Consider the following 57,671-nt stretch of genomic DNA (forward strand, 5'->3'; position numbering starts at 1 on the left):
CCTTGCCCGCCGCACGGGTCAGGTGACTGGCCGCAGGGAAATGGGCTTCTAGGCCGGCCAACAACGGGTGCGCCTGTATCAAGGGGGTGGCCACCTCACCTAAGCTATTCATGACCCCAGGGACGCGCGTTAACGCCGCGACCGGATCCGCTTTCATCTGGCGCGCCACCCGGATCGCCTGTGAGGCCGTGGCCAGTGCCGACTGCGCCTGACGGGCCAGACCCACCGCCCGCGATAGCGGTGTACCGGTGGCGATCGTCCGGGTTAGCCCGGTGGCTTTTCTGTTCAGTGTCGTGGCCATCGCCGGCGGCTTAAGTGGTTGGCGCAGATCGCCGGTAAATTCACGCAGACTGATATCGACCTCCAGGCATTGGGCAAACCCGTCGGCATGCGCCAACACCGTGCGGCCCGTGAGCGTGCTGATCACAAAATGCCCCAGGTACTCGCCATTACCGAGCACAAACGCCAGTGCCTGATGGGCACGACAGGCGGCCTGTAGCCGTTGCCATTGCGCGGTCGGTTGACAGTACTGCTGATGAAACCGCACACTTAAACTGTATTCATCGCACTTGTCACCGACCCACTGCAGACCCGGTTTACGGCCAATGCGCGCCTGCTCGGCAAACTCACCGCCGAGGGTGGCTTCCAGCGCGGTAAAGCCGGTCTGTAACTGCACTTCAATCTCACCCAGGATCGCCAGCATCAGTAAAAGCCCCGCCGTTGTTGTTGGTGCATCAGCTGCGCCAGGCGTTTTTCCAGCTCACGTACACTGATAGCCAAGGCATCACGCAACGCCGCCGGGGTCGTCTGCGACTGACCGTTCATCACAATCTGCGGCGCAAAGGTGATCTGTATGCCTGAAAATGCCTTCCCCTGACCGGCAGGGGAGATCGGGGTATCAGGCCAGTGGGGCACACGCGGGGACGGTGGTTGCATCAGCGGCATCAGGCCGCCGACGGCGCGTTCTAACGCGGGCGTGGTGCGGGTTATGCCCAGCACCGCCCCCTGCACAATATTATCCCCCAATCCGGCAAAGACCTTTGAGGGGCTGTGTATGCCGAGCGTCTCCTTAAACCAGCCCGACACACTGTAACCAAAATGGACAATGGTCTCTTTGGCGGCGGTTAAACGACTCTTGATCCCGTTGACCAGACCCTCAATCAGCTGGCGACCCGCATCGGTAAAATTAGCGGGCAGTTCAATATTGAAATACCCCATCACACCGGCGAAGGCTTTATACAACAGACCCAACGGCGACCAGTTAAGGATAAGTGCGCCAACGCCCGCAATACCGCCGGAAAACGCCTGTTTCACCTCAGCCCAACGCGCCTGAAAGAAAGCGCTTATCGGCGTCCAGTAGCGGTAAATCAGGTAAGCGCCGGCGGCAATTGCGGTGATAGTCAGGCCGATAGGGTTAAACATCAGTGCCCGCCCCAGCCACAGCAGCGCCTGTCCGGCCAGGCGCAGGCCCGTCACCAGCCCACCGGCCAAGACCTTACCCAATCGACCTACCCCACCCGCCAGGCGGCTTAAGCGTCCACCCATGCCGAAAGCACTCTGGAGTAATAACCAGCCGGTACGCAGCCGGGTAAACCCGCCCCACAGCAGGCGTATCGGTGAACCCAGCAAATTAAGTGCCAGACGAACAGCCAGCAGTGCGCCCTTAAACAGCAGGAGACCGCCCACGGTTTTGGCGATACCGCTAATCAGTTGCGGGTGGGTTTTGACCCAGGCATTGGCGGCGCGCACATAAGGGAGTACCGTCGCGGCTAAACTCCCTACCGCCGGTTTGAGGGCATCACCGAGACTCAGCGACAAATCCTGACTGGCGATACCCAGCTTTTTCATCTGCTCAATCGGTGATTCAAGACGTTTTTTATAGTCACTGCCTAATACATCCTTGTCCGCGGCTGCCAGGGCTTGTGCGCGGATTTGCCGGTACTTGTCCATATTGGCCAGCATCGGACGCACAAAGGCCATCACCTGCATATCGGCAAACAGTTCACCTAAGCCAAAGTTTTGCTGCAGGGCCAGTAACGCCTTATCGTGGGCAGTATCGTCCTGCAGCGCCATCGCCGATTTAAATTGTGCCAGCGCCTCGGGACTCTTCTGCGCCAGATAGCGTTGCAGGGTATTCATCATCCCTTCAATCGGCGAAATCCCGTGCGCTTTTTGCTGCATCAAGGATTTTTCAATATCGATACCGACATCCCCAAAACGTTTTTGGGTTTCCGGGGCATACAGTTTTTCAAGAAAGTTATTAAAATTGTTCGCCGCTTTATCGGTGCTACCGGCACCCATTTTGGCTACCTGCAAGGCAGCGACCATCTCGGCCACCGCCGCTTTACCCTGGGCTATGTTGGCCATTTGTGGGGCCAGCTCAGGCAACCACTTCACCTGGTCTGCAATTTCAAATGACCCGGCCTTGCCCCCTTGCGCCATGATGTTCTGTACCGCAGCAAAATCTTTTGCCGCAATGCCCAGCGACTGCTGGGTGGTCACCGCCGCCTGCGCCCACAGTTCAGCGGAGGTGCGGGTGGCGGTTGCGCCTCGGGCGATATGTGGCAGATAGGCACGAATATCGTCCAGGCTGTCAATGTTATTGCCAATGAGCGCACTGGTGGCGGCCTGTAAATCGGCCTGGGTCTGGTTGTATTGCTGGCTCCAGGCGCGGATATCTTTGCCCAGTGCGGCCTGGGTGGCTCCGTCGTAACCGGCGGTGATACCCATATCGACCAGATTGTCCTGAAAGGTCATCGACTGCTTGACAGACGGCGCGACCGCGCCCACCGCTGCCGCCGTGGTGGCCCCTAACGCCAATCCTTGCCCCATCAGGGCGTGGCGTTGTTGCCCGGCCATCTGACTGGCCATCAGCGTGCGATGCAAACGGCGATGCTGTTGCTCGAGACGGGAAAGTGTCTGACCCACCCGACCCAGCTCACTATTGAGGTTACGGGCGGCCTGTGCGCCCAAATGACCGTAGCGGGTTACCGCCTGGGTCAGTTGCTGCTGGCGGGATTGCAGGCGACGGGTCGTTTCACCCAGGCTATTGAGGCTACGCCGTGAATCGCCCATCGCTGAGCGAAAAGCACCGGCCACCGCCCCTTTGATCACCACCCCAATCGAAAATATGCTCGACACCGCGTCACCTGCCTCTGTTACACCCGATCACTCTTTATCGGTTTGCCCCGCGTTGCCCGTGTTCCTGCCGGATTTGGGCCGCGGCTTCCTGTAAATAGTCCTCAAACTCCACCACCGTCAGCGCATCCAGCTCACTCGGCTGCCAGCGGAACCATCTCGCCAACAGCGCCTGTGCCTGACGCAGCGCCTTCGGCGACTGCATCCAGCCCCGCAAACTGGCGAAAGTGGCTTTGCAGCTGTTGATAATCCACCAGGTCCATCTTGTCGATATCTTCCGGTATCAGGCCGGTCATGCGGGCAATCAACAGGCTGTCCCAGTCATTGACGTTTTCACTTAAGCGGCGTACCGCCTTGATGTCACTGACTTTGAGCCGGTTTAAGCTGACCTGGGTCAGCCTTTCACCGCTGCCCAGGGCATAAGGGTATTGCAAGCTATAATGAATACGGTCTGTCATCATCACTCCTCGGATTGTCAGGTTAAGCGCCCAGATTGGCGCGATAATCGGTGAGCATATCTTCACCGTTGATTTTAAAAATATTGGCGATCACATCCAGCTCCAGCAGCACCTGGCCATCCATCACCTGCTTGATATAGCTGCAGGTAAAACTGCTGCTCATCTCCGGCACCTCATGCTGCTTAAAGCTGCCCAGGCTATTTTTGCTGAACATCACCGTCATAAACACCGCCACCGGCAGTTCATCCTGGCGACCCTGTGCCGGGTTATAGCGCTGCAGGCTGCCGCGACATTGCAGCGGATACGCCTTGAAGGGATTGGCGGTACGCAGTGCCACCTCTTCATACAGACTGGTCCAGTGAATTTCTCCTTCGAGCTTGTCAAACCCTGCCGGTAACTGAATTTTGCCAATCATCCCCAGCGCCTGATGCTCCTGCTGCACCACGTTGATTTCCGGTAGCTTGATTTCTTTTGCCCGACCCAGCAGGCTATTGCCGTCCAGGTAGACGTTGGCATTGGTTATAAAATGCAGTGCATTGCCCGCCATCATCTCCTCCTTATCGTTATCTTATTGATCCTGTGCGTCACGCTCATGTGGAAACCCCACTTTTCAGGAAGGTGAGATATTCATTAGTGATTTCCGTCTCAAAGGTCAGGTGCTCCATCGGCGGCGGCGGGGTGTATTTGTAATTCAGTTTCAACTGCCCCAGACTGAGCGCATCCTTGGTGTTGTTCGCCAGATCATACCAGCAGTGAAAGCCCAGCAACGCCCCATCGGCAATCAGCCGACGACCATAGCCATTGACCGATTCGGTCAGCGCATCAATCAGCCCCTGATTAATGGGGCGATCAATATATTGCAGACTGAAATGGCGGATAGACTCATTAATCATGTCCCCGGTGCGCCGCACATTTTCAAAATTCTTCAGGTGCGTCACGGTCGGCCAGGCCGCGGTGCGGTTGCCCCACAGGCGTAATCCGCTACCAAAGCTGTTAAACACCGTGGTAATGCCGTTCTGGTTAAGCAGATTGACCTCGCTATTGGCATCGTCAATGCGCGCACTTAACGGGCGCTCAATGCCGACAATGCCCATCAGTGCCTGATTGGAAGACGACCACCAGAACCCTTTTTCACGGTCAACTTTGGCCCGCAGACCCGCCGCGCGCGCCGAAAGAGGCTCCAGGCGAGTCTGGTTTGTTGCCTTGTCATAGACCTTGATCTGCGGATAACACAGGCGTACCCGATCAGAGGCGGTATTAAAATTAATCGTGCCTTGTGGCCCCCGTCCGGCTATCGCCTGGGCAAACGTCGTCCCCGCTGGGGCATCAATATAGGCGATGGCCTCACATTGGTCGGCCAGGGCAATCATGGCGGTGGCCACGGCATTAAAATGCGAGAAGCCCGGTGCAATCAGTAATTTGGGGCGATAACCAAACAGGCTGTCGGCATTTTCCAGCGCTTTCATACCGGTACGCTGGTCGGCGGCATTGGTGGCACCCAAAACGTCAGCGGCGGTAATTTTTGATACATCCGGGGTGTTATAGGTCACACTGACCGTGCCACCCTGTGCAATGCCGCCGGTGGTGACGCGAGTGACTCTGCCCGTTGCGGATGCCACGGTATAGTCGGTCGTTGCCTTAAACGTGGTCTGCCCATCGATGCTTTTCACCACCATATCGCCCACGGGTAACTGGCTCAGTGTGGCACTGTGGTGCGTACTATCGAAGGTGACACTTTCCGCGGTTATCGTTTTCTGATGGCTTTTTGGGTCAAACACATTGACTACCAGAACCGTCCCGACACCGTGGTCATAGATAGCGCGCAAGGCTTGCGGCAGAGTAAATCCACTCACCTCATCACCAAACTGCGCCGCGTCTTTTTCCGACAGGCACAGGGTTAGGGTATTGACCGGGCCTGTCGGCGCAGTACCGACCAGCCCAATCACGGACGATTTTCCCGTTTTGACCGGACGGGACCCGCGTTCAATTTCCAGCGTATCAACGCCGTGATGGTGTTCTCTACTCATGGGGTGACCTCGTTACTTTTTGTGTCTGCTGGCCCTTTGCCGCGTTTTCTGGCGGGCATCAATAACGCTGTGCTGACCGGCGCGTCGACGGGCCTGGCCTCATCAGCGGGAAGCGTCACGGTGTCGCTCGACAATGTGATGGCCTGTGACAACGGTGCCGTCACGATGGAGTCGACGGGGGTTTCTGCTTTCTGATCCAGAAAGGTTAAATAGCCCTGGGCTTCCAGCCCCAGCACATAATCGTTATCCATCGGCAAGGTCACTTCCTGACCCGGCCAGAACATTACATCCAGGATGCGGCCATCCGGTAAACGTAATGAAGCACCCCCCATCTGTTCGCCGTCATAACGATAACGGGCCATTTTGCCGGTTGGGTGTTGAGCGGCCTGTAAGCGCTGTTCAAAATCCGTCAGCGGTTTTGGCGGTTCAGGGGGCGCATCGGGATAATCAAAGCCCAGAAAAGTCAGATAGCCCTGCGCTTCCAGCGAGACAATAAACGGATGATCGACCGGCACATCGACCACCTGACCGGGATAAAACATCACATCCTGGGTACGGCCATCAGCCAGACGCAGGGGAGCCCCATTCGGGGATTCACCGTTGTAGCGAAACTTCGCCATAAGCCACCTCGTTATTCTCTTTCTTCATGAACTCTTCCCGGGTACGCGGTAAAGCCTCCTGCGGGGCGTCCTGCACAAACCAGGTTTCGGTCGCCACCGTCAGCGCGTATTGCCATAAGCCCTCGGATTGTCCCAAAAAAACCTCATCTATCAGCCACAGTGGGCGGCGCCAGTCCGGCGGCATAAAGCCCCCCACGGCCTGACGCAGGGTATCGAGGGTGGCAATCGCCCCGTCATTACCGTTAAGCTGGCGCATCACCAGGGTCAGCGTGAAATGCAGCACCCGCGGCTGGAATACCATGCCCACATCCTGAATGTCGCCAAAACGTGAGCGGGCAAAACTGAGCAGCACCGCACCGAGTGGATGGTTAAGATGAAAGCGTTCCGGCTGCTCAGGGAAGAAGGTGACCTCCAGCTGCGGTAAGCGTTTTGTCAGCAGGCCCAGGACGGCGCGCATGATATCGAGAGTCATTCAAAGTCCTCCAGTAAGCCGCCGGGGCCGCTAAAGCGCGCCGGACAGGCATGAACATGAAAGGCCCCTGTCTCCGGTATCGCTTGCCCCTGTCCCGCTATCCCGAGCGTTAATTTGCCGTCGCGCAAGGCTTCCAGCATTTTTAAGCTGCCGCGATAAACCTCTTTTATGGCTTCCGGCAATTGGCCTTCGGGACGACGCAGGTACAATCGATGGCTGACCAGATTGACCGCCATATCGCGCAGTACCGTGGGAACGGTTTCCAGTGGCAATACGTAACGACCGCGCAGATGGGCATCAATCAACTCATCGGCGTAGCGGATAGCGTCGTTCATGGTTAGGAAATTGAATGTTAATTATTTCTTTTTTTCTGACCTTAATTGCTGATACGGATGACCGATCTCTAGTTTCACCATCAAGTAGTCGCCTGGCTTTTCGTCAACCAGAGGTTTTTTTATACAATAAATTGAATTTAGTTAGATCTTCCCTACGCGGTTTTCCGTAACCCTCGCGCCTTTTTGACTATCTTACGGCGCATTTCCAGTAATACTTCTGCTCTGATACCCACCTGTACGCTGTTAAAAATCATCCGGCTCCCACATAATATGCATTGATACGGATCCACATTCGTAAAGTGTTTCATCAGCGACGCAAAGCCCGGTTTATGCGGTTTTTTCTTCACCTGCATACCCAGTGCCGCATAGACTTTAGGCAGCAAAATCCCCCGTTTCCGGTTGGCCAGAAAGCCGTAATACCGCACCATCTTAAAATGCTGTGACGGGATATGGCTGATGTAGCGCAACAACATTGCTTCCTGGCTCAGATATTGGGTGCGGTGCTTTCCCGTCCGGTGATCATAGTAATGATGGACAACAGTGCCGCCGTTATAATGACGCAGTTTTGAGGCTGCAACCGGCGGGCGTTTCAGGTAACGGCCAAGATAATTGACATTTTGTCGGGCATGTTTGGTTTTTTTCGCAAAGTGAATTTTCCAGCGCCGCTGGTACTGTGATTCCAGAAACTGACACCATTCCCGGTAGTCGCGGATATGCACATAGCCGGCAGCAGGTAAATTCAGCCCGCCGTAATTCTCTCGAAGTAACGCGATGACAGCCCGGCGCCAGTACCGCTCTACTACTTTCTTTTTGAAGAAAACCGGTCGCCAGACGTCGTGTTTGCGGCATAATCCGCCGCGGGTCACCGATAAATGGATATGCGGGTGTTGGTTAAGCTGACGCCCGTAAGTATGTAGGGCGACAAACAACCCGATTTCGATATTGAGTTTTTCTGCCCATTTCAGCAGGGTTCGAGCGGCACAGGCAAACAACTGATTCAGTAATGGCCAGTTGTGATTAAATGCCGGCCAGAGTTTATCGGGCATAGTGAAAGTGATGTGCTGCCATTCGCAGTCTGGCAAAATGTGTTGCTGCTCGGCTATCCACTGTTCGGTGGCTTTCATCCCGCAGGCGCTGCAGCCTTTGCTTTTGCAACTCTGACAGAAATATTTGGTGTGCGGGCAGTCAGGGGAGTCGCAGCAATAACGACGGATACCCATAGCACCGGTGCCACAGGCGAGCATCCGTTCGACGACCAGTTTAGTCCATTCGGGAACGGAAGAGCCGTATTTCATGAGTAACCGGTTCCAGCCGTCATCTATCTGGAAGAGAAGTTTTGCGGGTCGGGGAATATACATACACCGGATTATAACGGGAGGCGGTTACTAAGGACAGCCATTTACTTACAGCGTCTTAGCTCCCGACGCAGGCGGGCTACTGTCCAGCACCTTGTCGTTAATCGCATTGGGCAGCCGGCCCCCCGTCAAACCATCGACAGAGACATCCTGCGTCAGCTGAACCAGCGTATGGGTTGAGAGCAATTGCCCGATATCGTCGGGGGTGCAGTAGGCCATCAGATACCTCTGACCATGCGGATAATCTCGCCCGCGGCGGTGGCCGCATCCAGTGATACCCCGACCGTCGAAAACGGCAGCGAACCATCTGTTGGCGGGGTTTCTTTCACTACCCGCCCCTCCGTATCCGATTTTAAAATCTGTCCCGCGCTAATCACCCCACCGGCTTCCACCGCCAGAATGCCCAGCACATTAACTGCTACGCTGTCGCCGGTTTTAGCCGCCACTTCAGCGACGCCTAACTCCACACCATTATTCTTGTACGTCTTGCCGTCAAAACCGACCAGACGATGGGCGGTTAATGCTTCAGCTGCCACTATCGTAGTGGTTAAGACTGTCTGTTGCGTGACCATGCTTACGCTCCTTTAATGCCACTAATCAGATAACCGGCTTCACTGCCGACCACCGCTACCTTGTAAATATCGGTGTAGCGGATATTCACCACCTTGCCGCCGACACTATCAAAGCGGTCGGCCAGCGGCATTCCCTGACGGCGGAAGGTGTAGCCAAAGGACGGCCTATGCTCATCCGCGCTATCACTGCCCGCGGAGGCGGGACTGACCACATGCAGCATCAGGTTGTCTTTCCACAGGTCAGTGGTGCTTTTACCGTCTTTGTCTAGCTGGACCGGTGCGCCAATCAGCACCTCATCCACCTGAAATAAATCTTTTAAAATCTCGGTGGTGATACGCTTACGTTCATTCCCGCCCAGTGCGTCTTGCAGCACCTTATGGAAGCGCAACAGCGCCATCACACTGGCCCCCATGGTGATCACATTGGGGCGCAGGCCGATATTGGCGCGCACCACTTCCATACCGGCTTCAATATCTTTCAGCGGATCGCCATTTTTCTTGTTCCAGGCCGCCTCTCCCGTCAAGGCTTTGGTGGCGTTGCTGGCATAGACCGAGGTCGATTGCGCCAGCTCCGCCACATACTGCTCATGGCGCAGCAAAATACCGTCGGTGGCGCGTTTAATGGCCTTGATTTCTTCATTGAACATCGATTCCGCCTGTTCGCGGTAATCGACCGGCACCGCTAAATCATGCTCATCGAGCACGATATCGGTGAACGCCTGTTTTTCTCTTAACAGGATATTGCTGTTGGCCCCGACCGCGCGTTTGGTTTCATACAACGCCAGGCGTCCTTTACCAAAGGTCGGCACCTTAACGCCTTCTTTTTCTACCCTGACGAGAGGAAACAGCTTTTCCCCAATCAGGCTGGTGTTGCGGTATTCAGCGGCAATGTGGGTCAGCACCGGGTCGTTGGCCCGTTTGCTTTTTAAATAATCAGACATAGGACTCTCCTGTCAGGCAGCGCTTCACCGCCGCTTCGTAAGGGATGGACTCACGCGCCTTAAGCGCCATGGCCTGTTGATGCAGCGTATCCGGATCGGATGCCCGCTCACTAAAGGTCAGACTGTTTTGCGGCGTGTTGCATCTTCCCGGCACCGCCCGCTGACTAAAATCAACCAGCGGGGTAGCGCTGGTAAACAGAGACTTGACGGCATCAACCAGTGGTTGGGTTTTGCTGCCCTCACTGAAGGTCAACGCCTGCTCTTTGCCAGACAGCGGATCGTGATCGCACTGCATGTCTTCATTCGACACGACAACCCCTTCTTCGCCTTCACTAAAGGTCACCGGCTTAAGGCCCTTGACCGCCGGCGGCTGGGCACCCAGGAAACCGACGTGTTGCAAATAGTAAATACCGGGCACCGGATTATGGGGTGAATCCGGCGCATAAAATGCGGCAGAGAGTTTTTTGTAACGCCCACTGACCACGGATTCGGCAAATGTCGGCTCCAGTTGTTGTGGTTCGGCTATCAGATCACGTCCTTGCGCAGACAGCCGTTTGATCCAGCCATAAGCTGGGGCATTGGTCGTCGGATGACCGATCACTATCGGCGCTTCATGCAAAGCCGGATCATAGGCATTCGCACAGACATGCAAATCGTTTTCACTAAATGTCACCCGGTCACCGGCTCCGGTAATATAGTGGCCTGGCTTAAGAATATGCAGGGGTTTCATGGCACCTCCATTGACTATCATGGCAGCAGTGTATGCCGGGGCAGCGCATTTCCCTTTTAAAGGGCTTTAAAGATTTTCATTTGCGTCTTTTTTGAAGACAAATGAATGATGAGGCGGCTATCAGAGATAACCGCGTCAGGAAGGGGTTTATAAAGCTTTATAAAGGGCGGAAACGCGCTAGGGTATCGCGTTGTATCATTTAAACACCCGAACGTGTCAGGGAGCGCTTAGCGGAGGCTAGCCTGTTGCAAATAATCAAGGACATCATCGAGCAGCTGGCGTTTGACTTCAGCCTGTAGCCGTCCCGTCTCAGATACTGGCAGATACGGACGGGGTGGTAGCGTCACTGACCCACCGCGCCCCGCTTTCCCACCCTGTTGATGAAGTCGGGCATAAACGCGATTCGTGCCGACCATCGCCTGATGCGCATCATATTCCGGCGTCACGCTGCGGCGTAAATACCCGTCCTTGGAGAGCGTCATGCCCTGGCGGGCGAGTGCTGCGACCGACGGTTGCCAGCGTGGCCGCCCCTGCGCCTCAAAGTTCAGGTCGGTAGCCGTTTTCAGCGTTTCAGACCAGCGTCGCATCAGTGGGGTCAGGTCGTAAGCGGCTTTCTCCAGTTGCTTCAGTGCCTGTTTAAGGTCGTTATCGGTTATCTCAACCGACAGAATATTAGCGGTCATTCCGTTCTCCCAGTGTTTGACGGGCTAATGGGTGTAACGGCCCCTGATAGCGGGTTAAGTCCGGTCGATACCCTTCACCGGGATTATACGACCAGCCGATATCCGGGGAAAACACCGTATGATTGTCGAGTGTCAGCTGCGCTACCGGCTGCATTTCGCCGGTTTTGCGCGACACCACTTGCAACGACCAGCGCAGACGGTCACCGGATGTTTCCACTGTTAGCCCACGCGCGTTGACATCCCGCGCTGACAGGGCTATCACACTACAGCGACAGCGCCAGCCATTGGGCGGATAGAGCGCGCGCCATACCGGGTCATCGGCAGGAAACACCCGGCCATGCAGTGCCAGATGGCTTTTGCGGGTACGGTTATCGCGTATCGCCACATACATCCAGTAGGGACGGGCCGCGACATTCTCCCGCATTTCTGCCCAGCGCCCGGCGTTGTACAGGGTAGTGAGATTGGTGCGGTAAATGGTCTCCAGTCGCTGCGGGCTGCCTAATTGCACCGTCACCGGCTCCCCGCTCACCGGGTCGTGGGTATCCTGTTGCCCCCACCATCCCTTGGCCTGCAGTGTTGGGGTTAATTCACGGGCAAACCACTGGCCGGTTTTGCCTTCCGCCAGGGTGGTTTCCAGCGCCTGATACATGTCCTGCAGAATATCCAGTTGTGTCACCTTGGCCACCGTCGCGCTCTGGGCATGGGCGGCTTGCCAAACGTCCCGCCAATCCCAGGAAAAGGTAAAGCCTTTGGCTTTTAAGTAGGCTATCGCTCGTTTAGGCGGCAGGCTAAACAGCGCCGCCAGTTCGTTATCATTGAGTGTCGGCATGTAATCTCCCCCAGACGTTGGCAACAAACATCACCCGAGCTAAGGTCTCCTGGAGCGCGTCCGCCTGCATCTGTGGGTAAACGGTGCTGAGTTTTTCTATCAGGTCACCAGGGGAAATACCCGATTTCACCGCCTGAAATAACGGTGCCAGTAGCGGTTGCAGGGTGTCGTCCAGCGTGCCGCTTTTCATTAGGCTGTCCAGCGCCCGGTCAAGCTGTGCTTGGGCCTCAGGCGCGGTCTTGGTTTGGTCCTCAGCAAAGGTCAGCGCGGGTGCGGAGGGAGCAGTGGCGTCTGGCTCGCTTTCCATCAGCAAATCGCCTAGTTGCAGGCCATATTCACGCTGATAGTATTGCGCACTGAAAAAGCCAGCGGTTTGCGCCAGACTCAGGTCACGCTTGGCCTGCACCTCATCAATGGTCTCCTGCTCCCACAGTCGCCAGGTTGGCACCGGCACATCACCAAAGTTCAGCTCAACCAGCCAGCGGAGTATCTGATTCACCGCACTCATCACCATCACCGCATCGCCATCGCGGATATCGGCGGCGACTTCCAGACCGGCCTGGGCCGAGGCGTGATTGGTTTCGGCTTCGGTAGTCTGGTTCTGACCCAGCAGCGCAATGGTAATTTCACTGCGGGCCATCTCAATCAGGTCTTTATACAGACTGCTCGACGCACCTTTGGTGGCGGGCTCCTTGAATTCAATGCTGCTGTCATCAGGGATAACCGCCACCGCATCCTGCACCATCTGCTCGAGGGAGTGCAGCAGCGGGCTGATATGCGCCTGGTCTTGGCCACGCGGATGATACCCGACTACCCAGGGGGTGCCGTACTTTTCACTGAAGCGCATCCAGAACGACCAGCCGGCCTTCTTGAACGTCACCGGCCAGAAGCACAGCGACAGGTCGGCAAAGCCGTAGGGGTTATCAAAGGTGGCGTCTTGCGTCGCCACCACAAATTTGCGCGGCGGTAATAACTCGCCCGCCAGTCCCAACTGCTGGGCCTGAAAGCGCAGACGATTCTCCGTATCAAAGGTAAACCACTCCGGCGGCTTGCCCACCACATCGGTGACCACCAGATGTCGACCGTCTTTTGCCCAGGTCAGTTCGGCGGGTTGATAGCCAAAAAAGGCCGCCTCCAGTAGTTCACCGATGAGTCGGTTCATGTCCCACTGCGCCAGGGTCTGTTCAATAAAGCGCACCACAGGCGCAGGTGCCTTCCCCGGCTCCAACCCGCGCTCCAGGCATTTAACCGCCGATTTGCGCCGCCGGATACTGCTACCCACCAACGGCTCAGCACGTAACTGGCGGTAGACGCTAATCGCCTGGCCTCTGGCGCGTAATATCGGGTCGGGATTGGGTAAATGGCCGAACAGTTGCCCCAGGCCCGCCGGACTGCGGGCGCGGGTGGCAATGTCACCGAACAACGCTTTTTTATCGATAATCATCAATATCCCTCCAGCAAGGATGAGGCCTGCCGTGGGCAACAGGAGTAAGCGCGCACCGGGCCGTGGGGTTGGTCGGCGGCGTTAAGCGCTAAAAACAGCGCCCAGGCACGGTCAGCGTGCCCGGCGGCATCGCTCTCGGCGACAAAACGCGGCGCGCCGGTCGGACTCATCACTTTTTTTAGTTTATGCAAATCGGCCCGTAATGCACCATCACCCTGTGGCAGTCGCAAGCGGCGGTCTTCAAATACCTCTTTACCGCGTGTCGCCAGCGTCAGCTTGTTGGGGGGCGTGAATAACACCCCTTCGACCCGCGTACTGCCATGACGGCGTTTGGCATCTTCCACCGGCTTTTCGCCGAGACCAGTCTGGTCGATACAGCACCGCAGCACCCGGTAGTGGGCAAAGACCGCATCGAGCAGCGCATCCTGTTCGGCAAAGGGGGCGCGCTTGCGGGTAATGATGTCGCGCGTCCAATACACATCGCCCACCTGCTCAATCACCCATACCACAAACAGGTCATGGCGCAGACCGATATCGACCCCAACAAAACAGGGGCCACCCTGATAGTGCTCTGGTTTGCCGGCCTGCGGGTGTTCAACGCCATCAATCAGGTCATAGGAAAGCCATGCGGCGGCTTCATCCAGCCAGTGCAGTTCAAATTCCTGCGCCCAGGCATCGTCATCATTGAGCGCCTGTTTGAGGGCGGCCACATCCCGTGGCAGGCCGTCTTTGACCGCCTGGTAAATATCGACCCGATGGCGCGACCAAACGCTGTCCAGCGACGGGTCGGTCATCAGTTCATAAAACTTGTTGCCTTTGCCATTGGGGGTGGAGGTAACGCGCAGCTTGTAGCCGTTTGATATCACCGGAAACAGCGCCGCCCAGATTTTACGGCTGTCGGCATGAAAGGCAAACTCATCCAGAAACACATTGGCGGCAAAGCCGCGCGCCGTATCGGGGTTAGCCGGGAGTGCAGTAATGCGTGAGCCGCCGGGCAACACCGCCTCCAGCATGGTGTAACGTTCGCTGCCTGGGCCTTTGATACCGCCTTCAATTTCACGGATAGCCAGACCGTACACCTGACAATGCTTTTTAACCCCTTCCTCCATCGCTTCTTTGGCCTGGCGCTCACCGCGCGATAAAATCACCCAACGCGCCGACCCACCGAGGGCTTCCACCCTGAGACAGTCATCGACAATTTCCAGCGTGGTGGTAAAGGTCTTGCCGGTCTGGCGGGCAAAACAGCCAATCTTGAAACGGGCGGGATCTAACATCCAGTGTTGCTGATACGGGTAGAGTGTCACGTTTTTGCTCATGTGATAATCCCGTAAATTTCTTCACGCACCCGCTTCAGGGTATCCAGACTGACATGTCCTTTGCCTTGCTGTTGGGCTTCCTGCTCCAGCGTGGCCATTTCCGCGCTGATTTTTTTAAGCTGGCCTTGCAGTTTTTTCAGGCTGACGCTGGCATGAATAATGGGTGCCAGATTTTTCGCCATGCGGGCAAAGCGTTCAGCCCGTTCAACCGGCGATCCCGCTTCTTCCTTGATGGTTTGTGCCTCCAGCAGGCTATTGAGTAATTCAGTCTGCACCAAAGCCATAATGGACTCTGAGCGGGTATCCTGGTCATCCGGCGCACCCTTGGTCAGTTGCCGCGCCGCTTCAGTCGCGTCACGAATAGCGGCAAAGCGGCGCTGTACCTTCTGGCCATAGCGGGAAATCTGCGCCCGACCGATGCTGTACCCTTTCTCACGCAGCAACGTCTCCAGCTCGCGGTAGCCACTGAAATTACGCTCGGTCAGCGCCCGGTCGAGCCATTCACGCACCGAGACGGGTAAGACTTCGATATGACTGCGCGGTGCCATCGTCACTCTCTCCAGTATTTGGCCGGGCGGGCAATGCCGGGGATATCGTCGGTGACGTATTCCACCAGATTCACCCCTTCCGGCGTCAGCGTGACCGTCCATGAGCGCGCCGGCGGTCGGGTCAGGCGAACCAGACTTAAGCCCTCAAGGAACAGCAACTCTTTTTGCAGCTCCAGCATGGTCATGTCCGGGTAGAGCGAATGGCCCACATCCCACAGTAGCCGGTCATTGGCCGGATAGGGCCGCGCCTTGTTGACCACCTGCAGTAACACCCAGCGCAACCCTTCACGGCGCGCCTGTTCGGTCTCTATCATCCTTATCCTCCTGCCACCTGACGCAGTTGTATCGTTTCCAGCTTCTGGTAAATCGCGTCAAACCGTGACTCCACCACCTGCTGATAATGAATAAATTCGTCACGCCGGACGTAACGCTCCGGCACCTCCACTTTGAACTCCAGCACCTCGCGCTCAAGGCGTACCCCTTTATCGGACGCCTCGCGCATCAACCGCTCGAGTGACGCAAACCGTTCGGTCTGACGCTTTTCGGTCTCCCGGATAAACCACCGTGCCAGCCCCGCGAGAAAGCCCGCCAGCCCAAACAGATAGCTCACCAGTACCCAGAAATCGACCTGTAATGTCATGGTTGTGATCCTTCAATATAATCCAGTAATCCATTTACCTGTGCCCGCCAGACCTGGCATTGCTGGCCGTTGTCGGTGATATTGGCGAGGATATCGCGCTGGGTAACTGGACTCGGGGTGTGTCGCTCGCCAGGGGTCTCAGCTGACCGGGTCGTGTTGCCAGTGCCGCCGGCAGCGGCGGCAGGGACTGAACCGTCAACGTCTGACAGCCCGAGGGCGGCGTTGTAGTGCTGCACGAAGCCACGAGTAAACACGCAGGCCACAGTATGTGCCTGGCCTTTTTCATCCCGCCAGTGTTGGGTAACATCATCAATCTGCCTTGTTAATTGTTGGGTTTGGGTGCGAAGTTGTGCAATGCGATTCAGGTAGTTCTGTTCGGCCTGATGCGCTACCTTCACCTGATGGGTAAAACGCTGCTGCAGGGCATTTAGGGCTTGTGCGGCCTGCTCAGCGCGCTGTTTTTCCTGCATGGCAAACGTCTCGCGCAGCTGACTGAGGGTTGCCGCGCACCGTTCGGTTGAGCGACCTGCGCCTTGCGTGTAGCCGTGCCACCAGGTGCCCGACAGCAGCGCCATTACCAGCACCCCGCCGAGGCTTTTGATGCTGACTGCACTAAACACAGCTTGCCCCTCCCCAGGTCAGGTAACGCGGTGCCAGAGCGTGTAAAATACGGCGGGGATAATGACGATTCTCGCGCCAGGCGCTCACGCCACGTCCGGCATTGACCCGCTCAACGCTGTCAAACCAGCGACCACCATCAAACCCCAGCTGTTTCGCCAGGCGGCGGTCACGCTGGACCCAGCCCAGGCCACCGTTGTAGGCCGACAGGGTCATCGCCATACGTTCACAGTGATCCACCGCCGACAGGCGTTGCCATAGCCAGTTGTCAAAACTCACCACTGCCCGCAGGCTCCAGCCCGGATTAAGCGGCGCTTTGGCCGTCAGCTCCGGCATTAATTCCCCAATCCAGGCGGTGGTCGCGGGCATAAACTGCCCCAGCCCCTGTGCCCCGATGCGGTTGGTGATACCCGGCTGCCAGCTGCTTTCGTGCTCAATCTGCGCGGCAAAATCCGCCACTTGCGCATTAAGGCCCCACACCAGACGGGCATTGCGTATCAGGTCAGTCCGGTACGGGAGTGCCGCTTGCGGGGGACGGGCGGCATTCACATCAAAAGCACCACCCAGCAGTAGCATCAGCAAAAAGGACAGCATAATGCCGGGTGTGTTATCGGGGTGTTGGTGATAATGCATACTCACAACCCCATCGCCACAGCAAGGCATACAGCGGCCACAATCACCGCGCGCCGCAGTTGGGCGGCGGCAAACACCTGATGGCAGCCGCCGCGCACCGGATGTCGGCCTTGAGCCACCTCAGGGTGGTCGTGGTGCAGGTATTGACCGGGTCGCGCTTTGGGGAACAGCGAACGGTCAAGCCAGTAACCGACCACCGCTGCAAGGGTAATCAAAGCCAGCTTATAGACGACCACCGGCAGTTGCTGGGGTGAGACCAGGCCAATCACCAGTAACAGACCAGCCGCAGTGAGCAACCAACCGCCGAGGCGCGGGGTTTTAAAGGAGGTCAAGGTCAATTTTTTTCGGATTTTCATCACCATCTCCCTAAGAATCAGGCCGACAGTGTGGCAAGAGAGTTCGCTAACCGCTTTTAAAGCGGTTTACTAGTGGGAATAACAGGGCGTTGTTAGATTAGCCTCAGTAATTGCCCCGAATGGGGCAAGGGAAAAAGCGCGACCCACCCGGTGCGTCAACACCGAGCAGGCCGTCAACACACAGCACCGACCTGTGAGTCAACCGTGGCGCTTTCCGTTCTCGAGAACAGGAAAGAGTCTACATTAATTTCCATTAGTGAAAAAGGCTTACAGACAATGCAGCAACATTTTTTACCGATACTGCCCTGGATAGGCGGTAAACGGCGGCTGGCAAAACAGATTTTACCGCGCTTCCCGGCGCACACCTGCTACGTGGAGCCGTTTTGTGGCGCAGCGGCGCTCTACTTTATGAAGTCTCCCAGCAAAGCGGAGGTCATCAACGATATCAACGGTGAGCTGGTCAATCTCTATCGGGTGCTGAAACACCATCTGGAAGAGTTTATGCGCCAGTTTAAATGGGCGCTGGTCAGCCGGGCAATGTATCAATGGTTAAACATAACGCCGACCGAAACCTTAACCGATATCCAGCGCGCGGCCCGCTTCTATTACCTGCAAAAACAGGCGTTCGGCGGCAAAGTGGCGGCGCACACCTTTGGCGTGACCACCACCACAGGGCCACGCCTGAACCTGCTACGCATGGAAGAAGAGCTGTCGCTCGCTCATTTGCGATTATCACGCACCACCATAGAACAGCTTGACTGGGCCAGCTGCATTGCCCGTTATGACCGTCCGCACACGCTGTTTTACTGCGACCCACCGTACTGGGGGACAGAAGGCTATGGCGTGGATTTTGGACTGGAGCAATATGAAAAATTAGCGGGTATGGGACGGGATTTAGCGGGAATGATGATTATTTCAGTTAATGATATTCCTGAAATGCGGGCAGTGTTTCAAGGCTTTGCGATGGAGAGCGTCCCGATCCGCTATACGCTTAATAGCAATCAGCCCACCCAACGGCGTGAGCTGATTATCACTGTTAAATAACTCTCTCCGCTGCAACGGAGGAGGAAAGGTTAAGCACGGTGACGGGAGGCTTTTTTCTCAGTCATGGCGGCAAGAGTACGTTTTGCAACCTCTTGCGTTTCGCCAGGAATATGCCGGAAGAACGTTAGCACCTCAGCCTCTTCTTCATCCCGCACCACATCGAGCGCACTGGCTTCATCGCTGCGATCACCTGTCATCACATAATTGAGATCAACTCCCAACGCTTTCGCCGCGATTAAGTAGCCTGCATCAGGATGGCGTTCGCTTTTTTCGTAGTTGTACTGGGTGAGTTTTTTGACCCCACAGCGCTCGGCGAAGATCTCCTGGCTAAGACCGAGCCGCAGGCGCTCTGATTTGAGACGGTCTCCCACCCCTTCTAGCGTTAATGTCACCCACTGCTGAGTATCGAGCGGAGTCTGTTCATCGCTTGCAGCCGCCGTAGCGGTTTTGCCAGCCAGTTGTTGGCTTAGCTGTTGCAGTTGCTTCTCTTTTTCAGACACCAGTTGCTGGCTGCGTTTAAGGGCTGCTTCGTCTTTCCGTAATGCCGTCTTCAACTCCCTGACTGACATGCGATCAACCTCATCGAGCGTTAGGCCTGCGATGGTGCCACCTTCAGCGAGTTCGACTAAGTCCTCATCATCTTCAAACATCAGCTCATAGAGTTTGGTTTTACACAAAACTGACAGCGATGTCATTTTTGATTGAAGGCTTGGCGATAGGTATTTAAGCGCTGCCTGCATCATTCTATGTGCTGTTTTTGGTACTAGCCCTAATTGCTCTGTAATAATGTTCGTAAATGTCCCATGGGGTTCATTCTCTTTGATGATGATGAGCCGCTTCCCTGCCTCCAGCATGGCTTCGGCACTCTGTGCCATATAGAAGCGCGCTTCATGCACAATGCGCTCGCGTTCATAGGGCAGGCCATCCCCAAAACGTGCCATTACCTCTTGTTGGGCACTTTTTTCTGTATTTTTTTCAGGGTATGCAATTGCCCCCCCCCCTCGCAATCGTGATATTGTCCGCCGTATTCACAGATAGGCTAGTTGCCGCTTTTTTCTTTGCCATACAGGTCTCCTTTAGGCCGATAACAGCCCGTGATTTTTAACTATGATAAGAAATACACAAAAACAAACAAAAAAGACTTTACATCATTTTGTATGTTAATGTATATTTATTTTTAACTTTTTATGACGGAGGTAACACCATGTCACTGCAACACCCTGCCGACTTTAAGCGCTGTTTTTATAATCGTGTCTACCAGCACTATCGCTCCATGAGGGCTTGGGCCAAGGCCAACGACTTTAACCACAATCATGTATCTATGCTACTGAATGGCCGCTGCCAAGGTTGGCGCGGGGAAGCACGCAAAATCAAACAGGCGATTGAACAGATGATGGGTTCGCCGATGCCATCGGGAAAAAAGCGCCATAAAAAATAACATTCGCCTGTTTCACTGACGGTAACACAATTTCCATTAATGAAAAAGAGGCATCCGATGAAAAACACCTTATTACTGCACCCTTCTTCACGTACACGGCGGGCGCTGCGGATTTTGAAAGCCATGAAAGGGCATTACCGCGACGGGCTGTCCAATAAAGCCTTGGCGGCGCTAATCAATGACTCTGCGGCCAATATCAGTCGCACCCTGCCATTTTTAGTGGAAGAAGGGATGATTGAAAAACGCCTCAATGGGAATTACGCCCTGAGTGAAGAATTGATACAGATTGCCCTGGCCTTTTTCGATGAAACCGAACGGGCGCAAATCAAGATGGCAGAAAGATGGGGTCGCTGCGTAGCCTCATCGTCAAAACCGTAAGAGGACAAAATAATGGGTAGAAAAGCGTTACCGATGACGGCTGAAATTGCCCCCCAGCAGCCTTTGGCACCGGATTTAATGAACAACCTTAACGCCTTGGCTGAACATCAGCAGGCCATTATGGAGAAGTACGGTGAGGGACTGCCCTATGAGCGGGAGCGCATTGTGCATGAAGCGCGCTTCTATATGGCACAGAGTGCCGAAGCCATGCTGGAGGCAGGGAAGCGGCTCATCATCATCAAAGAGAATGAACCCCATGGGACATTTACGAACATTATTACAGAGCAATTAGGGCTAGTACCAAAAACAGCACATAGAATGATGCAGGCAGCGCTTAAATACCTATCGCCAAGCCTTCAATCAAAAATGACATCGCTGTCAGTTTTGGGTAAAACCAAACTCTATGAGCTGATGTTTGAAGATGATGAAGACCTTATACAGTTGGCCGAAGGGGGCACCATCGCGGGCCTGACGCTAGATGAGGTCGACCGTATGTCGGTGCGTGAACTCAAGGCAAAACTGCGAGAAACAGAAAAGATGCTGGAAGCTAGCCGCGACCGAGTCAGAGAAAAAGAAGAAAAAATCAATAAACTGAGTGACAAGCTGATACTCGATCAACATCGCCCATCAGGGGAAGAAGGCATACGCCAGCTCCGCGAAGAAGTTGCCCTGGTCGGTTTTGATGTTAAAGCCATATTAATGGGCCGCTTTCGGGAAGGGCTGGAAAAACTAAGCAGCCACAGTGGTGATATCACGTCCCACGCCGATTATCTAGCGGGCTTACTTAATGATATTGAGTTTGAAATCAATGTGTTACGCAGTGATTTTTCATTACCTCACCACGCAGTATCAGAGTTGGTACCCGACTGGGCAAAAGCCGATGCGGATGCCGACGATGCGGATTTTCAGTTACCGGAACACCTGCGCAGTACCGGACAGGATAATGTCGAGGAGGTGGTGTCATGAACCCCATCCTGACCGAACGCCTGTTAACAATAGCCCAGACCGCCGAAAGAGCCGGACATGGCGGCAAAGACGCGGTGTATCAGACAGGATGTCAGGCACTCGGTATTTCCAAAGCCACGCTGCTGCGAAAAATCAAACAGGTCAGTTATAAACCGCCGCGCAAACAGCGGGTGGATTATGGCACCAGCGCCCTGACCCGCGACGAAGCCCTGCTGATATCCGGCGTGATGATGGCCTCGCATCGCAAGAACGGCAAGCGCCTTTACAGCCTGGAGCAGGCGGTTAATGACCTGCGGGCGAACAACCTGATTAATGCCGGGTATATTGATAACGAGACCGGCGAGTGGTTCCCTCTGTCGGTGGATGCCATCAGCCGGGCGCTGTTCCGTTATCGCCTGCACCCCAACCAGTTAGGCGCACCTGCACCCTGTGTACAGGTAAAAAGCCTGCACCCCAATCATGTTTGGCAGCTGGATGCGTCGCTGTGTGTGCTCTATTACCTGAAAAACCCAGGCAAGCGGCGCACGACGCGTGACACCGGCCTGCGCATGATGCGTGAAACGGAATTTAACCCCAACAAACCCAAAAATCTCGACCGCATTGTTAACGACCGCGTCTGGTCATTTGAGTTGACCGACCACACCAGCGGCTGGATTTATGCCGAGTACCGCTTTGGCGGCGAAACAACACAAAACTTTACCGATGTACTGATTAATGCCATGCAAGAACGCGGTGGGGCCGACGTACTGCATGGCGTGCCGCGCATCCTTTATGCCGACCCCGGTTGCGCCCTGGTCTCGTCCACGATGTGCAACCTGTGTCAAACCCTCGGTATTCAACTTATCGCCCATAAAGCCGGTAATGCCCGCGCCACCGGCTCCGTGGAAAAAGCGCGCGACATTCTCGAGTGCCATTTTGAATCCGGCCTGCGGTTTGTGCAAGTCAATCATATTGATGAACTGAACCGCCTGGTCGGGTTGTGGCGTAAAAAATATAACCGTACCGCATTGCATCGGCGTACTGGCATGACCCGCACCGAATGCTGGTTACGGATCACCCCGCAGCAGTTAATCAAGGCACCGTCCGTTGACGTATGCCGTGAGCTGGCAGTGAGTCAGCCGGAAAGCCGTAAGGTCACGACGCATCTTCGCGTGTCGTTCAGGGGCAGCGAATACGATGTACGGCAAGTCCCCGGCGTTTGCGTGGGCGACACCGTACAGATAGTGCGTAACCCCTGGCGCGACAGTGAAGCACAGGTGGTGATAATGAATGAAGACGGACTGGAAGTCTTTTGCCGGGTGCCGGAAGTGGCGAAAGACGACTACGGTTTTGCCCTCAACAGCCCGACACTCGGCGAATCGTTCAAGGCATTACCCCATACCCCGGCGCAACACCATCTGGCGGAAGTCGAGCAGACCCTGTATGGCACCTCGACGCCAAGCGAGACTGCCGCTGCACAAAAAGCCAATGCCTTACCCTTTGGCGGACGCTTTAACCCTTATCTTGACAATGAACGCGATACCCCACCGATTTACCTCCCCAAACAGGGGCAGGCCTCCACGGTTTGCGCGCCGCGTTTTGAAGAGCGATTAAACCCGGTCGTGGTGGTTCAACAGTTGCGGGCGCGTTTTCAGGCGGCAGGCAAAACCTGGCGCAGTGAATTTTACACCATGCTGACCCAGCGCTTCCCGGACGGTATTCCGGCTGACCAGGTCGACGCACTGGGTGATGAACTGATGGCCCTGTCCACCGAGGTGGTGGTCAGTCTGGCCAGTCACGGTTAACGGGAGGCCATCATGCTGAAACTGAAAACCCTGTTACAACAACACAACCTGACGCAGGCGGCACTGGCCCGCGCGCTTGACCTTTCCGAGGCGACGCTGGCGCAGATAGTCAATCACCACCAGTGGCCAAAACAGGACACCGACACGCTAAAACACCGTATCCGGGCCTGGCTGCGTGACCAGAGCATAGAGGCGGACGACTGCTTTGACGGGGTCACGCCCGACGCCAAGGAAAAGAACACACCACCTAGCAACGAGGAAGACACCATGTTACTCAAAAAACAGGTATTACTGCCTGCCACCAAAAAGCATTTTGGGCTGTTTCGCGCTCCGTTTGATGACCAGGCCATACAGGGGAATGAAGATGTTTTTTTAACCCCGGAGAGCCGTTATGTGCGTGAGGCGTTGTACCAGACTGCCCGCTATGGCGGCTTTATCGCGGTTATCGGTGAATCCGGTTCGGGTAAAAGCACGCTGCGACGTGACCTGACTGACCGCATTTATCGGGAAAACGCCCCGGTGGTGGTGATTGAAGAAGCCCATTGCCTGCCCATCCCGACCTTAAAGCACCTCAAACGCTTCTTTGAGCTGGAAGATGGCTTTAAAAAACTGCTGTCCATCGTCCTGCTGGGACAACCCGAACTGAGCGAAAAGTTATCCGAGCGCCTGTCAGCGGTCAGGGAAGTGGTACAGCGCTGCGAAGTGATTGACCTGCCGCCGCTGGATGAACACCTGACCGACTTTCTTGATTTCAAGTTTAAACGCGTCGGTGGCGACACGAGCAAAGTCCTTGGCCCGGATGCGATACCGGCACTACGTCAACGCCTAAGCTGGCTGCGCCCAAAAAAAGACACGCCGGTCAGTCTGCTTTACCCGCTGGCTATCGGCAATCTGGTGACCGCCGCCATGAACCTGGCCGCGCAAAACGCCATTCCGGTTATCGACGCCAATATTATTCACAGTGTGCATTAAAGGAGGTTTTTATGTTGAACCCCGCCGTGACCATTAAAAACCCGTCAGCGATGACCTACCAGGTTATCCAGCAACAGTTCAGGCACTGCCTGTCGGTGATGGACAAACTCAGCCAGGAAGGTTTTATCGTCAGTCAGTTTACCGTTGATGGCTATAGCCGTCCGACCATTATCCTGCTGCATGACCGACGGTGTGATGCCTTACATCAAAAGGGCCATGCCGTTCGCTATGCCCTGGGTACTGACCGTCAGGGCCGCTGGGAAAAATACCAGTTCCTGCAAGATAACTGCCGAATAACCTGGGAGGTACGTTAATCATGAAAACACGACCTGTCCGTATTACCGCTCGCCAATCGGTTTATCTGGAAAAAACGGTGGATATTACCGAACAGGACTATGAAACCTATTTGTCAATTTGCGAGCACTGCCGTGATTTTGATGAACAAGACCAGCGTCTTGGTGAAATAGCGGCCCGATACCACATGAATTTATTTGAGCATATTCAACACAGTGACGCCCTTGAAGACATTATTTTCGAGCGCGTTTAATTCCCGACGTTGTTAATTAAAAGGTAAAAAAAGATGGCAAAGAAAATAACGCGGCTTAAAGCCGCGGCGGGTACCTGCACGCCGCAAACCCGCGAACAGGTGATGGACGATATTAAACGGATGGGCGATATCCAGCGGGAAATGACCCGGCTGGAGACGCAGATTAATGATGAAATCGCACGGTTAACCCATCAGCATGCGGCTGATATTGAGGCCATGAAAGCCCGGATAACCCTGTTGCAAAAAGGTATCCAGACCTGGTGCGACGCCAACCGGGAGGGGCTGACCCAAAACGGCAAAACCAAAACCGTTAACCTGATAACCGGCGAGGTGTCATGGCGCAACCGCCCGCCGTCCGTGTCCCTCAAAGGGATGGACGACATCCTGCAGGCACTGGAAGAAAACGAACAGACCGACTGCATTATTCGCAAATCACAGGTGGATAAAAATGCCCTGCTTAAAAAGCAGGACACCATCCAGCGACTGAATATTCCCGGCATTACGTTTCGCAACCAGCTTGAGGATTTCATTATTACCCCCTTTGAGCAGGAGGTGACACCATGATAAAGAAAAACAGGTTTTCTTTAGATCAAAAAATTAACGCTCAGCTTAAACGGGTGGGAATCGCACACGAGCGTTTCCGCAACGAATGTAATGCATTCTTTGATGAAATTTCCGAACTCACCTTGTTAATCAATGATATCACTGAACAAAAGCGTCGATCCTGCAATAGGCTTTATCAGAGGATAAAGCCTATGTGCCGTGAGGCTGAGAAAAGCTTCAGTTTAGCTATGCATTACCTATTTGAAAATCAGCCTTATGCGGCTTATTACGAGTTCAAGGTAGTTCAACAAAATATGACTGCATTGATGGCATTACTGGATAAGGACATTACATCATGACCATTACCTGCATCAGCTGCCATCAGGCAACAAACCACCTCAATCCCATCCAGGCAAACATCACTCAACAACCGGAAAGCGGCGAGTGGGGGATTGACCTGTTACTGACCTGTCCACACTGCGGACAGCCGTATAGCGCCTGGGTACTTAACTGGGATATTCATCCCTTAACGGGTACGAAGGTACATTCACCCTCGACGTCAACCCTACCCCATCATCAAACGCACGAGGGAAATAAACCATGAACCTTGACCTTTGGTTAGTTTTTTTAGGGGGTGCCTTGCTCAGTGCTGTATTACCCGGCGCTGGCGCTATCCTCACCCTTAACCATGCCTTCCAGCGGGGATGGCACAAGACACTGCCGCTGATTGCCGGTCAGGCGACGGCATTAGCCTTGATGGTGCCCATTGTGGCACTGAGCACGGAAGCCTTGCGCGCTTCAGCGGTCGCCTGGCCGTTGCTGAAAGGCATTAGCGTACTCTGGCTCCTGTTTGCCGTCTACCGAACCTGGCGTGCGCCAGTCATCATGGATGTCTACGATGTCGTCACATTGACCCGTGGCGCGCAACGGTTCTGCTGGGGTTTTCTGACCGACATCACCAACGCCAAAGCGCTCGCTTTCCTGCTTGCGACACTGCCGGTCTTTCTTAATCCGTCCCAATCGTTAGGGCCACAAATTACCCTTATGACCCTGACGATGGTAATGGTCGATGCGCTGATGATGACGCTTTACGCGCTCATTGCCGCCCGCTTGCGGCCTTATTTTCAATCGCCCGAAACCCGTCAACAACAAAACCGCCTGTTTGCCGGTTTCCTGGTGTTCATTGCGTTCAGTCTTTGTTTTGTTGAACACCCGACCTTAATTCAGTAAAAGAGGAGAAATCACGATGTGGATATTAATTTTAGCGCTCTACGCCAGTCCCTATGCCGGTAATGTTTTTTCCACGCTGCATACACAGGAGTTTGATACGGCAAGCGCCTGTCAACAGGCCGCCAAACAGTTCGCAGAAAAATTTGAAACCTTCAAAGATATCGATGCCAAGGCGATTTGCGTGAAGAAGTCATAGTGGAAAAGCGGTATTTTACGCATTCAATTGAATAATAAAGATATTCATTTTATAATCCTTCAAAACCCGAAGGATTATTTTTTTATTAATGGCATAAGGAATCCTGACCCAGACGACAACGATAAAGGACGCCTCCGATGACCCGACAAAAATACCTGCAGTTAATCCATATTGCCGCCCACCACCTCAAACTAGATGACACGACTTACCGCCAGATGCTGCACAGGCTAACGGGGAAAACATCAGCAAAAGCCCTGAATATCGGTCAACTGGCGCAAGTGTTAAACGCCTTGAAGACACAAGGCTTTCGTATCCAGCCGACTCAACCCACGACGAAAAAGCAGACCGACCGTCCGCAAATCCAGAAAATGCAGGCCCTGTGGCAGGCAATGGCCGATGAGGGCATTGTCCGGGATGCGTCAGCAAAAGCCCTGGCCCACTTTGTTAAACGGGAAACCGGCTGTGATTCGCCTTACTGGCTAGATAGCCAGCAGGCCAGCCAGGTTATCGAGAAACTCAAGCAGTGGCAAAAGCGCGTGGTGAGGGCAACCTCATGCTAGAGCATACCTTTCGCAGTAAAGGGCCGGAGTTATTGGTTGAACTGGCCGAACACACGGCACAGATCGTCAGACAGATTATCGATGTTGACCCCGCTGTTGCCAGCCAGATAGGCGATGCCGTTGCCAGTCAAATGATGGCGGAATGGGGTGGGCAAAATATCTATTTTCCGATGGGGCTAATGTGGAAAATTAATCAGCGTGATCGGGAGATATTTGCCGATTTCAATGGGCATAACCACCGCGCCCTGGCACGCAAGTATGAAGTCTCGCTACAGTGGGTTTATTCGGTAGTCAAACGGGTTAAAAAAGAAGAGCTGGCCCGCATCCAGGGCAGTCTGTTTGAAGACAATCAGGCGAGATGACGATTTAAACACACTGTCAATACGTCAGCGTTTTTTTGTTACTATTATCATTGCGATAGTGCTTACGAAAGGAGATAAATATGCTTGATTCAACCCTGCTCGATTTACCCTGGGCAACACTGGTAACATTGACCTCTGGTTACATGAGCTACTTTATTGCCAATGTCGGTTTGAAAGAACACCATAAGCCCATTGATATCGTTTTTTCCACACTGATTTTTAGCCTGTTACCGACGGCGATATACCACTTAACACTCTGGTGTGGCGTCAATGCTTACGCGGCAGCGCTGCCGACTGTATTGTTAGCATTCTCCCTGGGTGCATTGTGGCGTAAATATGGACGTAAGCGGTTATATGGATTTCTTCGGCAGCATAATATCTCGTGGTCTGACAGTACCCACTCTGCCTGGCAGCAAATGTTTGGCCTAACGAATTATCGGGCGACTGAATTATTTGTGATCCTCAAGGATGGTTCGGGCTTGCTATCACGATTGCCGGGGCGTTTTGAGGGACTTCCAAATGGGCCTTTTACACTCGGTAACAATGGTGATGTCATTCTCTATGTCACGCATAGAAGTCCGGCAAATAGCGATGAGTGGGTAGAGTATGGGGACATTATTCATCAGGACTACGGTGCTCTCGCTACTTATATCCCTGCGGATCAAATTGCCAGAATAGATATCAGGAGAAGAGCGGAAAAGCCATCAAGCTCTTCTACCGACTGAAAAAAAGACTACTTTTTACCCAATGGCGTAGGTGCTTTTGGTTCAGCGGATGACTTTTCGTTGGTGATTGGCATTTCGACAGTGATGATCCCCTCACTCTTTGGATTTTCTGAATACTCTACACGATCCTGTTTATCATTCTTATTGCTCATAGAAATCCTCCTATTCATACTAATAAGTAGCAGTATTGAGCCTTGGATCCTAACAGAGGCAGGGGTATTATTTCAATAATCGGTTAATTTGATTGATGATTCCTGTTTCACTATGTGTAACTTAATTACCCTGACTTGTCCCAGATAGATCCAGTTTGTCCCAGGTAGATCCACATTTATCGCACGTTTCCCGTTTAAATATCTCACGTCCTATCATCATGACCATAGATTAATTTTACTTCAGTAGGAAGTCCACGCTCTATCTCTTTTAAATCCCAGATAGAACAAATATTGTTATAAATAAAAGGAACACCCTCAATGATCTTATCCGCCTGATGTTGAATACCAGCATAGGCACCACGTTCGCCAAAGAAAAAATTACATCCTGACCAGTAAATATGCTCTCTATCGCCTTCAATAGGTACTCTTTGCTCTACATACAATAATTCAGCACTATTACTAGAAAAATAAGAGGTAACTGAGGGCCCACTTGTGGGAACGTTATTTTTATCGGCATCAAGCATAGCGATTATTTTTTCGCGTAGGTCATTTATATTTTCCCACCTACTTTGATCATAAATTTTATCAACATCGTAGTGAGCTTGTCCCCGGGTAGTCGAATCTCCTTCAGGGATGTCATTTTCATATTTATGAGCCATTATTTTTTCTGCTTGTATTATTAATTCTTGTTTTTTGCTATCTAGGGCGCTTTTTTTGAGTTCGGCGGTTAGTACAGCTAATGAAGGTAACAAAAGATCATGACTGTATTCGTCATATATCTTAGAATTAACAAAATTCCAGGCTTCAAAAATGATTTTATCATGACAAATTTTTATCAACCATCCAGTTCCTTTATCTCCCAAGCCATTTTGCGTTTTAGTCAATGAAGGGGCTTCAATTAGCGTACCAAATTGGCGTTGAATAAATTCAATAACACCAAAACCGTTATGGATATGTCCGTTGATTAAAATGGCTTGTGGGTAATGGGAAAGAATTTCTTTTATTTCTTGATCTTGTGCTCCAAATCCACCATATAATCCAGCCCGCCAATGTGTATTGTTCAGAGGTTGATGACTAATAATAAAAATAGGTTTATTAATATCTGCATCGACCGCTAATGTTTCTTCAAGCCATTGTAGTGTCTTATCGGATAACTCACACATATCTTTCAAACCCTTATCTGAGTTTAAGCTAATAAAGTGATATCCATTAATCCAATGATCAAAACAATGAGTTTCAGGGTAAACGGTAGGTGAAAATTTACTATTACGTTTTTTATAGTTTATTAGGACGTTAGGATCTATCTCGTTCGCTTCATTATACCAACGGATATCATGGTTCCCTAATATAATGGCTACATTGGAAAAATATTCTTTAGGAAACTCCTGTTCAATAATATCAAAACATTGATTGCGTTTATCAATATAATCAGCGAGATCTCCTGGGATAAGTAATGCATTTACTTGATCTATTTTTGCTATGTTTTGTAGACTTAGCTGTAAAGTATTAAGACTATCTTCATCCTCAGCATGCAAGTCACTAATTAATGTAACCATTAAGATAACATTGTTGTTATTTATCATAGACATTAGTATTTCCTTTTGTATACATATAATACTTACTGGTTAAATTGCATACCGAAAATACTCAATGTTTTTATATTTTTAAATTTAAATTACATTATTTTTTCTTAAAATGGGTGTCGTTGCTTTTATTATTTTTTAAAATAACAATATTCTTAATGAATGTTTTTTAATCTTTTTTCAGCTAATTTGCTCTCATATAATCATATTAACCTATTTTGCTATCGTTTTTTGACGGTTGTAATTGCCGTTAAAAACCCCGGGGATGCCAGTTATAGCTTAACTTCGCTAGCTTATCAAATGCTAACTATTTAAGTAAATTATATGGTGCATTAAGTTATCAACTATCATTTAAAATGATAAAAATAAGTAAAATCGCCCTATATACTCTTCATTATATAAAGAAAGATTTTTAATGATACAGTTGATTGTTATTTAAATGTGAAATTTAACTGATATGTATTAATTTATTTTTGTCGGCAAGTTTATTAAAGAGAGTACAGATTAAGAATGGGATATCGATAGCGGTATATTGCTAGCCAAAAATAGTAGTGGCTTGGTGTTATTTATATAAAAAAACCAATTCTAGCTAAGTGAAAATTAAAATTTAAACCTTTTATGAATACACTAGCGCTTACTGGAAGATTTCAGCATTGCTTAGTTACAGAAATTTGTACTATTCGTTATTATCACTACTTTACAATTCATTATTTTTATTTTGTCATTTCTGGATTAATAAAATTCATTAAACTTAATAATCTTTCTCTCCGTCACTTAATCAAATCAGCACTATTATTGGTAAAGAAAGTATTATTTGGATTAAAGCGCTGATATTAACTTGTATGGCAAAATAAATATTAAATATATTTTGCAATAATAGGGTTTTGTTTGTTCATCACGCTAATCCTTTAACAAGTAAGAAGAGAAAATATGAATAACACATTTACTACGCAGGCTGGCAACTTTGTCAGTGCCGTGCAAACAGGGGTTGACCCGCGCACCGGTCAGTTTCAGGTCAATTTTCCCCTCGCCCAACTTACCGCTAATCGACTCCTTGGCCCCGAGTTATCCTTGTCATTAAATTATTCAACTTTAACTCATGATAATTGGGGATTTGGTGAGGGATTCTCTTTAGGCTTAACCCAGTATGATAGTACCAGTAATCTGTTGTCACTTAGCAGCGGAGAAAAATATCGGCTGGCTCGGGGCAGTGATGTCATTCGTCATCAGAAACTAAAACACCTTCGCTTTACTTTTACCAATGGTTGTGATGATAGCCAGGGTTACCAGCTGGCCTGGAAGGATGGAAAGGTCGAGTATTTAACGTTAGTCAGTCACGGTTTTTTTACCGTCAGCCGAATTGTTTCCCCTTTGGGCCATGCGGTGAATTTAAACTGGGATTTTGGCGGTCAGATCCCGATATTAAGGACTATCAGTGATGATTATGGTGAATTATGCAGCATTGATTATCGCGATAACGGCGCGACAGTGACCGTTTGGCCGCAGACGACGGCGCGCTATCAGCTGGATTTTGTGCTCACCAATAGTCGCTGGTTAGATAATGTGATGCGCCGCAGTCAGGATGCATCCCCTTTAAACTGGCAGATGCATTACAGTCAGGTCGGTAGGGGGCAAGACACGCGGTTATTGTCTGTGGTAGATTACCCGACCGGCATGCGTGATGAGGTGATTTATCAGGATGAGGGGCTGCGTTTTCCGGCTGCCTCGGGTCAAAACAATTATTTACCGGTAGTGTTAAAGCATCGCCACCTGCCAGGCGGTGGGCAAGCAGAAAGTGAAACCGAATATCGTTATAGTAGCCAAAACTTCCTGGGTTTTAATGGTAACTTTGGTGACTGGGCGGCAGACAGTGACTATATGTATACCACTTTAACGGATTATCGTTACGACTCAACCGCGACCACCTACAGTGAACAGGGTAAGGTGGTGGTCAAGCGAACGTACAATAACTACCATTTGCAAATTGAAGAGGAAGTTCAACGCGATGGCGTCATTCAACGCAGCGAGACTGAATATTATGCCACACCCGGGGTGTTTATTGAGGGTCAGCCAGCACAGTTTTTATTACCGCGAAAAACCACGCAATATTACATTGATAACGCCGGTGCGTCACGGCAAGACGTCACCATCACCGAATTTGATGAATATGGTAATCCAAGCCGGCAGGTGGCGCCAGACGGCACGGTGACCGAGACGGTTTATTATCCGGCTGGCGGGGAAGGTAGCGCGTGCCCGGCCGAGCCAAATGGTTTTGTGCGCTTTATTAAACAAAAAGTGGTCACCCCCAGACGCAGTGATTATCCCGATACACCGATGATGAAAACGCAGTATAGCTATAAAGTATTGGGTGATACTCGCGGTGTTGTGCAGGCCACTGTTGTGCAATATAGCGACCAGCAGTTACTGCTGATGAAGGAAACGGATTATCAACCCAGCGGCAACGAACGGGGGCGGATCACGGCGATAACGGAAACGCGCTATCAGGACGGCCAGGCTTATCGCAGTCGGCAACAATTTAGTAACCAGTTGTCTGGTGACCAGTTGGTGCAGACAATCTCCTTTACTGGCCATGATAGATTAACCAGCAGCGCGCAGCGGGTGCAACAGGTGGATAACGGTCAACTGTTACAGGAAACGGATGTGCAGGGCATTATCACGGCATACCGTTATGATGATTTGGGCCGCATCGTCAGTAAAACCCATGCGGTAAGCAGCGGCTATGAAAGTACCACCCGTTAGTCGTATCGTCTGGAGGCAAACGGCCCGGTCACTATCGAAACGGATGTCAAAGGTGTGCAGGTGAAAATCTGCTTTGATGGCACTGGCCGCCAGATAGGTCAATACCGTTATGAGTCGGGACAGTGGCATGAGATAACCACTCAACGTTATAACGCCTTAGGGGAGGAGCAGCAAGGCAGTGGTCGGGATTGGTTATTGGCTAATAATGGTCAATCGCCACAGGCTTCGAGTTTAAAAATAGCGTGTGAGATGGATTATGATGGCTGGGGCTTACAACGGGCGTCGCGTTTTTCCGATGGTTATGAGCAACATCAGGAAAACAATCCGGTTGAATTAAATCAAACGACGTATAGCACCGGAGGAGGGTTACGCAGTGGTAAATACTGGTCACAGCAGGAGCGGCAAAGCCAGTTACTGCAACAGGAGATTTGGTATGATAATCATGGCACGGTGCAGGCCAGTAAACAGTATCGTTGGGATGGATTAGGCCGGTTACGCCACGAGACAGATGCGCTTAATCAGGTTACGCAGCGCAGTTACGATGTCTATGGGCGGGTATCATCGCAAACGCTACCCGATGGTACGATTTTAAGCCGGACGTATGTGCCACATTTAGCGGGTGAGCAAATTGCCAGCATCAGTGTGAGCGGTTTAGATGGTCAAGGTCAATGGCGCCAGTGGCAATTAGGTGAGCAGCAGTTTGACAGTCTGGGTCGGATAACGTGTCGGAAAAGTGGTGGGCGGGTGACGCAATATCAATATGATGGTGTGTCGCCGTTGCCCAGTCGGATTATCAGACCGTCAGGTGAGTCAGTCAGTTATGATTATCTGCCGGCGTTAGGCAATGCGGTCAGAAAAATCACCGCACCGGGTATAGAGCAAACCTTTCGTTATGACAACCAGACCGGCGCGATGCTATCGGCACAGGTGAATGGTCAGACCATCAATTACCAACGACGGGCGGATGGTGAAGTGATAGCGGAGGCGTTCCAACAGGCGGGTCAGGCGCGCACGGCCAACTATCAACGCAGTTTATTAAGTTTATTGACCGGGGTGACGGATGTTAGCGGTCAACAAACGCGTTATCAATATGATGAACACGGTCGTCTGATAAAGATAGCGGATAGTACACTGCAAACCGCGTTGGATTACGATGGTTTAAATCGGCTGGTACAACAAACCACACGTAGTGCCCGTGGTAATAATCAAGTGACGACCCGGTTAAGTTATGATGATTTGGGGCGAGATATAAGCCGGCAGATAGAGACGGCATCAGGCGAAGTGCTGACGATAAGCCAAAGCTGGCTGGCCAATGGCTTACTGGCGTCACGGCAGATGAGGCAAAACCAGCAATTATTACAGCAAGCGCAGTATCGTTATGATAACCGTAACCGGTTGATAGATTACCAGCTAAACGGCAGTGAATTGCCACAAGATGGCTATGGTCAGTCGATGAAGGGACAAGGTTACCAGTATGATGCGCTGAATAACCTGCTAAAAGTCACTACGACCTTAGCGGATGGTAGTCGCAATGAAAGCCACTATTTTTATACTAACCGTGAAGACCCGACCCAGTTAACCGGTCTGACACATAGCCATCCGGCCTATCCGGCCCAGATAACACTGGATTATGACAGCGAAGGTCGGTTGATAAAAGATGAGGCCGGCCGGCAGTTGCGTTATAACGCCTTGGGGCAACTGGTGCAAATCAGTGGTCAGCAAGGTCACAGCCAATATGATTATGATGCTCTTAATCGGTTAATCAGCCAACAGCTCAATGATGAGCCAACGTGTGCTTTATATTATCAGGGGCAAGAGCTGGTTAATGAAGTGACGAGTCAGCAGGAGCGGCGCTTTATCAAGAGTGGGCATCAATGTTTAGGGGTTAGTGATGGTCGCGGCGTGACACTAACGGCAACCGATAGTCACGCCAGTGTGTTGTGGTCACAAGGTGGCGAGCATCCGGTGGGGAAACGGCACCATTGGTCGGCGTATGGCAGTGGTGAGTCAAGTGAAGGGTTATTGGGCTTTAATGGTGAACGACGTGACCCTTACAATGGCGTTTATCATTTAGGTAATGGTTATCGCGCTTACAGCCCGGTTCTGATGCGCTTTACCTGCCCGGATGATTTAAGCCCATTTGGTGCCGGCGGTATCAACGCTTATGCTTACTGTGCTGGCGACCCGATAAATCACACTGACCCGTCAGGCCATATCAGCTGGCAGGGAATTTTTGGCATCATCATGGGTATTGTCGGGGTGGCGGTAACGGTAATGACGGCGGGTGCAGCGCTGCCAGGTGTGATTGCCGGTGAGACTGCGATAACGGCCAGTACGGCAACCAGTATAGCGATAGGTGGCATTGGGTTAGTGGCTGATGCGACCGCGATTGCCAGTGGGCACTGGAGGACAGTCATCCCGAAGCCTCCTCCACCTTAGGTTGGGTCTCTTTTGCCACCGGTTTGATAGGTGCGGGTATTGGTATCGGGCAGGGGTTCTGGCGCGCAATGAAAAATAGGGGGAGTTATAATGTAAGTTCTGTTGCGATGAGAAATAAGAAAGGCGGTGTAATCGGTCGTATGGCAAGTTCTTCCCGAAATGCTCATGGGGTTCCTGAAGGAGCTATAGAGCTTGGTGATAATTACCATCTGTTTATAGATCCTAAAAAATATCATGAACGATTATTGGTAACTGCACATGGAGAACAAAGTTTAGTGCCTAAATATTTCGATTTACCAAAAGGAACGTCTCTTAGCTATTATGTAGAAGACGGTTTTAAGCTGGTTGATCCAGGACTAAGTCGAGTGGCAGCGGAAACAGTGATCCCAAACGAAATCCATTTCGGTGGCAGTATGGGGAGAAATTACAACATAGCAAGATATGCAGCAGATTCAGATGAACTAGCTCGATCTATAGTGAAAGCATATAATGTTGATGTGCTAACTATACGTAGCAATATAAAATCAGAGCTATATCCCGCTGATTTAAGAAATTTATTTCAAGTTTTAAAGAAGAACAATATTACTTACAAAAGGGTTGATGCAATTATATGTCGTGCTCCATGGCTGCCATTTAAGAATATAGAAGGAAAGCATGCACTATCAAAATTATAAAAAAATAAATTAAAGGGTGCCATTGTAAAAATAAGGTTGCTAATAATTTCCATAATGATTTAATCAATGGTGTCCAACATAAATATTTTTACAGTCCATTACAATACCAGCGACATCATCCTTTGGGCGGTACGCTGGTATTGTATATAGTGCATCAGTTAGCGCAAACTTCGAGAGATACTGTCCGAACGTGGTGTAAATGTTGATCACACTACCCTTATTTAATATTAACTAAATAATAAATAAATTATTACTGTCTCGCTAACAAAAATAAAATGTCACTTTTTTTTATTAATTTATAAAATTAATAATAATTATTATCCTTAATTTGATTAAAATAATTCTTTTTAAATAAAATTAATCTGATTTTATATTGACGAATAATTTTATTAATGCAAACCTCGAGCTTCAGTAGCAATGAAAGTAAATAATTAAAAGGAGGGTAATTATAACTAACGTTTATTAAATTAATTTTAGTTTAGTGAAATTAAAATTAATTTTATCAATTTAATAAAAAACCAGGGAAACATGAATATCGATATTAACAACAATATTTGATTACTGCAGCATTTGTAAAAAATATCTCAATTCCAATTAATAAAATTAAGAGAGGTAAATAATGCCTTCCGTATCGACAAGTAGATGGGATGTTGTCAATGTCACTGAATATGTCACACACTTTTATTTATAACGATGCCGGTCAGCTTAATCAAGAACAACTTATACTACCCAACCAGCGGCAAAAAACAAATTATTACCGCTACTCTCTAGCCAATCAGTTAATTTCTTATAGCAGTGCTGATAATGAGACCACTGTCTATAGTTATGATGCCAATGGCAAACTAAATAGCATTATTGATCGAGGGATAAGGGTTAACCTAAATTATGACAAATTAGGCCGCTATATCGGTCAGTTTGCCCATTATGAAGTAGGCGGAAATAGTGTTGAAACCAAACTCAGTTTGGGTGAATTTGGACGGGAATTTAAACGGGAAGTTATTGAAAATAATAAAACAAAAATAACGACGTTTGAAATTGAACAAGATATTCCTGCTAATAATAAAATTGCCAATAAAAAATTATATCTGAATAAACGTTTACTGCGTGAAGAAAACTATTTTTATGATCTATTTAGCCGAGTAACGGATTATAAATGTTTCGGCGATATTCAACCTGAAACGCCAGAGGGAAAAAAAATACAACAGCAAAATTATCATTGGGATGCGTTTGGTAATTTAACACGCTGCGTCACCACAGCAGACAATACCAATCAAACAGTAGAATATAAATATCTAAATAGTAGTGATCCCTGCCAGTTAACCGATATTAAATATCTCGATAAACAGCAATCCATATCATTGCAGTATGACGACAATGGCAGAATGACAGTTGATGAAGTTCGACGTTCCCTGAATTATGATGTTATGGGACGGCTCCAAACCGTTAGCAAAAATCAAAATACCACATTTTATGGTTATGATGGTTTAAATAGGCTATTAATGAAACAATCTAATGATGGTTTCAGAGAGTTTTATTATCTGTCAGATATATTAACCAATGAGTTTTATTCAGACGGGCAAATAAGATATAACACCCTAGATAAAGCCTGTTTAGGATTTCGCCAGGAATTTCATGATAAGAATAAACCAGTACAATCTACTGCAACGGCTACCGATACTATGGGCAGCGTATTCGCTCTATTTGACAATGGTCAAGAAACAACTATTAAATCATACAGTCCTTGGGGGGATGGTGCTGGACAGGGAAGTGTAGGACCCCAATTTAATGGTGAACACTGTGATGAGGCCAGTGGCAGCTACCTACTGGGAAATGGTTATCGCGCTTATAGTAGCCAGCTAATGCGCTTCACTGCGCCCGATAGCTGGAGTCCATTTGGTGAGGGGGGATTAATGCCTATGCATATTGTAATGGTGATCCGATCAATTTGAGTGATCCAAATGGCCATATCAGTGGTTGGGGATGGGCGAGTATTATTGTCGGTGGCATCGGTCTTCTGCTGGCACCACTTACATTTGGCTTATCACTGAAATTTGGTGTCGGTGTGGCTTTAGCATTAACGGCTTTGGAAGCAGCCAGTGGGGCAACTGCCATTATTTCTGGTGCTTTGGAAGAAAAAAATCCACAAGCATCAGAGCAGTATGGCTGGGCTTCATTAGGGTTAGGTGCCCCTTCTGCAGTAATGGGAATATTTTCATTAGGCAAAGGTGCCGCAAAAGGTATCAGTGCGTTAAAAAGTGCGCCAATCAAATTGGGTGGCAAAATGAGGGAACTGGATCTGCTAATCGATGGTTTATATACCTTTGAAGACACCTATAAAAAAGGTATCCGTTTTAATATTGTCGCACATGGGGAACCGGTTGGTAATGGTTCACAACTGGTTATCAAAACGGCAGGCGGCTTCCGCAATATGGATGTTGATGAATTAGTTAGTATTCTAAAGTCTGAACGTTATAATTTTGATAATTATAGTAATATTAGAACATTAGCCTGCTATTCAGGGGTAGGCGAAGAAAATTCTTTTGGTTACAGGCTTGGTCAACAGATGAAAAAGGATGTAAAAAGTTATATTGGACCGATGACCGGTAATTTTACTCCAGAAGGGGTGTCTGATATTTTTAAAGATGCGGAAAGAATAAAATCTTATGATGCAATGCAGAAAATATATAAAGAAAAGTTTTCCTTTACGGTTCATAAAGAAAATCCATATAGCATCTTTCTTAATCCAATAGATTATCTTTCATGGAAATATGAACCGATCAAATTTGTATATAAAAAATGATCAAAAATATTAACAGGCTATTATAACAAAATGTTATTTCAAAATAATATTACTGGTTAACTGCAACCCATTTGGTTCTGTTGAATCATCACAGAACCAAAATGGAATCAGGTGGGCAATATTTATTATTAGCTATGCTATATTTATTATTGCATAAAAAGGGTGAAATATTGCTAAAACTTATTTGACTAGATGAAATGATCTGTTCTATTTATCAGCTGGATTTAAGTAGCATTACTATTAGGCAGTATCAATTTAATTGATATAAGAAATTGTACGTTCATATAATTAATAAAAAATTGAAATATGAAAATAAATTTTATTATTTTAGCTAGTTGATTTACTTTGTTGTTGAATTAAAGTAAATAAGAATAATTCTGCTCATGAATATTATTACTAATATCACGATATTGAATTCCGCTATTAATAATAGGCCATTATCTATGGGTAATCTAAAATTTCCTTCTTTAACTAAATGTATTAATTTGTTTTTTGTAGCAATTCTTTGATTGTCATTTCAATAGCATGTTTGATTGCCGGATTGCCTTGTATTAGTATGGTACCGTTCTTATATAAATAGATGCTTACTCCCTGCGGTAGTAGATAACAAAAGCAATATCCTTTTGAAATTAATTCTATTTCACCTAAACCACATTTCGTTAAAAAATTAGTAAAAATATCAAAGCTATATGGGTATTTTAACATTATTTTTACCTCCTAATAGAATAATCTAATTTACAAAATAAATTATCATCTTTAAGCAATATTATGATAATAAAATGTTAATTTTATGTATTAACTGAATAATATTTGTTTTTGGCTAGCTAGATGGTTAGGAAATTGAATGTTAATTATTTCTTTTTTTCTGACCTTAATTGCTGATACGGATGACCGATCTCTAGTTTCACCATCAAGTAGTCGCCTGGCTTTTCGTCAACCAGAGGTTTTTTTATACAATAAATTGAATTTAGTTAGATCTTCCCTACGCGGTTTTCCGTAACCCTCGCGCCTTTTTGACTATCTTACGGCGCATTTCCAGTAATACTTCTGCTCTGATACCCACCTGTACGCTGTTAAAAATCATCCGGCTCCCACATAATATGCATTGATACGGATCCACATTCGTAAAGTGTTTCATCAGCGACGCAAAGCCCGGTTTATGCGGTTTTTTCTTCACCTGCATACCCAGTGCCGCATAGACTTTCGGCAGCAAAATACCCCGTTTCCGGTTGGCCAGAAAGCCGTAATACCGCACCATCTTAAAATGCTGTGACGGGATATGGCTGATGTAGCGCAACAACATTGCTTCCTGGCTCAGATATTGGGTGCGGTGCTTTCCCGTCCGGTGATCATAGTAATGATGGACAACAGTGCCTCCGTTATAATGACGCAGTTTTGAGGCTGCAACCGGCGGGCGTTTCAGGTAACGGCCAAGATAATTGACATTTTGTCGGGCATGTTTGGTTTTTTTCGCAAAGTGAATTTTCCAGCGCCGCTGGTACTGTGATTCCAGAAACTGACACCATTCCCGGTAGTCGCGGATATGCACATAGCCGGCAGCAGGTAAATTCAGCCCGCCGTAATTCTCTCGAAGTAACGCGATGACAGCCCGGCGCCAGTACCGCTCTACTACTTTCTTTTTGAAGAAAACCGGTCGCCAGACGTCGTGTTTGCGGCATAATCCGCCGCGGGTCACCGATAAATGGATATGCGGGTGTTGGTTAAGCTGACGCCCGTAAGTATGTAGGGCGACAAACAACCCGATTTCGATATTGAGTTTTTCTGCCCATTTCAGCAGGGTTCGAGCGGCACAGGCAAACAACTGATTCAGTAATGGCCAGTTGTGATTAAATGCCGGCCAGAGTTTATCGGGCATAGTGAAAGTGATGTGCTGCCATTCGCAGTCTGGCAAAATGTGTTGCTGCTCGGCTATCCACTGTTCGGTGGCTTTCATCCCGCAGGCGCTGCAGCCTTTGCTTTTGCAGCTCTGACAGAAATATTTGGTGTGCGGGCAGTCAGGGGAGTCGCAGCAATAACGACGGATACCCATAGCACCGGTGCCACAGGCGAGCATCCGTTCGACGACCAGTTTAGTCCATTCGGGAACGGAAGAGCCGTATTTCATGAGTAACCGGTTCCAGCCGTCATCTATCTGGAAGAGAAGTTTTGCGGGTCGGGGAATATACATACACCGGATTATAACGGGAGGCGGTTACTAAGGACAGCCATTTACTTACAGCGTCTTAGCTCCCGACGCAGGCGGGCTACTGTCCATCTAATTGATAAACTATTAATTAGCTGAACTAGATTATTGTTTATCTAATTCTAACATTATTGTTATTAATTTTATAAGGATCTACTCTAATTAGCTTTTTTTGTTGCATATCGATATTAACTGATAGCGAGAATTTCAATATATGGTATAGATGATTTTATATTATTTAATAAGATAAAAATTATAAACGGTGATAAAAATAGATGTTTATCACCGTTAATGTTGTATTATTAATTTACGTTATTATATTTTGGTAAACAATAAAATTAAGCAATGGTTATTTTTTTATTTAAATAAACATCTTGCACGGCATTGATAAGAGCTATACCTTCTTTCATCGATTTTTTAAACGCTTTTCTACCGAGAATTAATCCCATACCACCAGCACGTTTATTGATCACTGCAGTACGAACTGACTCTTTTAAGTCATTTGAACCAGCAGCACCGCCTGAATTAATTAATCCAGCACGACCCATATAGCAATTTGCTAATTGATATCTAACTAAATCAATCGGATGATCGGTTGTTAATTGGCTATATACCCGCTCATCGGTATAACCAAAACCAACAGCCTTGTAGCCACCATTATTTTCAGCCATTTTTTGTTTAATAATGTCAGCACCAATCGTTGCCGCCAAATGGTTTGCTTGGCCAGTAAGATCGGCACTAGTATGATAATCAGTTTTTCCTTTCTGAAAAGCTGAATTGCGTAAATATGCCCATAGTACTGTCACCATACCCAGTTCGTGGGCACGTTCAAAGGCAGCGGCAATTTCTTCAATCTGACGGCGGGACTCCAATGAACCATAATAAATGGTAGCTCCAACTGCTACCGCTCCCATTTCAAAAGCTTGCTCAACACTGGCATAAAGCGTCTGATCATATTGAGTTGGATAGCTAAGTGTTTCATTGTGATTCATTTTTACTAAAAAGGGTATTTTGTGTGCATAACGACGTGAAACTGCGGCTAAAACGCCGTAGGTGGAGGCGACACAGTTACAGCCGGCTTCAATAGCCAATTCGACAATATTTTTAGGATCGAAATAAAGTGGATTAGCAGCGAATGAGGCAGCCGCCGAATGTTCTACGCCTTGATCTACTGGAAGAATTGAAAGGTAGCCACTACCTGCGAGTCTGCCGTGATCAAATAGGGTTTGCATCGAGCGTAAAACTGGGTTTGGACGGTTATTATCTATCATAACGCGATCAATAAAATCGGTGCCGGGTAGGTATAATTTTTCTTGGGCGATGGTTTGGCAGCGATGCTGTAATAGATTGTCAGCTTCCGCGCCTAGCAGTGTCTCGATATCGGTCATAATTTACTCCCGTTTATTGACGTTGTAATTGATTGTTATCCATTATAGTGTGAAAAACAAGCTCGATTGCTTTAGTTAAGTGAGATGGATCGCTTCAGTTTAATGTTAGTTTTAGCGTTGGTTATTAAAGTGATGGATACTATTTTATTAACTATTTATGGTTATTTATTAACAATAGTTGCTGATAAGAAGAGTGGAATTTTATCGGCCACAAAAAGAAAAAGCTAACTCAAGGGAGATTGAGTTAGCAAAGAAGGTGGTTCCTAGTCTTACTATTAATTTTTAGTTCTACATTTTTCACTAACTATCTTATGATAATGAATATCATATTGCTGTGATCTAATACATAAAAATGGAATTTTTCCTTAAATTATGTATTGTTATTATCCCTATTTTTAAGGTTACTAAAATTGCTTATAACTAAAGCAAACATATTACTGTTTACTTTAGTTTTTGAACTTACTTTATTGTTTGAATCTGTTGTTTGTTATGAGGGTTTCTGGTCGTTGTGCCAGCCAAATTGCGAATTAATAGCACAAACTGCAGATCAACATCCTCAGGGATCGGGAGATAAACTTTATAGCCATTACCTGGTGCAACTTGAATAGGTAGGTTTTTTTTATCAAATAAGTCAGTTAAGGTAAATTGAATATTCCCTGCTGGTGTCATTAACTCTAAATTATCACCCAGACAGAATTTATTTTTCACGTCCACTTCTGCCAGCCCATCTTTGCGTTGGCCGGTGAATTCACCAACAAATTGCTGGCTATCCGAAACAGAATAACCATATTCATAGGTTTGGTACGCATCATGGTTATGCCGACATAAAAAACCTTCGGTATAACCTCGGTGAGCTAAGCCTTCTAGTGTGGTTAGTAATGAGGGATCGAAAGGTTTACCCGCAACGGTATCGTCAATCGCCCGACGATAAACCTGAGCAGTTCGAGCACAATAGTAGAAGGATTTGGTACGACCTTCAATTTTTAAAGAATGGACACCAATTTGAGTTAAGCGTTCAACATGTTCGATTGCCCGTAGATCTTTCGAATTCATAATATAGGTGCCATGCTCATCTTCAAAAGCGGTCATATATTCACCAGGACGTTTGCTTTCTTCAATTAAAAAAACTTTGTCGGTAGGCTGTCCATTACCTAATGTCGGCTGAATATTTTTTATCTTAATCGGTTGATGATGATGAACAATATTACCGATTGCGTCTTCTTTTCCTTCTTGTACTTTATATTCCCAACGGCAAGCGTTGGTACAGGTGCCTTGATTGGGATCGCGCTTATTAATATAACCAGATAGTAAGCAACGACCAGAATAGGCCATGCAAAGTGCACCGTGAACAAAAATTTCCAATTCAATATCAGGTACCTGTTGACGAATTTCGGCAATTTCCTCAATAGAGAGCTCACGAGACAAAATAATTCTGCTTAATCCCATTTGTTGCCAAAATTTTACTGTTGCCCAGTTAACAGCGTTTGCCTGGACAGAAAGATGGATCTCCATTGCTGGAAATGTTTCTCTCACTAGCAAAATTAGGCCAGGATCGGACATAATTAAGGCATCTGGTTGCATTTTGATGACCGGAGTAAGATCACGAATAAAGGTTTTTAATTTAGCATTATGTGGTGCAATATTAACCACCACGTAGAAACGTTTTCCCATTTCATGGGCTTCTTTAATGCCTTTAGCTAAATTTTCATGATTAAATTCGTTATTACGAACACGTAGGCTGTAGCGCGGCTGTCCGGCATAAACAGCGTCCGCGCCATAGGCAAAAGCATAACGCATGTTCTTCAGGGAACCTGCGGGAGAAAGTAATTCTGGCGTAAACATATAATTTCTCAATCTGATAACAAGTCAGTACTTATTCTTAATCGGATAAGTTTTAAGTAGCTAATTCTAACGCCTTATGTGATGAAATCCAAATCAACCGGCGAGCGGATTAGCAAAATTTAATTAAACTAATTCCCAACGATAACCTAAACCGTATACTGAGCGGATAAATTGCCGCTCTTTATCTAATTGTTGCAACTTGCGGCGCAAGTTTTTTATATGGCTATCAATGGTGCGATCAGTAACAATTCGATAATCATCATAGAGGTTATTCAACAGTTTATCCCGGGAAAAAACTTTACCCGGATGTTGGGATAAATATTTTAATAATCGAAATTCCGCCGGTGTTAATTCAATGGTTTGATTTTGATAATGTATCTGATAGGCGCTTTCATCAATAATTAACTTAAAGTCACTATTTTCTGCTGTAGTTTGTCGATAGCAACGACGTAAAATGGTTTTAATTCTAGCGATTACTTCACGTGGGCTAAAGGGTTTACAAATATAGTCATCAGCGCCAATTTCTAAGCCAACTAAGCGATCAAATTCTTCCGTTTTCGCTGTCACAATGATAATAGGGATGTCTGAAAATTGACGTAATTGACGGCAGATTGATAAGCCATCTATACCTGGCAACATAAGATCAAGTAAAATCAGATCCGGTGGAAAATGTTTTACTTGGTTAACGACACTATTACCCTCGAGTAACCAATCGCTTTGAAAACCAGCGGCCTGTAGATAATCAACTAATAATTGACCTAACTTTGGTTCATCTTCAACAACTAAAATACGGTAGCAGTGATTATCGCAACTCATACATTTGGGCTTTTATGGTTATCATCTAATGGAAATTCTATGCTAATTTTTACGCCTCCTAAAGAGGAGGCTTGCGCGATAATTTTGCCACCATGGGCTTCAACAATATTATAACAAATGGCCAAACCGAGTCCTGAACCTCCATTGGCGCGATTACGCGAACTTTCAACCCGATAAAAACGCTCAAAAATAAAGGGATATTGATCTACTAATAAGCCTGGGGCGCTATCTTGCCAAATGAGATAAAATCGCTGTTGTGAAACATAACCTTGGATCCTCAGTGAGCCGGCTGAATGAGTATAAAGTAAACTGTTTTCCAGTAAATTATGCCATAGTTGGGCTAAACGATCAGGATCAGCATGTAAAGTTACCACACTAGGTAAAGTGATATTTAACATTATTTTTTTATCAGCAAATCTGCCGCGATAGCTATTGATAGCTAACTCAATTTGTTGTACCAAATTGATATTTTTTTTTCGATAAACCAGTGAACCGCGATCAGACAGGGATAACTGATGTAAATCATTGAACAGGCGCTTTTGTTGTAGATATGTCTGCAGCTTATCGAAAGCGAGATAAACCACTGGGGTGGTATAAAGTGTTAATATTTGACTAACAATTAAACCGCCAACAATGGTTATTCCTAAGGGTTGGCGTAATTCAGCACCATCACCATTACCTATAGCCAGAGGTAGCATGCCAAAAATTGCTGCAATGGTGGTCATTAATATGGGGCGAAAACGTAATAAGCTAGCTTTAAATATAGCATCATGTGCGCTGAGTAGACCTTCTCTTTGTGCCTGGATGGCAAAATCCACCATAATAATGGCATTTTTCTTAACTATACCAATTAATAACATAATACCTATCAATGCAATTAAACTAAAAGGGGTATTGAACAATTCTAATGCTAATAAGGCTCCTAAACCGGCGGACGGTAAAGTGGAAATAATGGTTAATGGATGGATATAGCTTTCATAAAGGATACCAAGTACAAGGTAGACCGCGACTATGGCGGCAATGATCAGAAATAATTGCGTTTTTAAGGTTTGTTGAAATATTTTAGCGGTACCCGCGAAGGTACCACGTACAGTAGACGGCACACTTAATTGGATCATGGTCATTTCTATTGCGTTAATGGCATCATTAAGGGTGTAGCCTTCATTAAGATTAAAAGAAATAGTTGATGAGGCAGATAATCCTTGATGATTAACACTTAATGGCGCATTAGTGGGTTGCCATTTGGCAAAAAAGGAGAGTGGAATCGGTTTACCCTGTTTATTAATCACAAACATTTTATCTAATGTACTGGTATCTTGGGTATATTCAGGTGCCACCTCCATAACAACTTTATATTGATTCATTGGCTGATAAATGGTTGATATTTGTCGCTGGCCGAATGCATCGTTAAGTAAATTGTTTGCTTCTTTAACATTAATCCCTAATTGTGCCATTTTGTCACGATCATAAGTTATCGCCATTTAAGTGCCTTTATCCTCTTTGTCAGAATTAACGTCCGCGAGTTGGGGCAGTGCTGCCAGTGCTTTACGAACTTGTGGTTCCCAGTCACGTAACTCATCTAAATCATCGGCAAGAAGAGTAAATTGATAACTGGCAGTAGCCTGGCGCCCACCAGCCCGAATATCTTGCACGGGTATAAGGAATAAGTTAGCACCCGGTTCATTTGCCAGTTGAGTTCGCAATCGCACAATTACTTGATTTGCCGTTTCTTTCCGCTTATTTAGGGGCTTTAAAGTAATAAACATGAAACCGCTATTCATTCTGCTGCCACCAATAAAACCGGTCACATTGTCAATGCTAGGATCCATATCCAACTGCGTCATAAAACGGGTCATTTTAGTTTTCATGGCTTGAAAAGAGATACTCTGATCGGCCCGTACATAACCTAGTAACCGGCCAGTATCCAGTTCGGGGAAGAATGTTTTTGGGATACTGATATAAAGATAAATATTTAAACCGATAGTGGCGAGTAAAACTAACAATACATTTCGTTGATGAGCTAAAACCCAATTTAATGTGACACTGTAACTTTGTTGTATTTTTAATAATAACCGGCCAAAGCCCCTTATCTTATGGGTACTAAATTTTTTACTTTCTTTTAATAGATAAGCACACATCATGGGGGTCAGGGTAAGTGAAACAAATAATGAGATCAAAATTGCTGTGGCTAAGGTAATGGCAAATTCATGGAAAAAACGGCCAACTAGTCCTCCCATAAAGAATAGCGGGATAAAAACGGCAATTAAAGAAATACTCATCGACAATACGGTAAAACCAACCTCACTAACACCGATAATGGCAGCTTTATGCGGTGTTAAACCGTTTTCGATGTGGCGCATAATGTTTTCAATTACCACAATGGCATCGTCGACAACAAAACCGGTCGCGACCGTTAATGCCATCAGCGATAGATTATTAAGGCTGAAACCACATAAATACATCGCTGAAAAACTACCAATTAGTGAAACGGGTACCACAATAGCGGGAATAATCGTTGCCCGGCCAGAACGTAAGAATAGGAAAACCACTAAGATCACTAAACCGATCGCAATCGTTAATGCTCGCTCAACTTCTGTCAGCGAGGCTCGAATGGTCGGGGTTCTATCTTGGGTAATGGCTAAATCAATACTTGCTGGTAGCATTTTTCTAAGTTCAGGTAGCTCAGCACGAATACGATCGACGGTAGCGATAATATTGGCGCCAGCCTCGCGGCGAATGACTAAAATAATAGCCGGTTTGCCAGCAGTCATGCCGGCGGTGCGAATGTCTTGTACCGAGTCTTTGATATTAGCAACATCCTGTAGTCTAACCACAGCGTTATTATGAGAATGAATAATAATGGGTTGATAATCGACAGCGGTTTTTAATTCATCATTGGTTTTTATTTGCCAACGTGATTGTTCATCATTTAAATAGCCGAGTGGGCGACGAACATTGGTATTATTAATCGCTTCTCTTACTGCATCTAGGGCAATCCCTTGATTAAATAGTACCGTGGGATTGAGTTCAATACGTACCGCTGGCAGTGAACCGCCACTAACAGAAACTTCACTGACACCGGCTATTTGGGCAAGACGTTGTGCCAGCCGGGTCGAAGCGATGTCATATATTTCACCGATTCGATAGCTACTGGAAGTTAAGGTTAGGATCATGATTGGGGCATCGGCTGGATTAGTTTTGTAGTAACGTGGGCGTGAAGGCATACCGGTAGGTAGCATACTTTGCGCTGCATTTAATGCCGCTTGGACTTCTCTGGCAGCACTATTGATGTCTTTATCAAGCTCAAATTCCAGCGTGATGTTAGTATTACCAAGCGAACTGTTGGACGTCATTTTGTTAATACCAGCAATTTGACCTAAAGCCCGCTCTAATGGTGTCGCGACTGAAGAAGCCATGGTTTCCGGTGATGCACCTGGTAGTGAGGCGGTTACTTTAATGACGGGGAAATCTACTTGTGGTAAAGGTGCGATAGGCAGTAACATAAAAGTTAAAACACCACATAGGGTAATTGCTACGCTAAGTAGGGTTGTTGCTACCGGACGTTCGATAAATAATGCGAACAATTTCACAGCAACGGCTCCTCTCCCTTTGATGCCTGATTATGGTGATGGCCAGATTTCCAATGGCTAGCTAGCCGGTCAAAAAGTAAATAGATCACAGGCGTAGTAAAAAGCGTTAATATTTGACTCAAAATTAAGTCACCAACCATGCAGGTTCCTAGCGGTCGGCGTAACTCAGCGCCGACGCCGGTACTTAACATTAAAGGCAGAGCGCCAAGCAGAGCGGCCATTGTGGTCATCAAGATAGGTCTGAAGCGTAATAAATAAGCTTAATAGATAGCTTCCTCGGGTGATAAACCTTGCTCTCGCTCTGCGGCTAATGCAAAGTCAATCATCATAATGGCGTTTTTCTTGACGATGCCTATCAGTAATATGATGCCGATCACGGCAATAATATCCAGTTCATAACCGGCTATCATTAAAGCTAATAGCGCGCCAACGCCAGCAGTAGGTAGGGTAGAAAGAATGGTAATTGGGTGGATAAAACTTTCATATAAGATACCGAGAACGATATACATGGCAATAATTGCCGCTAAAATAAGCCACAAAATATTAGCCAGTGCTTTTTCAAAGGCTAATGTTGCTCCTTGAAATTGGGTAATAATGTCATGGGGTAATTCAAGCTGATTTTCTATCTGTTTGATTGTATTGACTGCGCCTTCCAACGAGCTACCTTTAGCGACATTAAAGGAAAATGTCGCCGAAGGAAATTGGGCTAAGTGATTAATTGATAAAGGGCCATAACTCTGTTCAACTTTAGCTAATATGGTTAGCGGCACCATAGTGTTTTGGTTGCTTCGTAAACGAATATTATTTAGCGCCGCCAGACCAACACCTCCTTCAACGCCATGCTCAAGAATAACTCGGTACTGATTAGCTTGGGTATAGATTGTCGAGATCATTCGTTGGTCAAACGCATTATATAATGCGTTATCAATGGCCGACATGCTAATGCCTAAACGGCTGGCTGTGTCGCGATCAACAGTTACTTTGGCGATTAAACCTTTATCTTGCCAATCACTGCTTACGTCAGTAAGTTGCTGATTGGCTTTTAATGCGTTGAGAAGCTTGGGTAGCCAAAATGAGAGTTGTTCTATAGAAGTCGCTTGTAAAGTAAATTGATATTGGGTGCGGGAAATCTGGCTATTAATAGTCAGATCTTGCATCGGTTGTAAAAATAATTTGATACCTGGAATCTTATTAACTGCTTGTTGTAACCGAGGGATAATGACATCTATCCGCTCATGGCGTTGATTTAATGGTTTAAGGGTAATTTGTAATCGCGCATTATTAAGGGCTGAATTGCTACCATCAACACCGACGAAAGTGATTACATTTTCTACCGCTTGATCGGCTAATATTCGTTCAGCAATTTGTTGCTGTTTTTCAGCCATTGCGGCAAAAGAACTCGATTGTGGTGCTTCGATTACACCTTGCAATAATCCATTGTCTTGTAAGGGGAAAAAACCTTTTGGGATCATAATATAGAGCAATGCTGTTAGTATCAATGTGCTGATGGCGACAGATAGTACTAGCCATTCATGATTAAGAATGCGTTTAAGCCAGACACCATAAATAGCAATCAGTTTATCAAAAAACAGTTCACAGCCTTTTTCAAAACGATTGTATTTAGTTTTTGCTTCAGATTTGAGTAAACGGGCACACATCATTGGAGTTAGAGTTAGTGAGACAACAGCAGAAATTAAGATAGCCACGGCCAGCGTAATGGCAAATTCCCGAAATAAGCGGCCCACAATATCACTCATGAAGAACAGTGGGATCAGCACCGCAATTAATGAAAATGTTAATGAAATAATGGTAAAACCAATTTCTCCTGCGCCTTTTAGCGCTGCTGTTAACGGTTTATCCCCTTTTTCCAGATAGCGGGAAATGTTTTCAATCACCACAATCGCATCATCGACGACAAAACCCGTTGCTACTGTTAAAGCCATCAGAGTGAGGTTATTAATTGAAAAACCGCAAAAATACATGACGGCAAAAGTACCTACCAGTGATAGGGGAACGGCGATGCTCGGAATTAAGGTTGCGATACCATTACGCAAAAACAGATAAATCACCATAACAACTAATGCGATCGCCAGTACTAATTCAAATTGGACATCTTTAACTGAAGCACGAATTGTGGTCGTTCGATCGGTCAGAATATTAACATTGACTGCTTTCGGTAAATTTTTAACTAATTCAGGTAAGATTTTGCGAATATTATCAGTGGTTTTAATGACATTCGCCCCAGGTTAGCGTTGGACATTAATCACAATTGCCGGTTTTTTATTGGCCCAAGCGCCTAATTGGGTATTTTCCGCTGCTTGTGAAATGGTAGCAATATCACCTAGCCGAATTGCGCCACCTTGCTTATAAGCAATAATTAGTGAGCGATAATCTGCCAATGATTTCATTTGATCATTAGCTGAAAGCATAATTGCCCGAGCAGGGCCATCAAGGCTGCCTTTAGCTGAATTGACATTGGCATTATTAATAGCTAACCGAATAGTTTCATTATCCAGTTGCGAAGAGGCGACGGCTTGTGGATTTAGTTTAATACGAACAGCCGGACGTTGCCCGCCGGCGAGGGTGACTAAGCCTACGCCATCAACTTGAGAAATTTTTTGCGCTACCCGTGTTTCAACCATATCTTGCAATTCAGTGATTGGCAGGGCGTTGGTGGTCACGGCTAGGGTTAAAATGGGCGGATCAGCTGGATTGACTTTATTATAAATGGGCGGATAGGGGAGATCTTTCGGTAATAGATTACTGGCCGCATTAATGGCTGCTTGCACTTCTTGTTCAGCGATATCCAGTGTTAGCGATAATTGAAAAGTTAGCGTAATTACTGAAGAGCCGCCTGCGCTTTGGGAAAACATCTGCTTTAAACCAGACATTTGACCTAGTTGGCGTTTTAATGGTGCGGTGATCGCTGATGTCATCACATCAGGACTGGCACCAGGATAAAGGGTAACCACTTGAATCGTCGGATAATCAACTTGTGGTAAGGCAGAGACTGGCAAAAAGCGGTAACCGATAATACCAGCTAATAAAATGGCAACCATAAATAGCGTGGTTGCAACCGGGCGTAGAATAAATAACCTTGATGGGCCACCACTTTTTAACGGAGTCTCAAACTGCATTAAGATTTCTCCGTCGTATTAGCATAAGATGTTAATTGATCTTTTGGGGTAACTAACTGAACTTTTACCCCATCAACTAGCCGGTCAACACCATCGGTAACAACCAAAACACCAGCATCTAACCCAGCGCTAATAATGGTTTTTTGACCATCCTGCAAACCCACCGTAACTTTATATTTTTTGACTAAATTATTTTTATCTAATGTCCAGACAAAGTGACCAATACTACCCATTTGTAAGGCAGCGGTTGGGATCACTACCACATTTTTTAGCGTATTAACTTGAATTTGGATATTGATAAATTGGTTAGGAAAAAGCCTATTATCCTGATTAGCGAAACGTGCTTTCATTTTTAATGTGCCAGTTGTGCTATCTATCTGATTATCGGTACTTAATAGGTAACCGGCGGCAATTTTGGCGCTATTATTACGATCCCAGGCGATCACTGGAATTTTGGTTTTTTGCTGTTGAGCAATTTTGATCAACGGAATATCTACCTCAGGCAGGGCAAATACGGCGTCAATAGGGGTTGTTTGGGTGATGATAACGATAGGTGAAGTTGAACCGCTGGTAATATAATTACCAATATCAATCTGTTTTAGACCAACCCGACCGGTAATAGGAGCCGTGATCCTGCTATAGGTCAGTTGCAGTTTAGCATTACTAATTGCCGCCTGATCGATTTTAACACTGCCTTCTGTTTGCTGAACCAAGGTTCGTTGCTTATCTAACTCTTGTTGAGAAATGACCTTACTGGTAGCTAACTTTTTGATAACGGGCTAAATCTTGTCGGGCATTATGCAATTGCGCCTGATCTTTGAGCAATTGTCCTTCCGCCTGCGCCAGCGAGATCTGAAATGGCCTTGGATCGATTTCGGCTAATAAATCGCCTGCTTTAACTGTTTGTCCTTCAGTAAAATGTAGCGCCATTAATTGCCCCGGCACCCGACTGGTTACCATTACGGTATTGGCGGCTTGCACCGTACCTAAGGCGGTCAAAATGTGAGGAATACTTTGTCGCACGGATAATGCCGCTTGCACCGGCGGTAGTGGCGTTTTACGCGATTTTGTTGAGCTTTGCTTTGATACTTGCGTGCTTGATAAGGCAGCTGTCGTTGGGGTTTGCGAATGAAAATAACGCCAGACAAACATCCCGCTAAGGGATAAAAAAATAATGGCAATAGCAGATATAACAATTTTTCGGCGGTGATTATTATTGTTCATCATGTCCTTAGCATTTTTTGTACAGGTATCAGCAAATATTTTTAATTTCATAAATAAATTATTTATACACTATAGTTTAGCGACTATTTAATATAAAAAATGGAGGAAATGTGGAAATTGTAATAATCAGTGTGAGATAAGCATAAATTAGCTAAATGTTATATATATATTTAAGATAGTTATTATTAGCAAACCTGTATATTAATGTCGCCTTAACAAATGTCTAATAACCTAAAAGAATCGTTAATCGCAATTAAATAGCGGTTTTTTACAATAATTTTTTTTCAATCGCTCATATATTACTTCTTTTTAATTATAAATTAATCAAGGAATAATTATGACAGTGCTTTCTATTAACACTACTAATTCCGTTTTTCGCTCAACTGATACGCCATCAGAACCGCTTTCTGACTTAGATATTTTAAGGCAAGTTATCCCGGATAATTGTAGCCTTGATGACAAAAAGGATTTGCAACAGCAGAAACGTGAGATTTTAGATAAATTAATTAGCAACTGTCTTGAACGTTAAAATTATGGAGAAACGTGATGGTACGACTCATTCCATTCTTCGTTCTTTCTGAGCATAGCGTTCAGGATAGTCAGCAGCTTGCGCATACAGGCGACCAGCGCCACTTTTTTGGCTTTTCCCGCTGCAAGCAGACGCATGTAAAAGGCTTTTATCACCGGATTAAAGCGAGTTGCTACAAGCGCGGCCATATAAAGTGCTGTTCGGACTCCGTCCCTTCCGCCAAATATGGTTCGCCGACCACGCATGGTACCCGAGTCCCGGTTTATGGGGGCAACGCCTACAAGCGCGCTAATAGCTCGCCTCGAGAGGCTGCCCAGTTCGGGAAGCTCCGCCAACAACGCAGCAACTGTCATGGTACCAACCCCTTTAATGCTGCTCAGCCTAGCGGCCAGATCCTTAAAGTGGTTCCTTATGTGGTTGTTCATATCCTCATCGATTCTGGCAAGTTCATCTTCCAGCGCCTTGATGATGATGCTTTTTCTATTCTGTGGATGTGCGGTATACAGCCTATTACGTTCTGCCACCAACATTGTAATCAACTGGCGTCTGCGTACGACCATCGCAGCAAGAACCTGACGTTCTGCATTTGGCAGAGTCCGGATAAAGCGCTCTCGCTCCGGATGTCGATTAATAACCTCTGCCATTTGTGCAAGCACTTTGGCATCAATACGGTCAGTTTTTGCCAGATAGCCCATAGCGCGGGCAAAGTCTCGGGATTGTCTGGGATTGATCACAGTGACGTCAAAGCCTTCAGCCTGGAGCGAGCAGGCCACAGTAGCTTCAAGCCCGCCAGTTGCCTCCATCAGAACCAACACCACCGAATGCTTTCTCAATTCGGCGATAATGGCATCAAAACCGTCAGAGTCATTACTGACCGTAAACTGTGCAATATCACAGCTGGCTGCTATGTCCAGCGTTGCTTTAGAAACATCAATACCCACACAAAGTGGATTTGGCTGACTCATGATTACCCATCCTTGCAAATGCGTTATGGAGTACGGACAACTGTTCGGGTTTCAGATGAGTGGCTCAGTGTATGCGCCGGTCGCTAATTAACGGGCTTAAAACCCTAGGAGGAATCGGGCTGCATGCACCTTGCCAAATCTAATCGTAACTATTTTAAACCGTTTTCAAGATACAAGCGAGCGTTATGTTGATGCTTCCTTAGATTTAATTAAAGTTAGCCTGAGTGGGGTTGATTTGACGGGTGTCGCTCTAAATAAAGCGAACCTGAAGTATGCTAAGTTAAAAGGATGCAATTTAACCGCTGCCAAGTTGGATAAAACTAAATTAAATATGGCGACTTTAAGCCAGGCTGAATTACAGGGAGCTTCCTTAAGTGATGCTGATTTAAGTCATGCCAATTTGGCCGGGGCCTGTTTGCGTAATGCTTATTTATTCAGTGCTAAGTTAAGCAACGCTAATTTGGAAAAAGCTGAGTTATGCTTCGCCAAGTTTGAATTTGCTAATTTGGTGAAAGCTAATTTGAAAGGTGCTAATTTGAATCAAGCTAATTTGCGTGCTACTAACTTAATGTTTGCCAATTTAGTGGGTGCTAAATTGAATAGCGCTGACTTAAGTGAGGCTGTGTTAGCTGGTGCTAATATAAGGGCTGCTGATTTAACTGGCGCTGTACTGGATAGGACAAATTTGAGTGGTATCTATTTACCGACTTGGGATGATGATAACCTAGATTATTATCTCAATCATATCAATAATAATAATAGCTTGCTTAAAACTATCGATAGTATTGAGCCCATCTATAATAAGAAGAAGATAGCATTAGTTCATCAGCTGATTGATTCATTAGACAAACGTCCTACAAACGTTTCACTATCATCAGTAGTAAACTCCTTATTAGAGACTTTTGCTAAAGCGCCCTATAACCAGGATCAGAAAATTATTAACTGGCTTAATAATAACATATTGCCGTCTTATCTGGCGAAATATGCTGTCAGCACGATGCCGGCACAAACTGCTCCTGTTTTGACAATCTTGCTAAACTGTTTTACTCACCAACCGCAAATGATGGTTAGTCATAATGGTGCCTTTGTTCAGTTGATTTCACAAGCGATGGCGGGTGAGAGTAACTATAAAGAACAGGCTGAAATCCTGTATAACAGTTATCTGCAAGATAACCGTGTTGAGCCTTATACTAAAGGTGATTTCGGTGATTATGCTGGCAAACCTGATTGGTCTAATAAAGAGGCGGATAATTTTATTCTGCTCTCTGCCAAGCCAGATAGTCACTATGCTATGTTAATGTCGCAAAACCAGCTACAGCGGATGTTAGGTATTCAGTCAGCGCAACCAGAGAATATCAATTGGCATGGCTTTTATCTCTATCAAGGGCAAGACAATATTGGCCCGGCAGATTATCGTTTAGATGATCTTTTTGAACATCATTTTAAATTATTTGCGTCTAACTATCTATTTCAACAGCAGCAAGCCAAATTTAGCCAATTATTAGCAACTTTAGCGTTAGGTAAATTGCAAACCACCTTTCAAACCGCAACAACGCAAAGCTCATCTGCAATTAAATTAATCGATTTTGACAGTCAAGCTAAACTGGCCGCGATATTTGACAATAAGTTTAAGCAATACATAGAAAATGGCGTAATAGGTTATTGCTTAACTCTACCACTGATGATAGTGAAGTATTTGAGGAGCGTTTATCTAACGAGTCGATTAATTGATGTACCAGCTCTATTTTCTTGTCATTATATTTATTATCAATACTGTCGATGGTTGTTAGTAAACTAAAATCATTATTGATATGGTTAAGATAAGTATCTAATCGAGTTTCATCCCAAAACGGTAAAGCGATATTACCTAGCTTGGCACCAGTTAAATCGGCGCCATTCAGTTTAGCACCAAGCATATTAGCTTGACTTAAGTTAGCAAGGTAGTGATTGGGCTATGTTGGTTTCGCAAAACCAGTTACAGCAGATGTTAGATATTAGGTTAGCGCAACAAGTGAATATGAACTGGCATGGTTTCTATCTCTATCAAGGGCAAGAGAATATTGGCCCGGCGAATTATCTGTTAGATGATCTTTTTCAGCATCATTTTATATTATTTGCCTCCAGCTATCAGTTTTGCCAACAGCAAATGTGTTTTATTAAATTACTGGATTCTTTAGAATTGGGTGATTTGCGCGCCACTTTTGAAACAGCAACCAAACAATCTTCTTCTGCCTTTAAATTAATCGGTTTTGATAACGACGCTAAACTAAAAACAATATTTGCCAATAAGTTTAACCAATATGTTGAAAAAGATATAACCTATTATTGTTTAACAGATGAATATGCGACACAATTATTAGCTACCTATCAGCTTACGGACGCTACTCCACAAAGACAAGCTGAAGTTCTGTTATGTTTGTCAGCTTTATTTTGTAAGTATTCTTCTAGTGCCTTATTTGGCACTGAATACGATTCACCGCTGCCATTGAGATATTTTGCCTTTGCTTTAATGGAGCAAGCATATCGACTAGCGCCAACAACATTGGGTTCTGAAGAACAGTATCGAGATTGGACTAATAGATTATTAGGCCATGAGAGAGAGTTCACCTGTTCGGCAGTGCTATCAAATATGATGGTTACTTATATTAAGGCCCATTTTCCAACCATCATTGCCGGCATCATGCCGCCAGCCTGGCGCTGATGGATGTTGGTGAAATTAAGATTTTTTATGGTTGTATAAAGTGCATCAGTCTAATAAATGATGTACTTTTTTATTATTAAGCCAGAAGTTATTAACCACTTAGCAGCGAGTAAAAGCGGATATTATTGCCCGTTAGATTTATTTTGCCGGCTGATGTTGCCACCCTTGATATGCTAGCGGTAAAAAACCAACCAAGATAGCTAGCACTGCAACGGCACTGACATAATAAACCGGTGCCAGATGAGATTGTTGTAGCCAGAAGCCCGTGATGATCGGCGTTAAACCACCAAAAATTGCATAGGCAATATTGTAGGCAAAAGACAGGCCAGAAAAACGGATTGCAGGTGGAAATGCCCGAGTGCCAATAATCGGGGTTAAAACGACGGCGCCGACGAACAATCCCATAAT

Annotated in this window: 56 protein-coding genes and 6 pseudogenes (2 of these 62 only partly in view); 25 read left to right on the forward strand and 37 right to left on the reverse strand. The window is 47.4% G+C overall.

Annotation, left to right across the window (positions count from 1 at the left end; genetic code table 11):
• The 23 genes and pseudogenes from AACL31_RS11645 to AACL31_RS11755 form a co-directional block, all read right to left on the reverse strand.
• Nucleotides 1-703, reverse strand: partial view of a phage tail protein gene (locus AACL31_RS11645; RefSeq protein ID WP_339053173.1) — the 5' portion only. Its footprint begins 179 nt before the window's first position; the window shows 703 of its 882 coding nt (coding positions 1-703); its start codon is at nucleotides 701-703; its stop codon lies off the left edge, out of view.
• The gene (locus AACL31_RS11650; RefSeq protein ID WP_339053174.1) at nucleotides 703-3,141 is read right to left on the reverse strand and encodes a phage tail tape measure protein; all 2,439 of its coding nucleotides are present in this window, start codon (nucleotides 3,139-3,141) and stop codon (nucleotides 703-705) included. The genes AACL31_RS11645 and AACL31_RS11650 overlap by 1 nt, the downstream gene beginning before the upstream one ends.
• A gap of 131 nt (nucleotides 3,142-3,272) precedes the next feature.
• The gene (locus AACL31_RS11655; RefSeq protein WP_339053130.1) at nucleotides 3,273-3,599 is read right to left on the reverse strand and encodes a phage tail assembly protein; all 327 of its coding nucleotides are present in this window, start codon (nucleotides 3,597-3,599) and stop codon (nucleotides 3,273-3,275) included.
• Nucleotides 3,600-3,618: 19 nt separating this feature from the next.
• Nucleotides 3,619-4,143, reverse strand: a complete 525-nt coding sequence (locus tag AACL31_RS11660) for a phage major tail tube protein (protein WP_290604206.1) — start codon at nucleotides 4,141-4,143, stop codon at nucleotides 3,619-3,621.
• 43 nt (nucleotides 4,144-4,186) lie between these two features.
• Nucleotides 4,187-5,623, reverse strand: a complete 1,437-nt coding sequence (locus tag AACL31_RS11665) for a phage tail sheath subtilisin-like domain-containing protein (protein WP_339053175.1) — start codon at nucleotides 5,621-5,623, stop codon at nucleotides 4,187-4,189.
• Nucleotides 5,620-6,243 carry a hypothetical protein gene (locus AACL31_RS11670; RefSeq protein ID WP_339053128.1) on the reverse strand — a complete coding sequence of 208 codons (624 nt, stop codon included), beginning with the start codon at nucleotides 6,241-6,243 and terminating at the stop codon, nucleotides 5,620-5,622. Before AACL31_RS11670 ends, AACL31_RS11665 begins: the two co-directional genes overlap by 4 nt.
• On the reverse strand, nucleotides 6,218-6,715 hold the full coding sequence (locus AACL31_RS11675) for a Gp37 family protein (RefSeq protein ID WP_339053176.1): 498 nt from the start codon (nucleotides 6,713-6,715) through the stop codon (nucleotides 6,218-6,220). Before AACL31_RS11675 ends, AACL31_RS11670 begins: the two co-directional genes overlap by 26 nt.
• Nucleotides 6,712-7,050: a DUF1320 domain-containing protein gene (locus tag AACL31_RS11680; RefSeq protein WP_339053177.1), complete on the reverse strand. Its 339-nt coding sequence runs from the start codon at nucleotides 7,048-7,050 to the stop codon at nucleotides 6,712-6,714. The genes AACL31_RS11675 and AACL31_RS11680 overlap by 4 nt, the downstream gene beginning before the upstream one ends.
• A gap of 152 nt (nucleotides 7,051-7,202) precedes the next feature.
• The gene (locus AACL31_RS11685; RefSeq protein ID WP_310513469.1) at nucleotides 7,203-8,408 is read right to left on the reverse strand and encodes an IS91 family transposase; all 1,206 of its coding nucleotides are present in this window, start codon (nucleotides 8,406-8,408) and stop codon (nucleotides 7,203-7,205) included.
• A gap of 45 nt (nucleotides 8,409-8,453) precedes the next feature.
• A complete protein-coding gene (locus AACL31_RS11690; RefSeq protein ID WP_339053178.1) occupies nucleotides 8,454-8,624 on the reverse strand; it encodes a hypothetical protein in 171 nt (56 codons plus the stop codon).
• A complete protein-coding gene (locus tag AACL31_RS11695) occupies nucleotides 8,624-8,977 on the reverse strand; it encodes a capsid cement protein (RefSeq protein ID WP_310512662.1) in 354 nt (117 codons plus the stop codon). The genes AACL31_RS11690 and AACL31_RS11695 overlap by 1 nt, the downstream gene beginning before the upstream one ends.
• A gap of 2 nt (nucleotides 8,978-8,979) precedes the next feature.
• A complete protein-coding gene (locus tag AACL31_RS11700) occupies nucleotides 8,980-9,918 on the reverse strand; it encodes a hypothetical protein (RefSeq protein ID WP_310512661.1) in 939 nt (312 codons plus the stop codon).
• A 310-nt stretch (nucleotides 9,919-10,228) separates the two neighbouring features.
• Nucleotides 10,229-10,648: pseudogene (locus AACL31_RS21045) on the reverse strand (peptidase); the annotation flags it as partial.
• A 227-nt stretch (nucleotides 10,649-10,875) separates the two neighbouring features.
• Nucleotides 10,876-11,331, reverse strand: coding sequence for a phage virion morphogenesis protein (locus tag AACL31_RS11710; protein WP_310512659.1), 456 nt, complete (start codon nucleotides 11,329-11,331; stop codon nucleotides 10,876-10,878).
• A complete protein-coding gene (locus tag AACL31_RS11715; RefSeq protein WP_339053180.1) occupies nucleotides 11,321-12,160 on the reverse strand; it encodes a phage minor head protein in 840 nt (279 codons plus the stop codon). The genes AACL31_RS11710 and AACL31_RS11715 overlap by 11 nt, the downstream gene beginning before the upstream one ends.
• Nucleotides 12,144-13,604 carry a DUF935 domain-containing protein gene (locus AACL31_RS11720; RefSeq protein ID WP_339053181.1) on the reverse strand — a complete coding sequence of 487 codons (1,461 nt, stop codon included), beginning with the start codon at nucleotides 13,602-13,604 and terminating at the stop codon, nucleotides 12,144-12,146. Before AACL31_RS11720 ends, AACL31_RS11715 begins: the two co-directional genes overlap by 17 nt.
• Entirely contained in the window at nucleotides 13,604-14,920 is a 1,317-nt protein-coding gene (locus AACL31_RS11725; RefSeq protein WP_310512656.1) for a terminase large subunit domain-containing protein, read from the reverse strand. Before AACL31_RS11725 ends, AACL31_RS11720 begins: the two co-directional genes overlap by 1 nt.
• Nucleotides 14,917-15,468: a DUF3486 family protein gene (locus AACL31_RS11730; RefSeq protein ID WP_310512655.1), complete on the reverse strand. Its 552-nt coding sequence runs from the start codon at nucleotides 15,466-15,468 to the stop codon at nucleotides 14,917-14,919. The genes AACL31_RS11725 and AACL31_RS11730 overlap by 4 nt, the downstream gene beginning before the upstream one ends.
• Before the next feature lie 2 nt (nucleotides 15,469-15,470).
• Nucleotides 15,471-15,782 carry a hypothetical protein gene (locus AACL31_RS11735; protein ID WP_310512654.1) on the reverse strand — a complete coding sequence of 104 codons (312 nt, stop codon included), beginning with the start codon at nucleotides 15,780-15,782 and terminating at the stop codon, nucleotides 15,471-15,473.
• Between the two features lie 2 nt (nucleotides 15,783-15,784).
• A complete protein-coding gene (locus AACL31_RS11740; RefSeq protein ID WP_339053182.1) occupies nucleotides 15,785-16,108 on the reverse strand; it encodes a hypothetical protein in 324 nt (107 codons plus the stop codon).
• The gene (locus AACL31_RS11745) at nucleotides 16,105-16,728 is read right to left on the reverse strand and encodes a hypothetical protein (RefSeq protein WP_339053183.1); all 624 of its coding nucleotides are present in this window, start codon (nucleotides 16,726-16,728) and stop codon (nucleotides 16,105-16,107) included. Before AACL31_RS11745 ends, AACL31_RS11740 begins: the two co-directional genes overlap by 4 nt.
• Nucleotides 16,721-17,359 carry a transglycosylase SLT domain-containing protein gene (locus AACL31_RS11750; protein WP_422389248.1) on the reverse strand — a complete coding sequence of 213 codons (639 nt, stop codon included), beginning with the start codon at nucleotides 17,357-17,359 and terminating at the stop codon, nucleotides 16,721-16,723. Before AACL31_RS11750 ends, AACL31_RS11745 begins: the two co-directional genes overlap by 8 nt.
• 2 nt (nucleotides 17,360-17,361) lie before the next feature.
• Entirely contained in the window at nucleotides 17,362-17,715 is a 354-nt protein-coding gene (locus tag AACL31_RS11755) for a putative holin (RefSeq protein ID WP_339053184.1), read from the reverse strand.
• Between the two features lie 276 nt (nucleotides 17,716-17,991).
• Here AACL31_RS11755 and AACL31_RS11760 point away from each other — a divergent pair, with 276 nt between their 5' ends.
• Entirely contained in the window at nucleotides 17,992-18,759 is a 768-nt protein-coding gene (locus AACL31_RS11760; protein ID WP_339054015.1) for a DNA adenine methylase, read from the forward strand.
• Nucleotides 18,760-18,788: 29 nt separating this feature from the next.
• Here the strand turns inward: AACL31_RS11760 and AACL31_RS21050 are convergent, their stop codons facing one another.
• A complete protein-coding gene (locus AACL31_RS21050) occupies nucleotides 18,789-19,700 on the reverse strand; it encodes a helix-turn-helix domain-containing protein (RefSeq protein ID WP_422389249.1) in 912 nt (303 codons plus the stop codon).
• A 263-nt stretch (nucleotides 19,701-19,963) separates the two neighbouring features.
• Between AACL31_RS21050 and AACL31_RS11770 the strand changes: the two genes are divergently transcribed.
• The 15 genes from AACL31_RS11770 to AACL31_RS11840 all read left to right on the forward strand — a co-directional run bounded on the left by AACL31_RS11770 (nucleotide 19,964) and on the right by AACL31_RS11840 (nucleotide 28,460).
• Nucleotides 19,964-20,197, forward strand: coding sequence for a hypothetical protein (locus tag AACL31_RS11770; RefSeq protein WP_310512650.1), 234 nt, complete (start codon nucleotides 19,964-19,966; stop codon nucleotides 20,195-20,197).
• Between the two features lie 57 nt (nucleotides 20,198-20,254).
• Nucleotides 20,255-20,575 carry an IclR family transcriptional regulator gene (locus tag AACL31_RS11775; protein WP_310512648.1) on the forward strand — a complete coding sequence of 107 codons (321 nt, stop codon included), beginning with the start codon at nucleotides 20,255-20,257 and terminating at the stop codon, nucleotides 20,573-20,575.
• 12 nt (nucleotides 20,576-20,587) lie between these two features.
• The gene (locus tag AACL31_RS11780) at nucleotides 20,588-21,541 is read left to right on the forward strand and encodes a DUF3102 domain-containing protein (RefSeq protein WP_310512646.1); all 954 of its coding nucleotides are present in this window, start codon (nucleotides 20,588-20,590) and stop codon (nucleotides 21,539-21,541) included.
• Nucleotides 21,538-23,325, forward strand: a complete 1,788-nt coding sequence (locus tag AACL31_RS11785) for an integrase (RefSeq protein WP_339053185.1) — start codon at nucleotides 21,538-21,540, stop codon at nucleotides 23,323-23,325. The genes AACL31_RS11780 and AACL31_RS11785 overlap by 4 nt, the downstream gene beginning before the upstream one ends.
• A gap of 12 nt (nucleotides 23,326-23,337) precedes the next feature.
• Nucleotides 23,338-24,297, forward strand: coding sequence for an AAA family ATPase (locus tag AACL31_RS11790; protein WP_339053186.1), 960 nt, complete (start codon nucleotides 23,338-23,340; stop codon nucleotides 24,295-24,297).
• Nucleotides 24,298-24,308: 11 nt separating this feature from the next.
• The gene (locus AACL31_RS11795; protein ID WP_339053122.1) at nucleotides 24,309-24,611 is read left to right on the forward strand and encodes a hypothetical protein; all 303 of its coding nucleotides are present in this window, start codon (nucleotides 24,309-24,311) and stop codon (nucleotides 24,609-24,611) included.
• Nucleotides 24,612-24,613: 2 nt separating this feature from the next.
• On the forward strand, nucleotides 24,614-24,844 hold the full coding sequence (locus AACL31_RS11800; protein WP_310512642.1) for a hypothetical protein: 231 nt from the start codon (nucleotides 24,614-24,616) through the stop codon (nucleotides 24,842-24,844).
• Nucleotides 24,845-24,877: 33 nt separating this feature from the next.
• Nucleotides 24,878-25,408, forward strand: coding sequence for a host-nuclease inhibitor Gam family protein (locus AACL31_RS11805; RefSeq protein ID WP_310512641.1), 531 nt, complete (start codon nucleotides 24,878-24,880; stop codon nucleotides 25,406-25,408).
• Nucleotides 25,405-25,746: a hypothetical protein gene (locus tag AACL31_RS11810; protein WP_310512640.1), complete on the forward strand. Its 342-nt coding sequence runs from the start codon at nucleotides 25,405-25,407 to the stop codon at nucleotides 25,744-25,746. The genes AACL31_RS11805 and AACL31_RS11810 overlap by 4 nt, the downstream gene beginning before the upstream one ends.
• Nucleotides 25,743-25,991 (forward strand): hypothetical protein, encoded by a 249-nt coding sequence (locus AACL31_RS11815; protein ID WP_339053121.1) that lies wholly within the window; start codon nucleotides 25,743-25,745, stop codon nucleotides 25,989-25,991. Before AACL31_RS11810 ends, AACL31_RS11815 begins: the two co-directional genes overlap by 4 nt.
• Nucleotides 25,988-26,617 (forward strand): LysE family translocator, encoded by a 630-nt coding sequence (locus AACL31_RS11820; RefSeq protein WP_339053187.1) that lies wholly within the window; start codon nucleotides 25,988-25,990, stop codon nucleotides 26,615-26,617. The genes AACL31_RS11815 and AACL31_RS11820 overlap by 4 nt, the downstream gene beginning before the upstream one ends.
• A 16-nt stretch (nucleotides 26,618-26,633) precedes the next feature.
• Nucleotides 26,634-26,813, forward strand: coding sequence for a hypothetical protein (locus AACL31_RS11825; RefSeq protein WP_310512637.1), 180 nt, complete (start codon nucleotides 26,634-26,636; stop codon nucleotides 26,811-26,813).
• 137 nt (nucleotides 26,814-26,950) lie between these two features.
• Complete coding sequence (locus AACL31_RS11830; RefSeq protein ID WP_310512636.1) at nucleotides 26,951-27,373, forward strand: regulatory protein GemA; 423 nt, start codon at nucleotides 26,951-26,953, stop codon at nucleotides 27,371-27,373.
• Entirely contained in the window at nucleotides 27,367-27,735 is a 369-nt protein-coding gene (locus AACL31_RS11835; protein WP_310512635.1) for a Mor transcription activator family protein, read from the forward strand. The genes AACL31_RS11830 and AACL31_RS11835 overlap by 7 nt, the downstream gene beginning before the upstream one ends.
• A gap of 80 nt (nucleotides 27,736-27,815) precedes the next feature.
• Complete coding sequence (locus AACL31_RS11840) at nucleotides 27,816-28,460, forward strand: hypothetical protein (RefSeq protein ID WP_310512634.1); 645 nt, start codon at nucleotides 27,816-27,818, stop codon at nucleotides 28,458-28,460.
• Nucleotides 28,461-28,468: 8 nt separating this feature from the next.
• On the opposite strand, the gene AACL31_RS11845 is transcribed toward AACL31_RS11840, so the two are convergent.
• Together AACL31_RS11845 and AACL31_RS11850 are read right to left on the reverse strand one after the other, a co-directional pair.
• Entirely contained in the window at nucleotides 28,469-28,612 is a 144-nt protein-coding gene (locus AACL31_RS11845) for a hypothetical protein (protein ID WP_310512633.1), read from the reverse strand.
• A 203-nt stretch (nucleotides 28,613-28,815) separates the two neighbouring features.
• Entirely contained in the window at nucleotides 28,816-30,201 is a 1,386-nt protein-coding gene (locus AACL31_RS11850; protein ID WP_339053188.1) for a metallophosphoesterase family protein, read from the reverse strand.
• Between the two features lie 924 nt (nucleotides 30,202-31,125).
• Here AACL31_RS11850 and AACL31_RS11855 point away from each other — a divergent pair.
• The 6 genes and pseudogenes from AACL31_RS11855 to AACL31_RS11880 all read left to right on the forward strand — a co-directional run bounded on the left by AACL31_RS11855 (nucleotide 31,126) and on the right by AACL31_RS11880 (nucleotide 38,868).
• Complete coding sequence (locus tag AACL31_RS11855; RefSeq protein ID WP_339053189.1) at nucleotides 31,126-32,955, forward strand: RHS repeat domain-containing protein; 1,830 nt, start codon at nucleotides 31,126-31,128, stop codon at nucleotides 32,953-32,955.
• A gap of 60 nt (nucleotides 32,956-33,015) precedes the next feature.
• Nucleotides 33,016-35,394, forward strand: a complete 2,379-nt coding sequence (locus AACL31_RS11860) for an RHS repeat-associated core domain-containing protein (protein WP_339053191.1) — start codon at nucleotides 33,016-33,018, stop codon at nucleotides 35,392-35,394.
• A 68-nt stretch (nucleotides 35,395-35,462) separates the two neighbouring features.
• The gene (locus tag AACL31_RS11865) at nucleotides 35,463-36,068 is read left to right on the forward strand and encodes a putative adhesin (protein ID WP_339053192.1); all 606 of its coding nucleotides are present in this window, start codon (nucleotides 35,463-35,465) and stop codon (nucleotides 36,066-36,068) included.
• A 66-nt stretch (nucleotides 36,069-36,134) separates the two neighbouring features.
• Nucleotides 36,135-36,287: pseudogene (locus AACL31_RS11870) on the forward strand (IS6 family transposase); the annotation flags it as partial.
• A 437-nt stretch (nucleotides 36,288-36,724) separates the two neighbouring features.
• Nucleotides 36,725-38,017, forward strand: a complete 1,293-nt coding sequence (locus tag AACL31_RS11875) for an RHS repeat-associated core domain-containing protein (RefSeq protein WP_339053193.1) — start codon at nucleotides 36,725-36,727, stop codon at nucleotides 38,015-38,017.
• Entirely contained in the window at nucleotides 38,014-38,868 is an 855-nt protein-coding gene (locus tag AACL31_RS11880) for a hypothetical protein (protein ID WP_339053194.1), read from the forward strand. Before AACL31_RS11875 ends, AACL31_RS11880 begins: the two co-directional genes overlap by 4 nt.
• A gap of 480 nt (nucleotides 38,869-39,348) precedes the next feature.
• Here AACL31_RS11880 and AACL31_RS11885 read toward each other — a convergent pair whose 3' ends face one another.
• The 9 genes and pseudogenes from AACL31_RS11885 to AACL31_RS11925 form a co-directional block, all read right to left on the reverse strand.
• A complete protein-coding gene (locus AACL31_RS11885) occupies nucleotides 39,349-39,573 on the reverse strand; it encodes a hypothetical protein (RefSeq protein WP_339053195.1) in 225 nt (74 codons plus the stop codon).
• A 277-nt stretch (nucleotides 39,574-39,850) separates the two neighbouring features.
• Nucleotides 39,851-41,056 (reverse strand): IS91 family transposase, encoded by a 1,206-nt coding sequence (locus AACL31_RS11890; protein WP_310513469.1) that lies wholly within the window; start codon nucleotides 41,054-41,056, stop codon nucleotides 39,851-39,853.
• Nucleotides 41,057-41,409: 353 nt separating this feature from the next.
• Entirely contained in the window at nucleotides 41,410-42,459 is a 1,050-nt protein-coding gene (fbaB, locus tag AACL31_RS11895; RefSeq protein WP_310512837.1) for a class I fructose-bisphosphate aldolase, read from the reverse strand.
• 459 nt (nucleotides 42,460-42,918) lie between these two features.
• Nucleotides 42,919-44,301 carry a tRNA 5-hydroxyuridine modification protein YegQ gene (gene yegQ, locus AACL31_RS11900; protein WP_310512838.1) on the reverse strand — a complete coding sequence of 461 codons (1,383 nt, stop codon included), beginning with the start codon at nucleotides 44,299-44,301 and terminating at the stop codon, nucleotides 42,919-42,921.
• A 123-nt stretch (nucleotides 44,302-44,424) separates the two neighbouring features.
• A complete protein-coding gene (gene baeR, locus AACL31_RS11905; RefSeq protein ID WP_310512839.1) occupies nucleotides 44,425-45,117 on the reverse strand; it encodes a two-component system response regulator BaeR in 693 nt (230 codons plus the stop codon).
• The gene (locus tag AACL31_RS11910; RefSeq protein ID WP_310512841.1) at nucleotides 45,114-45,515 is read right to left on the reverse strand and encodes an ATP-binding protein; all 402 of its coding nucleotides are present in this window, start codon (nucleotides 45,513-45,515) and stop codon (nucleotides 45,114-45,116) included. Before AACL31_RS11910 ends, baeR begins: the two co-directional genes overlap by 4 nt.
• A 135-nt stretch (nucleotides 45,516-45,650) precedes the next feature.
• Nucleotides 45,651-48,707 (reverse strand): annotated as a pseudogene (gene mdtC, locus AACL31_RS11915) (multidrug efflux RND transporter permease subunit MdtC); the annotation flags it as partial.
• A pseudogene (locus tag AACL31_RS11920) lies at nucleotides 48,704-51,844 on the reverse strand (MdtB/MuxB family multidrug efflux RND transporter permease subunit). The pseudogenes AACL31_RS11920 and mdtC, both read right to left, overlap by 4 nt.
• Nucleotides 51,844-53,068: pseudogene (locus AACL31_RS11925) on the reverse strand (MdtA/MuxA family multidrug efflux RND transporter periplasmic adaptor subunit). The pseudogenes AACL31_RS11920 and AACL31_RS11925 overlap by 1 nt, the downstream one beginning before the upstream one ends.
• A 337-nt stretch (nucleotides 53,069-53,405) precedes the next feature.
• On the opposite strand from AACL31_RS11925, the gene AACL31_RS11930 reads away from it, so the two are divergent.
• Nucleotides 53,406-53,597 (forward strand): hypothetical protein, encoded by a 192-nt coding sequence (locus AACL31_RS11930; RefSeq protein WP_310512840.1) that lies wholly within the window; start codon nucleotides 53,406-53,408, stop codon nucleotides 53,595-53,597.
• Nucleotides 53,598-53,599: 2 nt separating this feature from the next.
• Here AACL31_RS11930 and AACL31_RS11935 read toward each other — a convergent pair whose 3' ends face one another.
• Complete coding sequence (locus tag AACL31_RS11935; protein WP_339053196.1) at nucleotides 53,600-54,562, reverse strand: IS110 family transposase; 963 nt, start codon at nucleotides 54,560-54,562, stop codon at nucleotides 53,600-53,602.
• Between the two features lie 130 nt (nucleotides 54,563-54,692).
• Between AACL31_RS11935 and AACL31_RS11940 the strand changes: the two genes are divergently transcribed.
• Together AACL31_RS11940 and AACL31_RS11945 are read left to right on the forward strand one after the other, a co-directional pair.
• On the forward strand, nucleotides 54,693-56,360 hold the full coding sequence (locus AACL31_RS11940) for a pentapeptide repeat-containing protein (RefSeq protein WP_310512010.1): 1,668 nt from the start codon (nucleotides 54,693-54,695) through the stop codon (nucleotides 56,358-56,360).
• Between the two features lie 156 nt (nucleotides 56,361-56,516).
• Nucleotides 56,517-57,263 carry a hypothetical protein gene (locus AACL31_RS11945; protein ID WP_310512009.1) on the forward strand — a complete coding sequence of 249 codons (747 nt, stop codon included), beginning with the start codon at nucleotides 56,517-56,519 and terminating at the stop codon, nucleotides 57,261-57,263.
• Between the two features lie 138 nt (nucleotides 57,264-57,401).
• On the opposite strand, the pseudogene AACL31_RS11950 reads toward AACL31_RS11945, so the two are convergent.
• Nucleotides 57,402-57,671 (reverse strand): annotated as a pseudogene (locus tag AACL31_RS11950) (MFS transporter) (it continues 1,051 nt past the right edge of the window).

It is taken from the genome of Arsenophonus endosymbiont of Crataerina pallida, assembly GCF_964020125.1.
Taxonomy (GTDB): Bacteria; Pseudomonadota; Gammaproteobacteria; order Enterobacterales; family Enterobacteriaceae; genus Arsenophonus; species Arsenophonus nilaparvatae.

Bases quoted from the DNA above. Each gene is read 5' to 3' on its own strand.
- AACL31_RS11885 (WP_339053195.1), bottom strand. From the start codon at position 39,573: ATGTTAAAATACCCATATAGCTTTGATATTTTTACTAATTTTTTAACG.
- AACL31_RS11775 (WP_310512648.1), top strand. From the start codon at position 20,255: ATGAAAAACACCTTATTACTGCACCCTTCTTCACGTACACGGCGGGCG.
- AACL31_RS11910 (WP_310512841.1), bottom strand. From the start codon at position 45,515: ATGTTAAATATCACTTTACCTAGTGTGGTAACTTTACATGCTGATCCT.
- AACL31_RS11795 (WP_339053122.1), top strand. From the start codon at position 24,309: ATGTTGAACCCCGCCGTGACCATTAAAAACCCGTCAGCGATGACCTAC.
- AACL31_RS11850 (WP_339053188.1), bottom strand. From the start codon at position 30,201: ATGTCTATGATAAATAACAACAATGTTATCTTAATGGTTACATTAATT.
- AACL31_RS11840 (WP_310512634.1), top strand. From the start codon at position 27,816: ATGCTTGATTCAACCCTGCTCGATTTACCCTGGGCAACACTGGTAACA.
- AACL31_RS21050 (WP_422389249.1), bottom strand. From the start codon at position 19,700: ATGGCACGTTTTGGGGATGGCCTGCCCTATGAACGCGAGCGCATTGTG.
- AACL31_RS11660 (WP_290604206.1), bottom strand. From the start codon at position 4,143: ATGGCGGGCAATGCACTGCATTTTATAACCAATGCCAACGTCTACCTG.
- AACL31_RS11670 (WP_339053128.1), bottom strand. From the start codon at position 6,243: ATGGCGAAGTTTCGCTACAACGGTGAATCCCCGAATGGGGCTCCCCTG.
- AACL31_RS11935 (WP_339053196.1), bottom strand. From the start codon at position 54,562: ATGAGTCAGCCAAATCCACTTTGTGTGGGTATTGATGTTTCTAAAGCA.
- AACL31_RS11755 (WP_339053184.1), bottom strand. From the start codon at position 17,715: ATGAAAATCCGAAAAAAATTGACCTTGACCTCCTTTAAAACCCCGCGC.
- AACL31_RS11830 (WP_310512636.1), top strand. From the start codon at position 26,951: ATGACCCGACAAAAATACCTGCAGTTAATCCATATTGCCGCCCACCAC.
- AACL31_RS11785 (WP_339053185.1), top strand. From the start codon at position 21,538: ATGAACCCCATCCTGACCGAACGCCTGTTAACAATAGCCCAGACCGCC.
- AACL31_RS11680 (WP_339053177.1), bottom strand. From the start codon at position 7,050: ATGAACGACGCTATCCGCTACGCCGATGAGTTGATTGATGCCCATCTG.
- AACL31_RS11810 (WP_310512640.1), top strand. From the start codon at position 25,405: ATGATAAAGAAAAACAGGTTTTCTTTAGATCAAAAAATTAACGCTCAG.
- AACL31_RS11735 (WP_310512654.1), bottom strand. From the start codon at position 15,782: ATGATAGAGACCGAACAGGCGCGCCGTGAAGGGTTGCGCTGGGTGTTA.
- AACL31_RS11750 (WP_422389248.1), bottom strand. From the start codon at position 17,359: ATGCATTATCACCAACACCCCGATAACACACCCGGCATTATGCTGTCC.
- AACL31_RS11730 (WP_310512655.1), bottom strand. From the start codon at position 15,468: ATGGCACCGCGCAGTCATATCGAAGTCTTACCCGTCTCGGTGCGTGAA.
- AACL31_RS11710 (WP_310512659.1), bottom strand. From the start codon at position 11,331: ATGACCGCTAATATTCTGTCGGTTGAGATAACCGATAACGACCTTAAA.
- AACL31_RS11790 (WP_339053186.1), top strand. From the start codon at position 23,338: ATGCTGAAACTGAAAACCCTGTTACAACAACACAACCTGACGCAGGCG.
- AACL31_RS11725 (WP_310512656.1), bottom strand. From the start codon at position 14,920: ATGAGCAAAAACGTGACACTCTACCCGTATCAGCAACACTGGATGTTA.
- AACL31_RS11740 (WP_339053182.1), bottom strand. From the start codon at position 16,108: ATGACATTACAGGTCGATTTCTGGGTACTGGTGAGCTATCTGTTTGGG.
- AACL31_RS11805 (WP_310512641.1), top strand. From the start codon at position 24,878: ATGGCAAAGAAAATAACGCGGCTTAAAGCCGCGGCGGGTACCTGCACG.
- AACL31_RS11690 (WP_339053178.1), bottom strand. From the start codon at position 8,624: ATGGCCTACTGCACCCCCGACGATATCGGGCAATTGCTCTCAACCCAT.
- AACL31_RS11780 (WP_310512646.1), top strand. From the start codon at position 20,588: ATGGGTAGAAAAGCGTTACCGATGACGGCTGAAATTGCCCCCCAGCAG.
- AACL31_RS11820 (WP_339053187.1), top strand. From the start codon at position 25,988: ATGAACCTTGACCTTTGGTTAGTTTTTTTAGGGGGTGCCTTGCTCAGT.
- AACL31_RS11930 (WP_310512840.1), top strand. From the start codon at position 53,406: ATGACAGTGCTTTCTATTAACACTACTAATTCCGTTTTTCGCTCAACT.
- AACL31_RS11800 (WP_310512642.1), top strand. From the start codon at position 24,614: ATGAAAACACGACCTGTCCGTATTACCGCTCGCCAATCGGTTTATCTG.
- AACL31_RS11760 (WP_339054015.1), top strand. From the start codon at position 17,992: ATGCAGCAACATTTTTTACCGATACTGCCCTGGATAGGCGGTAAACGG.
- AACL31_RS11890 (WP_310513469.1), bottom strand. From the start codon at position 41,056: ATGTATATTCCCCGACCCGCAAAACTTCTCTTCCAGATAGATGACGGC.
- AACL31_RS11835 (WP_310512635.1), top strand. From the start codon at position 27,367: ATGCTAGAGCATACCTTTCGCAGTAAAGGGCCGGAGTTATTGGTTGAA.
- AACL31_RS11770 (WP_310512650.1), top strand. From the start codon at position 19,964: ATGTCACTGCAACACCCTGCCGACTTTAAGCGCTGTTTTTATAATCGT.
- AACL31_RS11825 (WP_310512637.1), top strand. From the start codon at position 26,634: ATGTGGATATTAATTTTAGCGCTCTACGCCAGTCCCTATGCCGGTAAT.
- AACL31_RS11720 (WP_339053181.1), bottom strand. From the start codon at position 13,604: ATGATTATCGATAAAAAAGCGTTGTTCGGTGACATTGCCACCCGCGCC.
- AACL31_RS11715 (WP_339053180.1), bottom strand. From the start codon at position 12,160: ATGCCGACACTCAATGATAACGAACTGGCGGCGCTGTTTAGCCTGCCG.
- AACL31_RS11685 (WP_310513469.1), bottom strand. From the start codon at position 8,408: ATGTATATTCCCCGACCCGCAAAACTTCTCTTCCAGATAGATGACGGC.
- AACL31_RS11665 (WP_339053175.1), bottom strand. From the start codon at position 5,623: ATGAGTAGAGAACACCATCACGGCGTTGATACGCTGGAAATTGAACGC.
- AACL31_RS11815 (WP_339053121.1), top strand. From the start codon at position 25,743: ATGACCATTACCTGCATCAGCTGCCATCAGGCAACAAACCACCTCAAT.
- yegQ (WP_310512838.1), bottom strand. From the start codon at position 44,301: ATGTTTACGCCAGAATTACTTTCTCCCGCAGGTTCCCTGAAGAACATG.
- AACL31_RS11695 (WP_310512662.1), bottom strand. From the start codon at position 8,977: ATGGTCACGCAACAGACAGTCTTAACCACTACGATAGTGGCAGCTGAA.
- AACL31_RS11700 (WP_310512661.1), bottom strand. From the start codon at position 9,918: ATGTCTGATTATTTAAAAAGCAAACGGGCCAACGACCCGGTGCTGACC.
- AACL31_RS11945 (WP_310512009.1), top strand. From the start codon at position 56,517: ATGTTGGTTTCGCAAAACCAGTTACAGCAGATGTTAGATATTAGGTTA.
- AACL31_RS11875 (WP_339053193.1), top strand. From the start codon at position 36,725: ATGTCACTGAATATGTCACACACTTTTATTTATAACGATGCCGGTCAG.
- AACL31_RS11845 (WP_310512633.1), bottom strand. From the start codon at position 28,612: ATGAGCAATAAGAATGATAAACAGGATCGTGTAGAGTATTCAGAAAAT.
- AACL31_RS11655 (WP_339053130.1), bottom strand. From the start codon at position 3,599: ATGATGACAGACCGTATTCATTATAGCTTGCAATACCCTTATGCCCTG.
- baeR (WP_310512839.1), bottom strand. From the start codon at position 45,117: ATGAGTTGCGATAATCACTGCTACCGTATTTTAGTTGTTGAAGATGAA.
- fbaB (WP_310512837.1), bottom strand. From the start codon at position 42,459: ATGACCGATATCGAGACACTGCTAGGCGCGGAAGCTGACAATCTATTA.
- AACL31_RS11865 (WP_339053192.1), top strand. From the start codon at position 35,463: ATGAAAAATAGGGGGAGTTATAATGTAAGTTCTGTTGCGATGAGAAAT.
- AACL31_RS11675 (WP_339053176.1), bottom strand. From the start codon at position 6,715: ATGACTCTCGATATCATGCGCGCCGTCCTGGGCCTGCTGACAAAACGC.
- AACL31_RS11855 (WP_339053189.1), top strand. From the start codon at position 31,126: ATGAATAACACATTTACTACGCAGGCTGGCAACTTTGTCAGTGCCGTG.